We start from the raw sequence: 48,082 nt of genomic DNA, 5'->3' as shown, positions 1-48,082 counted from the left end.
TTAGTTCTACGATCTTGTCCATTTTCGCCCTGCGCCATAACGCCCTGTTAAGGTGTGAGCAACGCAATACCGATGCTACCGCACACCACCTTAAACACTAAAACCAACGCATAGTAAAAATGCCACGCGTTGCGAATCACTCTTAAACAGATTGTTAGGCAAATGTACTAAAATATAACCCGCTACCAAAAGACAATGAGTAATCGCCATTCCTATTTGCTTGACTAGTTATACAGTCATTAGATTCTTGACTGACAACAAATGAACAGTTAACGATATATAAACCTTCGTCTTTTACAGGAATGAAGACCTCTTCATAGGCACATTCACCGGACCATAATGCTAAGCCTTCTACCGAGCGACCAATTCTCGCAAAAGAACCAACAATAGTTTCAACATTTGAATCGCATAATTGAGCTTCAAGTGAAGATGCTTTGAGGTCAACAAACTCAAAAACGTTTCCTGTGTTTTCTAATTTAATAGAAAGCACTATACCGAATAGCGCTCCTTCATAGTCCCTTACAGCTCTTGGTGTCACCTCAACCTTAATCATTGGTTGCGAGGAGAGTTCTTTCCTCGTTTTCTCTAACTCAACTTCTAACTTTACTAGCTCCAACTCCGCTTTACTTTTGGCACGTAAAGCCATAAATGTGTAAATAGCCCAAATACTTGCGACAACAGCACCAAAAGAAACTGCTACTGCTTGAGTTATTTGCGCCAAGTTTCTTGTATCTTCTAGTGTCATGAACACCCTCTATATGCCTAACGCCGCATTAAGGTGTGAGCGACGCTTGGCTATACTTGAGCGAAGCGAAACTGCCAAGCGTTGCGAATCACTCTTAAATGCTTTGTTAGCATATTATGCGACAAAACCAAAGTTGTAGGTATTTAAGTTATTGAATAGCTCTTCCTGAACGCCTGAAATACGATTATCAGTATTTAGCGCACGAACAAGCTCTTGTGTTTTAGACATAAAATACGAAGCAAACGCTGGATGCCTTAACGCTTCATGAACACTGCACCCAAATTCTCTATTGGTCAATACACTCAGTGCTTTAAGCTGGCTTTGCCACTTATACGGGTAGTACTCTTTCTGGTTATCAGGCATTGCCTGTGTCGGGGCAACTAGTGCTGTGCCATGAGCTGCTATATTTCGTAGTAAAAACAGCGCATCTATATCATGTTTTGTTTGAGATGTACTTACCGTATTTAAGTCAATTTCGAGGTAACTTTTATATTGAGATTTAAGATTAGTGTAGCCCCCTTTGTTCTCAATCTCATCAATGAAAGTACGCATATTTCGATACGCTTTTTCTAGCGAATGACCAACAGGTGAAGCTGCATTTTGAGTCCAGTGTTGTCCGAGAGCATTCCGATCATAGTGAACAATGTCGCTAATAACGGCTCTTAAATAGCCTTCAAGTATTGAAGCATTTAAATTAATTAGTACCAAATTCTTTGATATATATTTATCATCACGGACCAGTTCTACGATTGGCAACTCAAACGCTGTATATCTAGATTGTGAAGGGTTATCAACTGTCACTGATTGAGCCAAATTTGATGCAATTTCACGGTACATCATCAATAGCTGGTTACTAGTATCTAAACGTACATAATTTGTTATAACTTCCACTATGCCTCCGAATATGCTAACGCCCGCTTAAGTGGTGAGCAACGCAATACGGTGTTTCCGCATACCACCTTAATCACTAAAATCAACGCATAGTAAAAATGCCACGCGTTGCGAATCCGTCTTGAAGCGTTTGTTAGCCGTTCATTCCCAAAGGTTATTGCTTACTCAACAGGAACTTACGCAAATCTCTTTCAGCTCGCATAACAAACAGAATAAAGACCTTGTCACCGTCTTGTTTATAGAAAACACGGCACGGATTAACGACAACTTCACGATAACTTAAATGTTCTAGTTCGGGCGGAATACGACCTGATTCTGGGAAAGTTACTAGGCGTTCAACTTTAGAGAAGATCGTTTGTACCAACTGCTTTGCAGCTACGATATTTTCAAGTGCTATGTATTCAGCGATATCGTTGAGGTCAGATAGCGCTGGCTCAGTCCAGATTATTTCAGCCATTTTGACATTTTGTCCTTGGCTTCATCATGACTTACCACTTTACCGTCAGCTAGTGCACGCTCACCTCGTGCAATGCCCTCCAGAATAACCAAACGATTTTGCATAAACTCGTAATCATCAACATCAACTAGATACGCTGATGGCTTACCATGCTCAGTAATTAATACTGGTTCTTTAGTGTCGTGGAGATCAGCGAGGATCTTGGTTGCTTGACGTTTAAGTGATGTAACTAGTTCTACTTTCATGAAAGCTGCTCCAAAGGAATACTAAAGTGATACTATTCTATCACTTTAAGTATAGCAAGCTCCATGACGGCTAACGCCCTGTTAAGGTGTGAGCAACGTAATACCGAAGCCGCCGCATATCGCCTTAAACACTAAACGCAACGCATAGTAAAAATGCCATGCGTTGCGAATCACTCTTAAACAGATTGTTAGGCAGCGCTACCACACAACTTTTCCACACTCACTTTGTTCAGCCATCAAGCTCAGAACTTTAGCTTGGTAGTCGCGGACTTTAATCGGAATAAAACTAAAGTCTGCATTATTGCCATCATCGTCAGAGCAATGACCTGTATATAACCATATTTCGGGGAAATCCAACGACTCGCAATATTCTGAGACACTAGGTAACACAGAGTAAAAGTCATCCATTTCGAATGACATAGTACGGTTATCAATGATGAGCACTGTTTGCTCTTTACCCTCATGTCTCTTCGATGCCTTTTTTGAAATGCTATCCAAAAGCACTTTTTCAACAGTATCAACTTGATAAGGTAGCTTACTAATAAACAAGGCTCTTTCATTTGAAAACAAAGGGTTAAGGACTAGATCATTTTCATCAACACCTGCTTGTACAAACCCTTGAGCAATACTATTGATATCATCACTTGGAAAAAGTTTCTCTAGTTTAATAAGCTCGTGCAAGGGTATCTCTTTTTCCTGTGCCCACTTAGTGTAACGTTCTTCACTAGAGTGATTATTAAACACTTTATATGACTCAGCGATTGACGTTATTTCAATATTAAACTTTGAATTGTCGCTTGTTTCAATTTGGAAGTCCCAAGGTGCATCTCGAGAAATCAGATTAATACCTAAGTCATTGTTACAAAAATGCTTAACAAAATGGCGTAGATAATGTGTAAAAATAAGTGTTTCTCTATGAAAAGGGTCGATGACATCTAGAACAACTTTTTCCACAGCAGTTCCATCCCTTTTTATATAGTACACTCGTTTGTAGTTGTTCTTATCTTCTAGATCACACTCAGGATAGAAACTACTTTTTATCTTACTCAAATCGAATACCTCGAAGCTACTTTCGATGCCTAACGCCCTGTTAAGGTGTGAGCAACGCCATACCGAAGCCCCCGCATACTACCTTAAACACTAAACGCAACGCATAGCAAAAATGCCAAGCGTTGCGAATCACTCTTAAACAGATTGTTAGGTGACAGCTATAACACCTACGATACTATAAAAACAAAGTTTGAAACGACTGTTCTCGTTTAATAGACATCAAGCTAGAGGACAGTGAGGCAAGCATTGCCTCATGCACGAAATCCCCCATGCTTATACGTTTGACGCCCAGAGCTTTAAGTTCTGGAAAACTAGGTAATTCAGGAATACACATTACATTTATTGGTAGCGACGTGCTTGCTACAACAGTTTCAATATCATTAACTTCTCTAATACATGGTAGAAAAATTCCATCAGCGCCAGATTGTTGGTACCTATTAATTCTCTCAATACTCTCAGCTAGAGGTTCCCTAACATTTAGCAAGAATGCATCGCTCCGGACATTAATGAATACTTCAATATCAGCTTCCGCGAGTAAGCCCCTAACTTGCTTTAGCGTTTTCTCAAATAGTGCAACATCACATAGCTGTCTTTGACCTTCTATTACAATACTATCTTCTATGTTTATGCCAACGACACCGACTTTCACCAATTCGATAATATTCTTCACTATGAGTTCTGGTGTATCTCCAAAACCTGATTCAATATCAACTGTCAAAGGCAGATTAGTTGAGCTACCAATTGCTTTTACAATTGACAATAAATCATTGAACTCAATGTTCTCTCCATCATCTTTTCCAAGATTACTCGCAATTGCAGCACTAGAAGTACCGATAGCTAAAAAACCTACTTTCTCTGCGACCTTCGCACTAGGCACATCCCAAACATTACAAATAACTAGTGGTTCTTCCGCTCTATGCATACTCTTAAACATGTCTGAAACTCCTATATAGATTTGGAACTAATAATTTCAGACCGATGCTAGCAATTGACATATGATAGAGCTCGCCAATTCCGGAACTGAATAACAAATATTGATTCACAACTCGCTGTCACATAACGCCCTGCTAAGGGGTGAGCAACGCAATACTAAAGCCGCCGCATACAACCTTAATCACTAAATTCAACGCATAGTAAAAATGCCACGCGTTGCGAATCCCTCTTGAGCAGTTTGTTAGTCGCGAGGCACCGAGCGACAATTTTAAGCCAAACTAAACTTTGCGAACAACAAGCTTTATGTGTTTTGATGCACTTAAGTCAGGCGTAGTCTCAAAGCGGCTACTCAATGAAACCACTTGGAATAGCCAACGCCGCAGAAAACGGACTGACAACACCAAAAAAGCGCTTTTGGAAACCCAATCTCACAGTGCGGACTTTAAACAAAGTCACTGAAACCACGTGGAACTTACCACACCAGAGAAAACGTCCTTTCAGCAAGTAAATAAGCTTTTAAACCAACAAACTCACCGAGCAGATTTGCAACCAAAAACAGATTTTCGATTACCCCGCTCTATCACCACCAAAGAACGAAACAACCGCTTGGAAAATAGTAATGCATTGATTTAGAACAGATGAAACTGAGCTTTGACCGTCGAAGATGGAACTATGAATCAAACAACCAGTAGCCAAGTTTTGAGCTTAGAAACATGATTTTGACTGCTAGCTTTTTCTGGCGACTAACGCCCTGTTAAGGTGTGAGCAACGCTATACTAAAGCCGCCGCATACCACCTTAAACACAAAACGCAACGCATAGTAAAAATGCCATGCGTTGCGAATCACTCTTAAACAGTTTGTTATAACTCTGATTTTGCCTTAGTCAATAGCTTATGAACGTCTTCTGAGTTCGCGAAGTCTAAACAATATGCCAATTCTATTGCACTACCACTTTTTGATTTATAAGAGTCAATATTCTCATTGCTCAATAATTCACTGAGCTCAAAAAATGCATCCAAAGGCAAATTAGAAAACTCTCTGTAGCCTTGCATTGCCGTTACCGCATCTTTGGCCACATCGGAGCCCTTGTAATAAGTCGCAATACAAGAAGAAAGCGCATATTTTTTAAACAACTGCTCATCACTTTGAGTGCTCAATGGACTTGCGCTTAATCCCACGCTAAAAGTTGCAACAAATATAGTGCTGACTAATCTTCTAGTTTCCATAAGTACGCCTTCTTTGCTTGTGGGAAGTAACAACTATCCGTACATCTTGAGCCAGTCCAAATACTTGCATGCACTGATGCATCTAGCCAAGTATCCACATCAACGATCAATATACCTTTGTAGTCAGCCAACTTATTCGCGTTAGGATTTTCAATTACAACCTCAGGATCACCAAACTTTTGATGCAAGAAGCTGATCAAATCCCTGACTCTGTAGATATACCAATTTCCCTGTCCACCAGATACAGTTTTATTTTTAATGTAAGGAACCTTAAACCAGCATAATTAAGTGCATATGACATCCGAATTGCACATGCATTTTCAAAACGGCCCTGCTCTGGTGTTAGCACATTGATATTGTGATTCACTTTACCACCAATTATTGTACCAACATCCGATACATCTCGGTTAACCTTTGCAAAAGCCACTTTCATTTTTAGTAAGCTAGGACGTGCTGCCACTTAAAAACCGCCCCATCAATTGTTTGAACGAAAAGGTCTCACAAAATAAGCAACCATACTAACAACAAGTTAATTGTTCTTGAGGCTCTTCAAGATCAAAGGTGTAACAATGAAACTGACAAAAGAGTTATAACGCCCTGTTAAGGGGTGAGCAACGCAATACCGAAGCCACCGCACACCACCTTAATCACTAAAATCAACGCATAGTAAAAATGCCACGCGTTGCGAATCCCTCTTGAACAGTTTGTTAGGTGCGTAGCCAAAGTTGGTAAAAGTCTGTTTCATCGTGCTTGGGATTCTTGCGCACGAACTCCCAACCATGACGCTTATAGAATGTGAGATCTCGATGGTTAGTTTGGCTTACTGAAAGTACAGCACGCAAACAACCCGTTTTACTCAAAGTGCTTACAATATAATCCTGCACTTTTGGAGCGAGTCCTGAACCACGAAAATTCGGCTTTAAATAAATGAGATGCACATAACCAGTCTCCGGCTCGGGTGAAAAGCTACGAAACTCTAACTGCCCTGCAAACTGACCATCCACAAATATATGGATATAAAACCATCCTGATGTTGCTAACCGGTCTAAGACGCGTTCACGATAACCACTGATGAAGTCGTCGAAACCATCGTAATGCCCAAAACTACAAAAGTATGCATCTTTTCTCGCAGCAACGCATAATTCGAAATCATCAATGTTTATCTGCCGAAAAGCAATTTCCATACTTACCTTTTCCTTCTAGCACCTAACGCCCTGCTAAGGGGTGAGCAACGCAATACCGATGCCGTCGCATACCACCTTAATCACTTAAACCAACGCATAGTAAAAATGCCACGCGTTGCGAATCCCTCTTGAGCAGTTTGTTAGGCATCTTGTCACCACAAACTACTTACCCGTTTTGCACCTAATTAACTTCCAAAATGAAAGCATGAAAATAGCCAACGAGAAAACAATATGAAGCGTTGGTATGCTTCTAGACCAGACATCAGACTCTGCCAAATGAGAATCAAACTCTTTGCCACACAAATGATGACCTTCAATGGTTGTTTCAATTACAAAAGGTGCCCAGAAATAAGTTACCGACATAGCAACTAACAAAGCAATTAAGGGCGTAATCCATATAAATTGTAAACCTCTATTTTCACGAAGAAGCCTGACCATGATGAGAATGAACAGCACTGAGCCATACATTATCGAAGTATAAAAACGTCCATCATCTCCCTGTGTGCAAGTACCCGAAACTGCACCAAGTGAAACCCAAAAACCATACAATAGTATCAATATCGAGCTGTACATTTGTAACCTTTGATGCCTAACGCCCAATTAAGGTGTGAGGCACGCAATACCAATGCTGCCGCATTCCGCCTTAACCACTAAAACCAACGCATACTAAAAATGCCACGCGTGCCGAATCACTCTTAAATTGTTTGTTAGTACGCTGTTCTAAAACCTTTTGGTTTGCACCAAGATATTGAAATATAGCACGAAACTGTTGGCTTAAAACGCTAAAGCCAAACAGGCAGCTGCCAAACTAAAACTCAACCTCCAAACGCAAGTTGGCTAGAAGAAAAACACGCCAAACTAACCTATTTTGGCCAGTTTCAAATTAGCAAAGGATTCGGTCACCGAACTTTGACAACCACACCAAAGTACAGAATTGAAGGCTAAAAAACCAACCACACAAAAGAAGCCGCGCCAACGAAATAGCCAAAAAGTTAGAAACCGTAAACGGTGAAATCGACGCAAACGATCCGCATATAGTGCCACCGGAAAGAACGTGAAAGGCACATTTGAGCCGGTGTAAAACTTGGAAAAGAAATCAATAAACACTGAAACTTTTGACCTTCGATGCCAATCCCGTACTAACGCCCTGTTAAGGGGTGAGCAACGCAATGCCTAAGTCGCCGCATACCGCCTTAAACACTAAAACCAACGCATAGTGAAAATGCCACGCGTTGCGAATCCCTCTTGAACAGTTTGTTATGTGCGTGCTAATTGAGGTACTTTTGCCAATGTTGCTGACCTTTCAAAACTACTCTGTAATCTTCGTAGTCCAATGAGCTGTAGAGCTTTTTAGCTGCAACATTATCATCACCGACCTCTAATGTGATTTTGAGGTAATCATTATCACGACAATACTGTTCGATACCATTCAGTTGCACCTTGCCAACACCTTTACCACGAAAGTTGTCCGACACCATAAAATCATGGATATTCATCACTCTTTGTGCACGATAAGTTGAGAACGATTCAAAGCAAACCGCGAAACCAGCAGGCTTATTGTCGACAAAACTGATAAATCCGTGGAAATAAGGCAACGCAAATAGCTGAGAGATCTAGTTCAACTGAGAATCCAGATAGATACTCTCTGAACAAAGTCTCGAATATACCTTTATCCTCAGTGCTTTCTGTTTCGATACGTCTAATTGTGATTTCCATATTCATTTCCACTAAAGCACATAACGCCCAATTAAGGGGTGAACAACGCAACCCCCCACACCTAAAGCATTGTGCCATAAACACTAAATTTGAAGTAGAAGCAAAAATGCCGAGCGTTGTGAATCCCTCTTAAATTGCTTGTTAGCCGCTCATTCCCAAAGGTTACTGTTTACTCAACAGGAACTTACGCAAATCTCTCTCTGCACGCATAACAAACAGAATAAACACTTTGTCACCGTCTTGTTTATAGAAAACACGACATGGATTAACGACAACTTCACGATAACTTAAATGTTCTAGCTCGGGTGGAATACGACCTGACTCTGGGAAAGTTTGTAGGCGTTCGACTTTGGAGAAGATCGTCTGCACTAACTGCTTTGCAGCTACGATATTTTCAAGTGCAATGTATTCAGCGATATCATTGAGGTCAGATAACGCTGGCTCAGTCCAGATTATTTCAGCCATTTTGACATTTTGTCCTTGGCTTCATCATGACTTGCCACTTTACCGTCAGCTAGTGCACGCTCACCTCGTGCAATACCCTCAAGAATAGCTAAACGATTTTGCATAAACTCGTAGTCATCAACATCAACTAGATACGCGGATGGCTTACCATGCTCAGTAATTAACACAGGTTCCTTGGTGTCGTGGAGATCGGCGAGGATCTTAGTTGCTTGGCGTTTGAGTGATGTAACTAGTTCTACTTTCATGAGAGCTGCTCCAAAGGAATACTAAAGTGATACTATTCTATCACTTTGAGTATAGCAAGCTCCATGACGGCTAACGCCCTGTTAAGGGGTGAACAACGCTACCACCCCAGCCTAAACCATTGTGCCGTAAACACTAAAGCCAATTCAAACCAAAACCGCCAAGCGTTGTGAATCCCTCTTGAACAGTTTGTTAGTTGCCAAGGCTAAGGCTTTAACTTGAAGTTGATTGCAGCTTTGCCAACACCCATATTTCATATTTTGAGGGACTTAAATCAGGCGCAGTTTTAAAGTGCCTGTCACTGAAACCACTTGGAATTTACAACGCCGTAGAAAACGGACTTTGAACACCAAACAAACCTTTTGGAACGATAATGTAGCAGAGCAGACTTTCAACACGCTAATCGGCGTCTGAAACAGAAAACTCAAACCGTACAAGGAACCAAAGCACGATTTTCACAAACCCAAAAACTAGGAATCGAAATACGAAAACCTTGTCAAAAACACATGGACATTAGCCCTAAACATTCTGCTTTAGGTACGTTTTTCTCGTTGGCAACTAACGCCGCGTTAAGTGGTGAAGAACGCGATCACCTAACCTAAACCATTGTGCCGAAAACACTTAAGCAGAATCAAACTGAGAATGCCAAGCGTTGTGAATCCGTCTTAAACGCTTTGTTAGGTGATAGCTCGACGTATAGCTTAAGGCTTAAGATAAGTATCAACAAAGCGTACTAAATACCTATTTTGATTAGTCACTAGATTCTCGTGGAAAAACAATCGGCAAGAATCATGTTACTAGTCGATTGACTGGAGGTAATTGGCAATTTCTGTCTGCCCCCATTCGTAAGCAAAGTCAATTGCTCCCATGTGTTTCATTGTCTGTCCAGTATAACGAACCTTTGTGTCAATGCCCGCAGCAACAAGTAGCTTAACTATATTTAGATGGCCATGATGTATTGCAGTGAAAAGTGGATTACGGTCGGGCTCCGAAGTGTCTAGCGTTGCACCAAGGCTAATAAAATAGTTAAGTATATTTTCGTTGCCATTAGCCGCAGCACGGTGCAATGGACTTGCTCCGCTTAAAATGTCTTGAGCATCTATATAAGCCCCCATTTCAACTAGAGCTTTACACAACTCTAAATCGTCTTTATCTGATGCAATATGGAGAAAGCTTCCTAATGGCGTTTGCAGGCAAACTAAATCGGAATTCTTTGATAATAAATCGATAGCATCATCAGTTCTTTTTTCACTGATAAATGTCATCAATGTTCTGACTTTTAACTTTAGTTCATTATTCATCTGTATTCACCTAACGCCCTGTTAAGGGGTGAGCAACGCAATACCGAAGCTGCTGCATACCACCTTAATCACTTAAACTAACGCATAGTGAAAATGCCACGCGTTGCGAATCCCTCTTGAACAGTTTGTTATACGATGCCTCACAGCAAACGCTGAAACTGACCGTTTTTAGCTTTGAAGCCCAGTTTGTTAAACAAAGCTTGAGACCTAAAGTTACCCTCATCAATATCGGCAGACAATTTTTCAATGCCCAAAGATTTAGCATGAGAGAATAATAAACTAAGAGCTTCCGACATATACCCTTGTCGCCAGTACGATGAATTTAGTAAGCACCCGACCTCACAGGAATCACCGCTATCACTAAAGCTATGTAAGCCGCAGGTTCCAATAACTTTGCTTGTCGCTTGCTCCATAACAGCCCATTCAAACGATTCACCTGATTTCTCTAGTCGGACGACGCTTTCTAGCATCTGAACTACCATATCTTCCGATGTGAAAACTGGGTCTGAAGCAAATTCCATTGTTTGAATGTCACCATAAATTTCAAACAAATCATCAGAATCATTCGTTTGAATTGACCTCAAAACAATTCTACTTCCGTGTAAATCAGGCTTCATTTTTCTCCTTAATCGTATAACGCCGCGTTAAGTGGTGAGCAACGCATACCACTGCACTTAAAATATTGTGCCGTAAACACTTAAGTCGAAGCAAACCAAAAATGCCGAGCGTTGGGAATCCGTCTTAAACGCTTTGTTATATGCAAATTTTTAACCCAAGCACCGAAGCCAATATGATTATTGATGATAGACTAAATAAATAGCCCATTTATGACGTAAAATCATGAAAGACTGCAACCAGTGTGGAAAATGCTGCATCAAGTATGGCGATGGTGATTTAGCTGCCACACAAGAAGAAATAGACTTATGGGAGCTATTCAACCCAGACATTTTTGAGTATGTAAAAGACGGAAAAATCTGGTTTGATCCCGAAACAAGAGAGCAATTACACCGTTGCCCATTTTTAGAACTAGCACCGAAATCCAGAGCTGGAGAAAAAGACAAATACACCTGTAGCATTTACCTCAACCGACCAGAAGATTGCCGCCACTACCCTAGCCTGATCAATGAAATGGTTCAGGATGAATGTGAAATGATCGAAGTTACTGACCTCGAAAACCCCAAAAAAAGCTCAGAAGCAACTAGACAAGCTAATGTGTTTAAGCCGACCATCGAGCTACTCCTAATGCTGATTTTTGCACTTGCATATAACGCCCAATTAAGGTGTGAGGCACGCAATACCGATGCTTCCGCATACCACCTTAACCACTAAAACCAACGCATACCAAAAATGCCACGCGTGCCGAATCACTCTTAAATTGTTTGTTATAAAGCGGACTCTACGTTAAACGCCTTTTCTAACCACACTGAGCTTATGTACTGCCCATGTTTCTTCGCATATTCATTGAAAACTCCGACTTCTCTGAAACCAAACCGTTTATGTAATGCAACTGATGCGTCGTTTGGTAATGCAACACCCGACAATACACGATGGACACCATAGGCACGAATTGATGAGAACAACTGAGTATATAGTTTAGAACCTAAACCTTTCCCCTTTGCTTCTTGTGCCAGATAAACGGTCACTTCTACGGTGTCGTCAAAAGCTGAAATTGCTCTGTACTGTTGGGAACATGCAAAACCTAGCAACACGCCGTTTTCTATAGCGACATATAGTTGATATTTGGTAGTGCTAGAGAACTGAGAAAACCATTTCTGACGATTTTCCAGAGTAAATGGAACTTCCTCAAAACGTGTATTGGTGTGTTCAATATAAAAATTAAAGATGTCGGTAATACTAGCAACATCTTCAAGTTTACCTGTTCGAATTTCCACGAAATGTCCTTTTCTTCGAGCTTTATAACGCCCAATTAAGGTGTGAGCCACGCTACCACTATACTCAAATTGGACGCCGTAAACGCTGAACCTGACTCAAATCAAAAATGCCATGCGTGGGGAATCACTCTTAAATTGTTTGTTATACACGCACCACTTGGTTACTCGGAATAATGTCCATCTTCCTGCCGATGTTCAATTTTACTAATATAGGAAGGAGGGATTACGACTGTGGAAAATCTCCACTCGAGGGCTCTATGAGTTTTCTTTCCCGAAGCTATTTCACCAATTTCACGGTCAACAACTTCGTTCGGAACATGGTCTGTTGCAAATGGATAATCAGCACTATGAACCGCAATTGCCCAAAAGAATTTGATTTGTTTTTTACTAAACTTTTTCAGCGAACCATTTGGCAGTAAAGCAGGAGCGTCTCTGTTGAATAGTTGGTCATAGTTAAGGATATGCTTTTTTGCTTCGTCGGGGACTGTAATTTCTAATCGTACTTCTGTCTGATCAAACATTCTAACTTCTCTATGACCACTTTCTGTTGAGAACACAAAATCAGGGTATGCCTTTGAAGCTGGTTCAAAATCAGCATCAATACCTTCTACCAACACCGCACCTGTTTGAAGACCAAGCCTTTTAGGGCACTTATTCATCGTCATAGATACAACGGGAGCCCCTCTTAAAGGGTTGATACCTAGTTGTATACCTGTCTTTTGTATTGACTCTAAATTAGCTCGACGAGTGTAGTGGTACATTTTTACCATGACAAAGACTCCATAATTGCGATGTTAAACCATAAATATCAGGTAGTTATCATCACGTCAAACACTAATTCTAAGTTCAAGGCGCACTCTAGTGTATAACGCCCTGTTAAGGTGTGAGCAACGCGATACAAAAGCCGCCGCATACCACCTTAATCACTTAAACCAACGCATAGTAAAAATGCCACGCGTTGCGAATCACTCTTAAACAGTTTGTTATGTGCGTGCTAATTGAGGTACTTTTGCCAATGTTGCTGCCCTTTCAAAGCGACTCTGTAATCTTCGTAGTCCAATGAACTGTAGAGCTTTTTAGCTGCAACATTATCATCACCGACCTCTAATGTGATTTTGAGGTAATCATTATCACGACAATACTGTTCGATACCATTCATCTGCGCCTTGCCAACACCTTTACTGCGAAAATTGTCCGACACCATAAAGTCATGGATATTCATCACTCTTTGCGCACGATAAGTTGAGAACGATTCAAAGCAAACCGCAAAACCGGCGGGCTTATCGTCGGCAAAACTGATAAATCCGTGGAAATAAGGCAATGAAAATAGCTGAGCAATTACTGCGAGATCTAGCTCAACTGAGAGTTCAGATAGGTATTCTCTAAACAAAGCCTCGAATATACCTTTGTCCTCAATGCTTTCTGTTTCGATACGCCTGATTGTGATTTCCATATTCATTTCCACCAAAGCACATAACGCCTTGTTAAGGTGTGAGGCACGCAATACTGAAGACTCCGCATAACACCCTAAACACTACAACCAACGCATAGTAAAAATGCCACGCGTGCCGAATCACTCTTGAACAATTTGTTATGCTCGTTCTTTTAGGGTTTGCAAAAGACTTACAAGATCCAAAACTGCGGTAGTTTCAAAGCGATCTAGTTTTGGTAAGACATAACTATCGTTCACCGTTTTTAAAGTAATTTCTTTGATCACTGCACCGTCCCTTGAGTAAGTCGTATCATAGGACTCAACATCACATACACTCAAATGCCAAAGTGCGCTATTTCCCAGTTTAAGACTAATACGCCCACCTAGAACCTCGATGCTGTAAAGACCATTTTTATCCGGAAACTTTTGCTGTAACCATAAGCTAATTGCGGCTATCGAGCTCAAACCTAGCGCTACAAATAAGCTTCCTGATGCAATAGAAATAACGATAATACCTATAGTGCCGATTAAAATTGCACCTTTATTCAAAGCTTTATCTTTTTCCCTGAGATACACAACTCCCTCCTGAGAGCATAACGCCTTGTTAAGGTGTGAGGCACGCAATACCGAAGCCTCCGCATACCACCTTCACCACTAAAACCAACGCATAGTAAAAATGCCACGCGTGCCGAATCACTCTTGAACAATTTGTTAGGCGCCTTTTCGCAAGTCGTCCCTTAACGCACTAATAATTTGCCTTGCATTCGAGTCTACTTTATCAAAAAGTTCACTTTCCTTTTGGGAACCCGTTTCACAATCATGTAATTCCGCGCGATCAAACATATGACTATCGATGAGTTTTTGCAGTTCAGTACTTTCAACAAGTAAAAGGGTTTGTGATAAAGAACCTAAATCTTCAAACGGACATTTACCTTCATTTTTAAAACCCATATTGGCTAAATCTTCCACTGCAGCTGAATAGGCAGCTAACTTTTTATCTCTAAGCCAATTGTTTAACTCTTTTTTTACTATGAACGGTTGAAGAACAAAAATGTCGATTAGTTTTACAAGCAACCCACCGGCACCGAAAGCTACAACTAACTGAATAAAATTTTCCACTAAAACTCCTAAGTGCCTAACGCCCTGCTAAGGGGTGAGCAACGCAATACCGAAGCCGCCGCAGACCACCTTAACCACTAAATTCAACGCATAGTAAAAATGCCACGCGTGCCGAATCACTCTTAAATTGTTTGTTAGTACGCTGTTCCTAAACCTTTTGGTTTGCGCCAAGATATTGAAATATAGCACGAAACTTGTGGCTTAAAACGCTGAAGCCAAACGGACAACGGCCAAACTAGAGCTCAATCCCAAAACGCAAGTTGGCTAGAAGAAATACACACTAAACTACCCTACTTTGACCAGATTCAAATTAGCAAAGGATTCGATCACCGAACTTTGACAACCACACCAAAGTACAGAATTGAAGGCTAAAAAGCCAACAACAAAAAAGAAACCGCGCCAGAGAAATAACCCAAAAGTTAGAAACCGTAAACGGTGAAATCGACGCGAGCACTCCGCACATAGTGCCACCGGAAAGAACGTGAAAGGCACTCCGTTTCCGGTGTAAAGCTAGGAAACGAAGCCGATAAACACTGGAACTTTTAACCTTTTTGCCAAACCCGTACTAACGCCCTGTTAAGGTGTGAGCAACGCAATACCGAAGCTCCCGCATACCACCTTAAACACTAAACGCAACGCATAGCAAAAATGCCACGCGTTGCGAATCACTCTTAAACAGTTTGTTAGGTGCGTTTTCCACGATGCTATAGGTCGCTGTATGCAATTGTTTCTATTTTGTCGCGATTAACACCGCACTCAATGAGGCTTTGTGTGAAAATATCTTCTTGGTCCTCAGAGTAACAACAAACTTTCCAAGTCGCTTCTGGAACAATTTGAGCAATACGCGCGAAATATGGCTGATCAATAGTATTCAAAGAATGTCCTATTATGACAACCTCTTCGATATTACTGAGTTGCTCAAAATACCATTCATGTTGCTCAATGACGTCAGCTACTGGCTTTTTTAATGCATATAAAGGATAACGAGCACCGCTTTGAGCGCCTGAGAACATATCTCTGGTGCTTTCACCGTCTTCGTCAAACTCAGCAGGCTCAACTATAGTTTCACCATGTCCAAAAATTAGTTCATCATGTGTTTCAGCACGACCATGAATATGGAATACATGATTATCTTCAATACCGTACACAGCTTGGAGAGTTGATGTATAGTTGAAGGTTATGAACTGAGAATCTTCAGGAAAAGTCATTTTCTGTTCAGCAACACTCACATCAAGTTGGTTAACCCAACCAGTAAAAGTTTCTCGTACTGATGAAACGTGTATGTCTGTTTGCTCCGTAATTTCATCTTCCAAACCATATATGAAACTAGGTCTGAAATCATCCGAAGCAATATCAACTTCGTTGTGAAAATCGAAAAAACCGTCCGCATCAAAAGCACCTAGAGCATTTTCAAAATCATGCCAAGGCTCGTGAACACTCAAATCAAAGAGGTAATAGTTTCCCAACTCATCAAGTGTATCCTGAGCAAATTCATAAAACTCGTGATAACTCGTTGGCAAGCCATGCCACAAATCAAATCCATTGCCGATAATGTATAAATTAGTCAACGTTTATACCTCCTAGCACCTAACGCCGCATTAAGGTGTGAGCAACGCTACCACCTAACCTAAACCATAGCACCGTAAACACGAAACCCAACGATGGAATGAAAAATGCCAAGCGTTGGGAATCACTCTTAAATGCTTTGTTATAAGCCAACTCTACTTAAAATAGAATTTATCTGCGCTACCCTTACCAAAGTACTTTTCATACTCCTGAGCTGCATATGAGTCCATCATGCCTGAGATGTAGTCAGTAACTAAGCGAGTTTTGCAGTCATTAATTGCGCGCAATTCTGGTGGTAGTAAGATGTTATCTTTGTTGTATTTTTCATCAGAATAAACCTCAAACAAACCACGAATAATCTGCTCTCCTCTTCGCTCGTAAAGCTGAATGTCTTTCTTACGAAGAATTGCTTTAAACAACAGTTTTTTCAGCCCCTCAGCTAGTTTTGCATGTTCTTTGTAACCTAAACAACCATCAACTAAACCAATGTCAGAGCATAAGGTATTAACTATTTTTGACGTCAGCTCTTTCTTGAGAACAATTGCATACTCTTCTGACGTACCACTACGACTAGCTTTCATAGCCACACTTTGCGCATCTTTCGCAATCGTAGCCATGGTTGGATATGCATCTTTGAACTTGTCGCTAATGCTAAACTCATGAACTATTTCACCTAAACTAATCATGCCAAAGCTTAGCGCATCCTCTAAGTCATGTGCTGCATAGGCAATTTCGTCCGCTAAATCCATTATCTCAGCATCAATACTCTTGGTGACGGCAACTCCTTTACTTTCAAGTTCGCCTTTTAAAAAATCATAATCGGCATCATATAAGAACTTTTTACTGTTCTGCTGCTTATTGAAGAAGTATTTGGTTATAGCCATGAGAGTGCGCACATTTAGGTTTAGCCCTGGATACGCGTAATGTTTCTTTTCTAAAGTACGTAAAATTCGGAATGCTTGAGCATTTCCCTCGTAACCACCACACCCTGAACTCAAGTCGTTAAGTACTACTTCACCATAATGTCCAAAAGGCGGGTTACCAATATCATGTGCTAGCGATGCAGTTTCAGCTACAACTGTATGCTGCAACTTGAGATCGTAAGCAATAGAGCGAGCAATTTGTGCCACTTCCAAACTATGCGTGAGTCGGTTTCGATTGAACTTATTAGCATCTACACCAAGTAATTGCATCTTACCTTGCAGACGTCTAAAAGATGATGAGTATAGAACTCGTGCATAATCACGCATCAGATCTTGGCGGTGCTCAGAACGTCCATCATCGTGCTCGTGTACACGATACTCTAATTTAGAGATTATATTCTCTTGCTCTCTCGCATACTCAATTACTTCATTATCGTACATATTTTTCTCTTTATTAATTATCTAACCAACTAACCTTGGCTTATAACGCCGCGTTAAGTGGTGAACAACGCGACCACATAACCTAAACCATTGTGTCTTAATCACTTAAGCTGACTTGAATTGAAAATGCCAAGCGTTGTGAATCCGTCTTAAACGCCTTGTTAGTTGTTTAACTTACTACATAGTACTTACCTGATATACACTAAACATTAGTCTAGATGGTCTGGTGTATGGAGGTTCGTACCACAGACTTTACACTTGTAATCACCCGTAGGTTCACCCTCCATTAACACACTTGCTATCGTGGCGAGTAAACCTGAAAAGAAACCTTTAACTTCTGTATCCGTGGTTTCCTTTGATTTAGAGAAGCTCTCATACTTATGAAGAGTCACCTTTTTGCAATTGCAGCAAAACGCTTTTGTTTCTTCAGAACCGTAAGTTTGGACCAATTTGATTACCTCTAAAAGCCGATTTAGCACCTAGCAACTAACGCCGCATTAAGGTGTGAGCAACGCTTCCACCGAACCTAAACCATTGAGCCGTAAACACGAAACTCAACATTGAACTGAAAATGCCAAGCGTTGTGAATCACTCTTAAATGCTTTGTTATGTGCGTACTAAATATTTACGTACAATCTCAGCATGTCTTTGTGTTGAATACCATTTTCATAGATTGGCTCGGGGTAGTTTAGCAAAAAATGGTCTTTGATAATTGAGTCTACTCGAAAGCCTAAACGCTGATAATAAGTCAGTTGATAGCCAAATGTACCCGTACCAAGCTCTACACGATTAATTCCCTTGCTTGGTAACTGAGATAGAACAAACTTTAGCAGCTTAGAGCCAATACCTTGACCTTGTAGCTCTGGAGATACAGATATATTAAATATCTCAGCAAGGCTGTTGGTCTGCGCTTTAACGATACAAGCAGCTAAAACTTGCTCATTGCCTAATGCAGCAAAGCACCATGAATCAGATAAATATGAAGCGATATTAGCTTCAGAAGGATCAGCTTCAAGCAATAAATCTAGTGGAATTTCGCTACTTTTGACTTCGATATATTGCATATTTCCTCCGAGCACATAACGCCCAATTAAGGGGTGAGCAACGTTACCACTCAACCCAAAGCATTGTGCCATAAACACTAAATTTGAAGTAGAAGCAAAAATGCCAAGCGTTGGGAATCCCTCTTAAATTGTTTGTTATGCGATTTTTCCATTTACTCATATAAATACATTTCATCGGGTATGTCAGACAAAAATTCAGTTAATTCCCACTCAAAGCCAGCTTTATCGAAAAAGTATGCCCTTTTCCGGTATGTTTCTTCGGGAGCTATAATGCCTCGGCGGTAGCCTTGTTCAACCAGAACATTCTCTATTGTTGCGAGGTTGTCTACAACTAAGCCAATGTGGTTTACACCGTAGTTCTTATATGTCTTTTGAATGGCATTTGGAGTAAGTGAATCTAAGTGAGGCTCTTGAAGTGCGAAATAACTTCGTTCGTTACCGACATGAGCCCAACGATGTCTATCTAGAGATTTAACATCTTTTCGTACTTTGAAGTCGGGCGCAACAATGGCTAAAAACGCCAATGCTGCGTCAATATCTGGAACTGTAATATTTAAATGCTCGATCTTTGTCATATTCAATCATCCTTTTTATCAATGAACTGAAGTATCAATCAAAAGCAACCTAACACCTCAATTTAACTTGAGGTCAAGCTGAGATCTATTTAATCGCATAACGCCCTGTTAAGGTGTGAGCAACGCAATACCAAAGCCACCGCATACCACCTTAAACACTAAACGCAACGCATAGTAAAAATGCCAAGCGTTGCGAATCACTCTTGAACAGTTTGTTATGTGAATTGTTCAACGAATGAAGAATCTTATATATTTAAAATCTCTTCTAAGCCAAATGAGCGACCACTTTTATCTTTCCACACCATACTAGTATTTACGTATGGAGGAATTATGATATCCTCTGGTTTAGTAAAGCATTTTAGAATTTCGAACAATTTATTACCATCAATTAAATCTAGTTCTAATCGACTATTTAACTTCTCAGGAATATCGAGAGCTATTGAAGAATACCGTTCTGCTGTGGTGACAAAAATACCCTTTTGTATGTTCTCTATAGCTAAAGCACCAACAAAATTTCTGACTTCTGTTACTGGCTCAACATTTTTCGAAATACGTCTTTTAACTTGAACCGCAGCTTTAATTTCCCCATTTTCATGAGCGACAAATAAGTCTATTCCACCATCAGGTTTATTTACGTTCGCTGTAGAACTAAAAACATCACACTTTAGGTGCTCCTTCAGCAAAGACTCAACTAGTGATTCAGCTTTTCCCGCCGAAATAAACTTGCGATCTTCCCAGTTTTTCAGCAAGTGCTGACGAATATCCGCTATAGCAACTTGATTAGAAGAAATATTAACTTGCTCTATAACTGGGTGGTAGCTATATGCCCATTCACCTTTCTGTTCTATTGACTTAGTGAGCGATGGGTGGCTCTTCATCACGCATTCTGCTTTAGACTGCCACCATCCACACTTTCCGCATACAAGCATCACTGGTTTCATAATACTGTAATAAGTATACGGCTCAGGAGGAGGAACTTGGTCTTGTGGTACATGGCTATAAACTGATGTATCACCAACGCATACAGGGCATCGCCCCGACTTAAATGATGAGCGCATCATCAACCCAATTTCATCATCACCGCTATCGGTGTATACGTGATCGTGCTCTATCAACTCTCGATAAAATACGCGATTCAATTTTTTATTCCTTTTCACATAACGCCGCATTAAGGGGTGAACAACGAAAACCACCCGACCTGAACCATTGTGCCGTAAACACTAAAGCTGATTCAAACCAAAACTGCCAAGCGTTGTGAATCCCTCTTAAATGCTTTGTTAGAAACCTTTTTTGAGGAGCTTGCGAACCCTAGCTTTTACTGATGCTGGCTCATTCTTTAGTGCAAGATTTAAAAGGTCAGTCACTTCCTGTTGTAACTCTGGGTACTGCACAGCTAACTCATATAACCCGTTAAAGCTCCACGCTCTAACAAACTTATTTGTATCTGATAAGCCGTGTTTCAAAAACGGTTCGAGAACTTTTCGAGTTTTACGACTAACTTCGAAGTGAGATAAAACCTGCAATATGTGAAGCTTTGATTCCCAGTGGTCGTAAGTTGGCAACTTAGTCAGTACCTTTTGCATATCATGGGCATTGATAGTACCACCGTGCTCGATGTGAAATTTAACTAACCAAGTTCCACCTACACTCAAACTTTCGTCTAGACAAAGCTCAATGAGTTGTGGTTCAAATTTTGAAGTCTGTTGGTATGTAACATAGATCTGTTCAATATCAGATGCTGACTTTTGATCCCAATTCATAACTTCTTGTTTTATTGACATATTCGGAACCTCACTGGTTTTCTAACGCCCAATTAAGTAGTGAGCAACGCAATACAAAAGCTGCCGCATTGCACCTTAAACACAAAACTCACTGCAAACCAAAACTGCCACGCGTTGCGAATCCCTCTTGAACAATTTGTTAGTTGCCACTTCCAATACGCTGATTTTACGTCACTTTAAACTTTGCAAACAACAAACTTAATGGGCTTTTATGTATTTAAGTCAGGCGTAGTGCCAAAGTGCTTCTCACTGAAACCACTTGGAACAAACAACGCTGTAGAAAGCAGACTGACAACACCAAAAAGCTCTTTTGGAAAGATAATCTCACAGTACGGATTTTCAGCAAGTAAATCGGATTTTGAAACGACAAACTCACCGAACAATTTCAGCAAAACATACTTTGACTCGTTTAACTCAAAAACCGCAACCCCAAAGAAGAAAATAAACAGTTAAACGATGCGATATTTGGATCTTAGCCAAAAGTTAAACTCTCGGTTTGAAGGTCAAGATAACAGCTTTAACCTTGATTTTTTACCTTTAGATTCTGTAACTTGGCTGCGGATTTCTTCTTGGCAACTAACGCCCTGTTAAGGTGTGAGCAACGCAATACCGAAGCTCCCGCATACCACCTTAAACACTTAAATCAACGCATAGTAAAAATGCCACGCGTTGCGAATCACTCTTAAACAGTTTGTTAGCTGTATGACTCCATACGCTGAAGTGACTCCTTCTCAAACCTCAATGCTTCAGTTCGATCACCTAAATATCGAGGGACACTCTGTAGTGCCATAAAGCCACCAACAGGTTTATCATGGTAGCCAATTATTAAACCACCATAACAATTATGGGCATGACAATCGCTGAGTAAAGTCGAGTTATTCGTTACTAGAATATTGCTTGGTCTTATTAGAATTTCGACTCCATTTCTCAACAGGCGTCCACGATTAATGACTACACGATTAGGAGGGAAGAACTCTATTTCAAATAGAATTTTTTTATGCGCTTCTCTAATAGTTAGTTTTTTTCCTACTAACTGTATATCCCACGGAGACGTCGAATAGATAAGTTGGTTATTTTTGATGTGAAGCACAGGTGCGTTGTATTCATCAAATACAACCAGATTCAGCAAAAGATGACCGTCAGCTAAGATCAATCCAATCAATGGTGTACCATCAACGCTTACTGGAACCATTGCTGTTCCATAACCATTATCTTTACAGGTAAAGCTATTGCTACCAATCTCTATTGTTGCTTCAGTCCCAGCAAAGTGTAAGTTGTAAGGCTTTGAATTTCCGTCTTTCAGATTAAACGGTGCTTTGTTTGCAGCTTTCACCACCTCAACGGGAAGTAGTCCGCCAGTTTTTTCTCTATGGTGCTGGTCGCACAATAGTGTAATTTCATCAGCGACATGGCGCTTTACTACAGCCCACTCCTCCATATGCTCATATTCATATAGCGGCAAACCACAAATAACGCAGCCAAAACCACATCTCTGACGAACTTCACGTTGAATTGGTAATGGAATATTCCGACTGTTACATTGTTCTACTTCACTCATAGTTTTCCTTGAATCTCACAATACAGCTAACGCCGCGTTAAGTAGTGAGCAACGCCACCACCTAACCTAAACCAAAGCACCGTAAACACAAAACCCAACGATGGAATGAAAAATGCCATGCGTTGGGAATCTGTCTTAAACGCTTTGTTAGGCTATCAGGCTCCGATGCCAATCATTACTTTAGCACCGATAATCGAATTACCAGACAAACGATTATTCATTACACTAAGCGCACCGCCTTTGAGGTACACGTTGATCCCAAAGGGTCGTAAGTCTAACTTTGTGATTTCAGCTTTACTCTTTGACTTAGCCTTAACCTCTAATACTACTCCATCAGGAGTATTAACTGTGACCATTGAGTCAGTAACATTAACAATCACAGCATTATGTAAGGATCTGTTCTTTCTGACTAATGGCTGCCATTGCTCCCCTTTAGGATCTGACGGAATGTTAATCCATACTTCTGGCTGCTCATTTGAGCCAATAAGAAAAGGAATAAACTCATTTACTGTTATTAAAGCTGTACCATCAATTAACTTATTTTTAGCAATTTCAAGCTCTTTAAATGGTTTAAATTGCGTAGGAAGTGATTCTAGTTTCATTATTACCTCCCTCTCTTCGGTGTAACATGAATATTTCTCTTAGGGTTTTGAGAAAACCAATCGTCTATATCTTTCACAATTCCTTGTTGCTCCAATTCTTCATCAGACACTTTGGGATTTCTTAATCTCCATGAAACAAGCGCGCCTAATAAAATCACAATAATTTCATAAATTTCGATTGATATTTCTTGCTTCGTCAAAGCCAACTGAATGACTTTTGCAAAAAGAAGTAATATAGATCCAGCAGTTGCCCCAAGTGCGGCGTTGAACCACACTGATTTATTTTCGAATTTCTTTTTCAGAATGCTAAATTCATATTTATCAAGCTCGTAAGGCTTAACTCCTAGGTACTTAACTGGCTCGCCTTCAACTCCTCCCTTAACAAAGAGAGGCTCATTACTCATTATCTCTTCCGTGGGGCTTTCCGAAAAATTTTCACTGTTCATCAAAACTCCTTCTGTAGCCTAACGCCGCGTTAAGTAGTGAGCAACGCTACCACGAAACATAACCATACCACCGTAAACACAAAACCCAACGATGGAACGAAAAATGCCATGCGTTGGGAATCTGTCTTAAACGCTTTGTTAGCTTTTATCTTGATTCAAGTGATGAACTGTTAACTCATATCGAGGTAGTGCCGCTGAGTCACATTTTTCGCACGTGTAAATCCAAATAGAGCTTGAAGTTTCTTTTTTTTCATTGAACACGGTTTCAAATTTAGAAACAGCTTCAATACGACTGGAAGTAATTTCACTAGCTGAATTACAAGAAGAATCTGAAAGTGTAGGATCATACTCCCAAGATTTTAAACCAACACCACAAATGGTATTAGGGAATAATGCTTGTAGTCGAGAAAACTCAACTACTGGTAAGTCTAGTTTTTGGCTAGCAGGGATAGAAAGAACATCCATATTTACGTCTTTAAATGCGACAGATTTAAAAGACTCGATTTGTTCACCTTTAACTTTCAAGTATGCCGAAAAATTGCGAGCTGAAACTTTCGAAGTATTTTCATAGGATAGTGTTAATGATTTCTCATCATCACCTAGCCAACTCAAAAAACTAGTGTCAGACAATTTAACAATTGTGGGTGTTGTTGTTCTAATATATTCATCTGAAGCTGATGGTGGCGATTTTGGAGGGTTATAATAAAAGTATACTGCAACCCCGAGGCTGACAATTCCAAATATGGTGCCAATCGCTCCTACCCAAAGCCCAATGTAACTAGCTTTACTCGGTGTCGTCCATTTGTCATATTGTTTTTTGGTGACTTTCATTTCCATAACCTTTTGTATGATATGCACCACCAACATTACTGTTTATAAAAACAGTGTCAATATGCTTGTAGAGTTAATCACTACGCATGAAAGCTAACGCCGCATTAAGGTGTGAGTAACGCAACCACGAAACTGAACCTTACCACCGTAAACACAGAACCCAAAGATGGAATGAAAAATGCTAAGCGTTAGGAATCACTCTTAAATGCTTTGTTAGCTCTCATTTTCTTTTTGAGCCGTAGTTTTTCTTCTTTTTAGCTCCTCTTGGAGCCACTTATCATTTTCAATAGCAGAAGCTATAAACTTCATTTTTACGTTTGCAGCAAGAACATCATTCTTGGTTTCAAAAAAGTCAGTATCACCTTGAAACTCTAATGTCGGTGCTTGGAAGGAACGCCCCTCAGCAAACATAAATGGAAGCCTCTTTTCTTTATACTCAAAGTTGTTGCTTTTTTGTCTCAATTCAGGAAGCGAGTTGATTTTCTCCGCCATGTCCTTTGTTGCTGGCAAGCCAAGAGCCTCCCTAAACTGTAAGTTTAAATATTGCTCAATTCCGTTTATCACAGGTTTTTTATACCAACCGATAGAATAAAATATCCGATTTTCATTTCTGACCAATCTCTCTATTTCAGACTCAAGAGCCTTATCTACGAAATCAAAATGTTCAGATGCAACATCTTCTATTAACAATAGTTCTTTAGCCCTTTTTTCAACTTGATTTGCAGTCTTGTACTGTAGATCCAGTTCTGAATAAACTCCCCAAAACCAATCGAAGTGATTTTTAGCGATTTCAATCTGTCCTGTAGTACCGTAACGCTCAAGTTCACCAATATAATCTGAGTGATCTTTTAATGAGTTCCGGAGGTTTTCGTGTTTTTCAGATAACTCAGAAGGAGTTAGCCCATAGCCTTCACCGTATAAGGCGTAGAGTTCTGAGTATGCATTATTGAGCGCAGCCATCGATGCTGCCCCCTCATCATAAAGTTTTTTATGTAGGTTGAAAGCAAATTTCTCTTTTTCACTCTCAGCCTCAAAGTATCCCTTAGCGACAAATCCTGCAGAGGCGAGAATAGCCCCCACTAACGCCATTATTAGGTTATTCTTTAAATCCGAGTTCATAACTTTCCTTTGAGAGCTAACGCCGCATTAAGGTGTGAGTGACACTTGGCTATACTTGAGCGAAGCGAAACTGCCAAGCGTTGCGAATCACTCTTAAATGCTTTGTTATGGCGATTTATTTTAGACTTGCTTGAATTATTAACAGCTCTATTTCATTACTTGATGTGTTAACCAAACCATGTGTGCCAAAGCGTTTATTGACTATCATATCTCCTGAAGTCACTTTTCTTTCCTTACCTTCAATGGTCATAGTGCCTTCGCCTTTCAAAATGATATACATTTCTTCATCGTCTCCATGAGTATGCTCGCCCATAGAGCTCCCCGACGGCATAACGACACGAATTGCGAAATCCCATGCACCATCGAAATCTTTACGCCTGAACGCACGATAGATATCTATTGAGCCTTCGCCATCATGACTGTTTTCATCCACTTCCTTATCGCAAGTGTAAAAATTACGTATCATTTCCTAGAATTCCTTTCTTATTATTTTCCGTAGTTCTGAAAAGCGCCATAACGCCCAATTAAGGGGTGAACAACGCCTCCACCCAACCTAAAGCATTGTGCCATAAACACTAAATGTGAAGTTGAAGCAAAAATGCCAAGCGTTGAGAATCCCTCTTAAATTGTTTGTTATATGCATTACTTGATTAGATTTTCCAAATTCCACAATGCTGCAAAGCACCCTAACCCAAAGCCTATATACTTAAATACGTTACGAAAAATTCTATAGCCACGCTCATTATTCCGTTCATCGTAGTGGTCAATAATCACGGAAATCATAACAATACATCCACATACAAACGCGCCATACATTAGCCACGCTGGCTCATTGCTAAAATGAACGCCTCCATGTCTTGCAGGAATGTATAGATCGTTTTTATATATACCGTAACCACCGTAGGCAATTAGAAATATAGATAATATCGCGCAAGCTACCCGCTCTGATAGTGCGATCTTATTTGGGATATAATCCATACTCGCCTCCTGCATATAACGCTTTCTATACGGCAATTTGCCTCCTTTCTGGCAAGCTACCGCCCTCTTTCTGATCAAAAGCGCTATAAATCGTAGCACCTATATGCATGAAACAAATAGAAAAACAGTATGAATATGTGTGGTCGCGCGCGCAATTAGACGGCGCAATGGACGCTAATTACAAAAGAGGTGATAGATTAAAGAGACTGTATAAATAAACAGGTCAACTTTATCATGAAAAGTCAGTTTTTACTTAGTGTAAAAGAGCACATGCTTACTCGTCATTATGCGAATAAAACCATCGAAAGTTATCTATTTTGGATAAAACGCTTTATCACTTTCCACCAGCTTGCCCACCCTTCAACACTAACAGAAGATGATGTCGTTCAGTTCCTGAGTTACTTAGCGGTAAAAGAAAAAGTTGCGGTAAAAACGCAAGCTTTGGCACTGAACTCAATATCATTTTTATATCGTGATTATTTCAAAACTCCACTATCACTTGATATGAGATTTCAGAAATCTCTGACCGAAAAGAAACTTCCCGTTGTGTTAACCAGGGAGGAGATCCGACGATTCGTTCAACATATCGACCCGAGGTATAAACTCCATATTCAGCTGCTTTATGGCTCAGGGCTTCGAGTCATGGAGTGTTTACGCTTAAGAGTTCAGGACATCGATTATGATTATGGCGCAGTTCGTGTTTGGCAAGGAAAAGGAGGTAAAAATCGTACCGTAACGTTAGCAAAAGAGTTACATGAGCCGCTTAAAGCTCAGGTTAACTTAGCAAGAGATTACTATTTTAAAGATAGGCACATGCGTGGTTATGCGGGCGTATACATCTCTGAAGGTTTACGACGTAAATACCCAAAAGCGGAGCTAGATTTTAACTGGCACTTTTTATTCCCATCAACAAAGTTAAGTACAGATCGGGACACCGGAGAGCTCAGAAGGCATCATATCAATGAAAGTGCAATACAAAGAGCGGTAAAGCGCGCTGCAACGGATGCGTGTATCGAGAAAACAGTAACATGCCATACACTCAGGCACAGCTTTGCCACGCATTTATTGGAGTCTGGTGCAGACATTAGAACAGTACAAGAGCAGCTTGGTCACACCGATGTAAAAACCACCCAGATTTATACTCACGTTATCGAGCGCGGGGCTGGCGGCGTGTTGAGTCCACTATCCAGCCTTTAGAAAAACAAAGCCACCTCGAAAAGGTGGCTTGCTGTATAACTCGCTATTGACGAACACCGAGTTTCACATTGCCTTTTGAATCAAACCAAAGCGCTTGTGAACGGCGACGTCCAATCAATATTGGACCATCATCATAAAAGAGAAAGTTCTTCCAATGCTTTTTAAAAATCGACCACTTAGTTTCGATGACATTGTACTTCTCGTAGCAAAAGTAAACGGTCACATCGTCTTGCCAATCGATATGTGCTTCTACTTCCGCTGGCATGTCCGGATCATCCAACTCCCACGCAGCCATCCAATCAACGACTTCAGACCAGTTCGCCTCATTCATTGGCCAATCTTGGGAGCTAAGTCGATCCATATCAGGGCTTTGAGCACTAATATTTTCTTTCCAAAATTGTGCTGAACGAGCTTGGCTCATCGGCTTAATAAAAGCCAAATCTTCTTTTGGCACAGGCATCGACTGATGCGTAAAAATCCATTTTCTTTGGTATTCATCCAAAGGCAAATAAGACATTCAGTCTCCTTTATTACGATTTCAGCCAACCTTTCTCTGTGGCTTCTTCTATCAACTCTTTCGCTTTGTCCCATAAGGTAACAGAGCCAAATTCAATTCGTTTATTAATGGTAAGTGCTTGTTCACGAGAGACGCCATGCTCCTTCCAACTCTGACCATTATTATGGTAGTTCAAGAGCATTGGAATTAACCGATCGAGTGCTTTTGCATACTTAGCATCATCGGTCTGCGCGGCTTCAAATTCATGCCAAAGCGCCAATAACTCTTGCTCCTGATCGCTGGGTAACATACCAAATAAGCGTTCTGCCGCTCTAATTTCTTTTTCTACTTGCTCTTGAGACGCGGCAGTATCATAAACAAAGGTATCCCCCGCGTCGATCTCTACTACGTCATGTATCAATAACATTTTCATCACTCGGCAAATATCTACTGGTGCATTCGCATGCTCTTCCATCAATATTGCCATCAGTGTGACATGCCAACTATGCTCACCACTATTTTCGAGACGCCCTTCAGCACTTTTAACTCGGGTTCGGCGCAAAATACTTTTGAGTTTATCGAGCTCGATTACAAGTGCTAATTGCTTTTCCAATCGCTCCATACTATCGCCCTTCTGGTTGCCAATTCGGATTAATAAGTGACGTTAGAACGTGGTCTTGCCATTCACCATTAATCAAAAGGTAATCTTTTGCATACCCTTCTCGATTGAACCCTACATGCTCTAGCACAGATTCACTACGTTTGTTGTGAGGCATGTAGCCGGCTTGAATACGATGCAACTTCTGTACGTTAAACATGTAATCGCAAGCCATGGTTAATCCACGACGCATATAACCATGCCCTTGCGCTTTTTCAGCGAGAGAGTATCCGACGTTACAAGAATAAAAAGGGAAACGACTAAAATTACTAAAGGATATCGTACCTAGCATTTCACCCGAAGAGGCTCTGACCAAGAGGCAATAATACCCCACCCCCATTCGATGCAGCTCATTGAGCTTGATAAGCTTTTGCAACCAACCGTTCACTGAGAAAAAAGCCTCTTCACGTTTCGGCTCAAACGGTTTCAGGTATTCTCGGTTCGCTTGAAAATACTCGGCAATCATATCTGCGTCACCGATTTCAGCGGTACGCAGAAGCAAGTCACCGTCCAACTTATGAACGGCGATAGATGAGCTGTTATCTTCCATTACAAATGATTAATTCCGTCTTTTCGTTCAATTCGATTAATTCTTGCGGATACCGTAATCACGCAGTTTATTAGCGATTGAGGTATGCGATACATTTAAGCGCTTAGCAAGCTTGCGGCTTGATGGGAATGACTGATACAAACGCTCCAGAACCTGAGATTCATAGTCACGCATGATCTCATCCAATGAACCGTCGATGTTAAGCGTTGCACTACCAGCGCCGACTGATTGAGGCTGAGGTAAATTGAAGTGCTCTGCGTTCAGTATACCATCATCCATTTCTGTGAGCGCTCGAAGGACCATGTTATCTAATTGGCGCATATTCCCTGGCCATTGATAATTTGCAAGGGCATCAACTAGACCATCATCAAACTCTGGCTTATCAATCCCAAGCTGTTGAGCATGTTTTGCCACAAACAACTCAAGCAATGGCGCAACGTCGTTTGAGCGCTTACGTAACGGAGGAATGCTGAGCGTAAGTACGTTGAGACGATAATACAAATCTTCACGGAACATACCCGCTTCAGAAAGCTCGGCAAGATTATGTTTTGTTGAAGCGATGATGCGAACATCGACATGCATCTCATCTTCTGCACCAACACGACGGAAATTACCATCCTGTAGAAAACGTAACAGCTTGATTTGAAGATGCGAGCTCATTTCACCGATTTCATCAAGAAATACCGTACCGCCGTTTGCTTGCTCAAAGATGCCTTTGTGACCTTGTTCGTGGTTAAACGAGCCCGGAGCATGACCAAAAAGTTCGGTTTCTGCTACATCGTCAGGCATCGAAGCACAACTCAAAACTAAGAATGGCTTGCTCGCACGGCTAGAACGGCTGTGGCAAGCTTTAGCAAGCATTTCTTTACCGGTCCCTGTTTCGCCCTCAATCAACAGTGGCTGGTCAAGCACAGACAGCTTCTTAGCTTGGTTCATTAGAGCTTTATGACGGTTCGATATACCAACAAAGTGTTCAAAACCCAGAGGATTATGCAGTGGTAGCGCTTCTTCAATTCTTGCGACTTGCTGACTAGAGCGAATCGTCATCAGTGTACTAGCTAAGGTCGAGTTTTGCGCTTCGTCTCGGATATAAACTGGCATCAACTCAAGAACATAGTCCAAGCCATCAATCACAAGGTTTTCCCGCGTTCTGCCATTCACACCTTCAGACCAGCGAGAAAAACGAACACTTGGCAGCAAAGCTCCGATCTGCGTACCAATTACTTCTTGCTTGTGAAGACCAAGCAGTGAAAGTGCAGACATGTTTGCCATGTCTACGGCACCTTTAAGGTCGATGGCAAAAACCGGATCGGGCAAGTTATCAACTAGCGAAAGCAGCTCCGTATTGTGGCGCTCCATCGGCATAAACTGGATTTTACGTACGTCTTTCACCCCCGGAATACGGCGGATTTCAGCCATCAGCTCACTAAACGTATCAAAATCAATATCTGGGCAGTTCAAATAGATAATACCGCTAATATCGATTTCGATACCACGCAAGTCGATGCTTTTAGACGCTAAAATATCGAGCAGTTCTCGGGTCAAGCCGAGTCGATCTTCACATAAGACTTCAAGACGCACTGAAAATATCCCAATTCACGACTGTCAGGAAAAGTTGACAGTAGTTTCTATCATGCTTGGAATGGCGTCAAGCAATCCTATCCATCAAAGTTGATATTCGTTACGGTTTCATCGTAATTGATGCAACTTTCGCCGCCACAGCCTTGCGTATGGTGCCCAATTTAACCTGACGGTCAGGATACCAAGGTAGTGGACGCAATAAGGTCATCGCTTTCAAGCCCAAACGTGCAGTGAGAATACCAACGCCTAGCCCCTGCCCCGCACGAGCGGAGACTTTGCCTGCAAGGTCCATCGACATCAAGTCCATACTGGCATCAATAGCTAGCTCACTGGCACCAGCCGCCGCCATATTGACAAATACCGCTTTTAGTAGCTTGATGCGAGAGGCGTAACCTAGCTCTAACCCATATACCTTGGAGAGGTTGTCGATCATTTTGAAATTTCGCCACGCCACCAGCAACATATCAGCGGCAGCCAGAGGGCTCACCGCTACTAGGGCCGCACACTCGGTTGCGTGCTGCGATACGATTTTCGTTGCCAATTTGTCTTGTTGGCTCACAACCATCGAGTCATACATATCAAGGATTTCAGCATCACTATGAGCAGGGTTAATGCTGTTCTGCCAACGATCAAAGCCCGGGTTCTCTGCCATCACACCACTTTGTTCTGCCACTGTTTCGCAAAAGGCTTTCCCTTTCCCCACACTCTCACTATTAACAAGTGCTTCGGCTTCTTCTTGAACACTAAAATGATTTCGTAGTTTGCGCAGTTTCCAAAGCTCTTTACCCATCGCCCCTAAACCAAGCGAAGCGATCGCAGCAATAAACCCCGTCCAGCTTAAAGCCAGCCAATCAGAAGTTTGAATTGCGGTTATAACCGAGTCCACCGCTTGCCAGCCAACCAAACCAGCAAAGGTGGCAAATGCGCCAGTCGCAAGCCATTTTCTGCCCGGTTTTGGACGAATGACATGCTCGAGTTGCAATTCCTGTTCGGTCTCCTGGCGCTCTTCTTTAAGTTCAACAGGTACGAATGTTTCTTTTTCGCCGAATGTTTGCTGCGCCGTCAACTCCGGTTGATTCGATTGCTGCTCTTTTTCCATCGCCTTTTCAGAGAAAACTTGTTTTTGCTTCAACTCACTCATTTCAATTTATCTCCAATCAGGTAATCCAGTGCTTTGTCTAAGCGTATGTGCTTCACTGGCTCATCATTCTGTGAGGGCATTGGACGGAATGACGTAAAATCAAACCCGTTGTTTTGCCAATAAGCCGCATTTGGTAGTTTTTTCGGCACTTCTCCCGGGAACATCGTCATCGGCTCACCATCCAACGTCGTACCCTGTAACGCCGGAATCGTCTTATCTCCAGAAGAAATAAATCCCGTCGTGGTTGATTGGATAGAAGCGATACTCATGCAACTCATCTCGATATTCTCGTAGGCTGCGGTTTGCCACGCTGGATGCACCATTTGTTGTAGCAAAGACACTAAATTGGGATGCTGATCGGGCGTGATATGATCCGCTTTTGTGGCAGCAAACAGCACTTTGTCGATTTTTGGTGAGAATAAACGGCGCAAAAAGCTACTACGACCATAACGGAAGCTATGCATGATCTGCTCTAGCGCTTGGCGCATGTCGTAAAACGCTTCATCGCCGGCATTGAGAGGCTGCAAGCAATCCACAAGTACAATCTGGCGATCGAAGGTCGCAAAGTGATGCTTATAAAACGCTTTCACTACTTTCTGTTGGTATTCCTGAAAACGCGCTTCGAGCATCGCAAAGTTGCTGCCCTTAAGCGCCTTGCTTTCCGAATCAGCACGACACGGGAAAAACTGTAGCACTGGCGCGCCTCCGAGCTCACCAGGTAATACGAAGCGGCCAGGCTGTACCCAATGAAGACCTGCGTCTTTACAGGCATGAAGGTACTCGGTGTATGTATGCGCAACTTTCTCGAGTAGTTTCTCGTTCACTTCAGCAGAAAGATCCACCTTTTCTAATTCAGACAGCCAAGCTTTGGCTAAATCGCCACGCTGGCCTTTAAGTGCATCAAACTGAGTTTGCGACCACGTCGCAAAGTCCATGTCCAATAACGGCAGGTCGAGCAGCCACTCTCCTGGATAGTCGATAATATCAACATTTAAAATTGCGGTTTTACTCAACAGCTTTTTCGTGGTTTTATTTGGTTTGTACTTGAGCGCTAAGCGAATCTCACTCACATCCCGTGTTGGTACTGGCCATTGAGGTGGGGTCGCATGGATCTGGCTCATCGCTTCATCGTAAGCAAAACGTGGCACCATCATATTCGCTTGAGGTTCACGCTTCGCTCCAATAAGACGCTTATCTCTGGCTGCAGTCAAAAGAGGCAAATTATCATGGGTAGCGGTATGGAGGAGCTGATTCACTAATGACGTGATGAATGCCGTCTTACCGGCACGAGAAAGCCCGGTGACGGCAATTCGAACATTGGAGTCCATACCTCTGTTGATAAAGTCATTGACTTCTTTCTTTATTCTTTTCATTGCGCTTCTTTATCTTGCTCCGCTCTAAAACAACGTTATCAGCAACTTCGGGGATTAATCTATGAATACTTACCTTTCAATACTGAACTCTATGAGTCTAACTTTATATACCTTAATAAAAGATGAACAAAACATTCGCTTAAAGCAGGATGAAAAAAGAAAAGCCCCTGAGTGGTTCAGAGGCTTACTTAATCAACACTAAAGCATTAGTGACCCTATTTATGCTGATTACTGTGTTGAACAGAAACCTGCTTTCTTTGAGTCTAGTCGTCTTCGATTAATTTATAGATAACAAATAGAGCGATTTCTAAAATCAGCCACAATACACACGTGATGGTCACGTACTTCTCATCAAAGATGCTGATGCCGTGAAGGATCAAGTCGTAGCCAACAAAGCCACCTACCACTACAGCAAGAATAATTTGTAGAATCTGAATAAAACGAGGCATGCCGTCTCCTAATTATTGTTCGCATAACGTTTGATTGCTATGCCCTGAGGTTTATATCTACATTATATAGACAAAAAGTGCAGTTTTCGCTGCACTTTTGTCAAATGTTTGCTAGGTAAATCAGCACCTTGTCACATTCTCTCTCCTGAGACAATGTAAGATTACCGTTTGCCTTACGCTTCCATCTCTTGGATTTTCACTTTCCAAGTGTCAGGACCGATTTGGTGCGCGTTAACGCCATTTGAGTCTACAGCCACTGTTACTGGCATATCTTCAACTTCAAACTCGTAAATCGCTTCCATACCTAAATCTTCAAATGCGACAACGCGAGCTTTCTTGATCGCTTTCGCTACAAGGTACGCCGCGCCACCAACAGCCATTAGGTAAACCGCTTTGTGATTCTTGATAGATTCAACCGTTGCAGGACCACGCTCAGCTTTACCGATCATGCCCATGATGCCTGTTTTTTCTAGCATCATATCGGTGAATTTATCCATACGCGTTGATGTTGTTGGACCAGCAGGACCAACGACTTCATCACCAACTGCATCGACAGGACCTACGTAGTAAATGAACTTACCGTTGAGATCTACACCTTCTGGTAGACCTTCGCCATTATCTAGCATGCCTTGAATACGTTTATGCGCTGCATCACGGCCAGTCAGAATTTTACCTGATAGAAGAACGGTTTCGCCTGTCTTCCACTCTTGTACTTCTTCTTTAGTAATCGTGTCTAAGTTTACGCGACGTGTGTTTTCTCCCGCTTCCCAAGTAATGTCTGGCCAATCTTCTAGTTTAGGTGGCGTGAGCTCTGCTGGGCCGCTGCCATCAAGCGTGAAGTGTACGTGACGAGTCGCCGCACAGTTCGGGATCAAACAAACAGGCTTAGAAGCCGCGTGCGTTGGCGCCGTTTTGATCTTAACGTCGACAACAGTCGTCAAACCACCAAGGCCTTGCGCACCGATACCAAGTTTGTTCACGCGATTGAAGATATCAAGACGAAGCTCTTCTTCTGCATTTTGTGGGCCACGGTCAATAAGCTCTTGAATATCGATGTGTTCCATTAGAGATTCTTTTGCCAATACCGCTGCTTTTTCAGCCGTACCGCCAATACCAATGCCAAGCATGCCAGGAGGACACCAGCCCGCCCCCATTGTTGGTAGCGTTTTTTCTACCCACTCAGCAATATCGTCAGATGGGTTTAGCATCACCATCTTAGTTTTGTTTTCGCTACCGCCGCCCTTCGCAGCGATCTGAATTTCAACTTTATCGCCCGGAACCATGTTGATATGTACGACGGCAGGCGTGTTGTCTTTGGTATTAATACGTTTACCGGCAGGATCCATAAGTACTGACGCACGCAACGGGTTGTCTGGGTTCGTATACGCTTGTCGAACACCTTCATCTACCATCTGCTGAACCGTCATGTCGGTTGAGTCCCATTGCACGCCCATACCGATGTTGACGAAACACGTCACGATACCAGTATCCTGACAAATTGGTCGGTGACCTTCTGCGGACATTCGGGAGTTAATTAGGATCTGAGCAATCGCGTCTTTAGCGGCTTGGCTCTCTTCGCGGTGATAGGCTTTTTCAAGAGCTTGAACAAAGTCTAGCGGGTGGTAGTAAGAAATATACTGTAGCGCATCAGCGACACTGCTGATCACATCCTGCTTGCGTATTACCGTCATTACATGCCTCGTTATAGTTATGCTTCCATTATTGGCTTGGCTTCAATCGTGTTTGTTGAGCTTATTGCTCTTTTGAGCTTCGTTTTTTATAAACAATTGTCGAACGGCTGATATCGACACACGAAAAGCTGAAGTCGCCTACTTGTAAACCATCTCAAAACCCTATGAATAGAGGGAGTTTGGCTATACAGAGGAATATGATACTCTTGCTGCCCATGACATGCCATGCAGTGAACGATCTCTTTGTCACAAATTACACAAATGAACAACATGGACAATCAATTCATTGATTTTAAAGCGCTGGAATATGCACCAGAGTTTGCTCTTCACCTCTTTTCTCGCATTCAACACCAGCCTTGGGCGATGTTGCTGCGTTCTGCATCAGAAACGCATATCGATAGTCGCTTCGATGTGTTGGTTGCCAACCCAATTGCAACGTTAGAAACCACTGCCGAAAGCACACAAGTTGAAACGCCATCGAATGCCTATTCAACTCAAGATGACCCATTCGCGCTGCTTCATCAGTTGCAAGAAGAGTGGCTTCCTCACGTTGAGTTAAATAAAGAATTGGATTTGCCTTTTGTCGGCGGAGCGCTCGGTTACTTCAGTTACGATTTAGGTCGACGCGTAGAAACGATGCCAGAACTGGCCGAAAAGGATCTCAACACGCCTGATATGGCGGTAGGTCTTTATGAATGGGCCGTCGTTGTTGACCACAAGCTTAAAAAAGCCTGCCTAGTTGGTCAGAATATCGAGCAAGCTTGGCAATGGTTAGACGAGCAAGAAGCAGAGCAAAGCGTAGACTTCGCTCTGTCTGGTGATTGGCAGTCAAACATGACGAAAGAGAGCTACGCCACTCGCTTTGACAAGGTGCAAGAATACTTGTTGAGCGGTGACTGCTATCAGATCAATTTGGCGCAACGCTTTAACGCACCGTATCAAGGCTGTGAGTGGCAAGCGTATCTAAAATTAGAGTCCGCCAACCAAGCGCCATTTTCCGCTTTTATCCGTATGCCAGAGTCTTCGATTTTGAGTATCTCTCCAGAGCGCTTTTTAGAACTCAAAGATCGCGTCATTGAAACGAAACCAATCAAAGGTACTCGCCCACGCAGCGAAGACCCAAAGCAAGATAACGCTAGTGCCCATGACTTGCAGACAGCGGAAAAAGATCAGGCCGAAAACCTAATGATTGTCGATTTGCTGCGTAATGACATTGGTCGAGTTGCATCACCGGGTAGCGTTCACGTGCCAAAGCTGTTTGAGATTGAAAGCTTCCCCGCAGTGCATCACTTGGTGAGCACCATTCGTGCGAAGTTGGATGAGCAATACTCTCCTGCGGATTTGCTGCGAGCGTGCTTCCCGGGCGGTTCAATTACGGGCGCACCTAAAGTTCGCGCAATGCAGATCATTGAAGAATTGGAGCCGCATCGACGCAGCGCGTATTGCGGCAGTATTGGCTACATTTCTCGCCATGGTCGTATGGATACCAGCATCACCATCCGCACTCTCGTAGCGGAGAATCACAAACTGTACGCTTGGGCAGGCGGCGGCGTCGTTGCAGATAGCGATTGCGCCTCTGAATATCAAGAAACGTTGGATAAGCTCTCAAAGATTTTACCAGCGCTGCAATCGTAGATTTCAACAGCGGACAACGTCGCTTTAATGCTATTGACGAAAACAATCTAAAACGCCTCCAGAACGGATACTGCCGCTCGTTTAACAGCGAGTGGCATATTTCTGTATCTCATCACCCTGCACAGCGACGAAGAAGAAGCGTGATACAGGTTCTTCTATTCGAGCACTTTATGGTCAAATTTGTTTCATTATCCGCTCAGCGTGCTGCTAATAGATTCTTAGTCTCGCCAAGGCTCGCTAGAATGACCCAAAAAACATCGTTAAATGATCGGCATTATCTCCAGTGTGGAGCGTTTTTTGTGTGTTTTATTTACAGGTACTTTGGCTTTTAGCCGCTGGCTAACAAGAATCCGTTTTTTAAGAGGCAACGGCTACTGCTCAAGCCACTTACACATGATCTGTTCAATATCGGTTGCGGTGTACGGCTTAGTGAGGATGTCGTCCATGCCTGAATCAATACACTTTTGACGCTCTTCTATAGTAGTGCCAGCGGTTAATGCGATAATAGGAAGAGTAAAGCCACGCTCTCTCAGATACACCGTCGCCTCATAACCATCCATTTCTGGCATTCGGCAATCCATAAATATTAGTTCGTAATCTTTGTTTTTCACCGCTTCTAAAGCTTCTTTCCCATTGGCTTTTAAATCAGGTGTAATGTCGAGTTTTTTCAGCATTTGAGTAACTATCACTTGGTTCATTCTGATGTCATCAACCACCAATATTGAGCGTCCTGCCAAATCACTTCGCTCTATGGTAGCTAATTCCCCCTCTGCTGCGCCTGGGGCTTGCCCCTCCTTTAGAGGAATAGAGACTTTGAAGGTGGTACCTTTGCGTTCTTCACTTTCAAAGCTAATCTCGCCCTGCATCAAATCCACTAGATTTTTACAAATCGCAAGGCCCAAACCTGAGCCTTCAAAACTGCGCTTCGCCGAGCGATCTACTTGCACAAATGGGTCAAATAATGAGGGCTGCGCTTCTATTGGGATGCCAATACCCGTGTCTTCAACCTCAAAATGCGCAATACCGTTTATCCACTCCACTCGCAGCACCACCCCACCCAAATGAGTAAACTTAATAGCATTTCCCACCAAGTTGACCAAGATCTGTGTAATTCGCTCTAAGTCACCAACTAAAAACTCGGGAATACCGAGCTTTTTATCGATGGAGAAATGAATTCGCTTTTCTGCTGCTTTAGCTGAAAATACGCCCATGATGGCTTTTTCAAGCTCTTCCCAAGCAAAGACCTTATCGATGATTTCCATCATACCGGCATTCATCTTGCTGAAGTCGAGAAGATCGTTAATGATGACCCTCAACAAGTCTCCCGATTGAGTCAAGTTGTTTAGGTAATGGCGTTGCTCTTCACCTAACTGTGTTCGACTTAGTAGTTCAGCACTACCTAACACGCCATTAAGAGGTGTACGCAACTCGTGGTTAATCATGGCGACAAACTCTTTCGTCGCTTTTTCCGATTCCTCTGCCCGCTTTCGCAGCTCCACTTCTCGCTCTAAACTCAAATGCCGGCCAATGACCCCATGAACCAAATCCGATACCAGCTCCATCTGTTTGGAAATAAAAGACTGATCGACTTGATCCAACTGAACAGAGAAGATCAACTCCCCTACTGTTTGCTTGTCAATGATGATAGGCAAATGCAAGTTCTCCCCTTGCCAATTGGGGACAGTCTTAATCGTATTCTCATGGCGAAGCTGTAAATGACCAAAATGATGTCGGCGCAAAGAAGAAAGTTTTGTGGAATCAAGATGTAAGTAAGCCGCAGAAATGATTGAGTTCGAAGTGAGCTGCTCAATAAAACTGGCAATCATAGCTTCATCAAAGGTGCTCGACAAAAAAGTTCGACCAAACTTAATCAGCGTCGCGTCAACTTTCTCTTCGAACTCAAACTTGCGTAAATCTTTTTTTGATTTCAACTCAAGCTTTTTTAAAGCAACACTTAGCTGTTGAGTAGATTCATAAAGTTCGAAGCTCTTCTGCTCCAATAAACGCTCAGCTGCTTTTCTTGATTCGATTTCTCGTTTGAGTTTCCTTTCTAGCGAGGAACTTCCTGTCATATCGTTCTTATTGTGCCTCTAACCAAAAGCGAACCTGGCTACCATCTTCTGACTGGTTTTGGTGTTTGATATGAATAACTTCACCAAAGTGCGCCGCGCAGCCTTTTATTAGACCTAAACATACGTGAGACATGCACCGCGCACTTCGATAATCAAACACCATGTTTGATTGAGTCTCGCTGATAAAATCAAACTGAGGAGGATTAGCATCTGGGTAGAGCTTTTTGACCTCGACATGAATAAAATCTTCAACATGGCGAACAAATTGAAATGTCGTTTCACACTGCTGCAAACTCGCGTGACTAGGAATCGAGCGAAGTAAATTCAAAAAAACGCACTCTCCAAATACTTCTTGCAGTTGTTCAGGTGGAATGCCAGATACTTTACTGAGATTCACAATCAATTTAACCAAGTCTTTATGATCGTAACTACCAACTGCCGTATAAATCCCTTCGTCATTAGAAAGGTCAAGCACTTGGTCTAACACATCGAGACCAAACTTCTCTTCCACTAACTCCATGAACTCGGTGAAAATAATCCCTTTCATTAGTCAATACTTGCCCCATAGTGACGTCTTAAAATAAAGAATGGTTTATAACCTTATAAGTTTCAAATTATTATACCCAAGCAGAGTGAGACACACGACACAAAGCAGGGAAAGAACCAATGGACATGCTTTGGTATTGCCGTACTACTACTTTAATACCGTACCAACGGCGATAGCACCACGCCTCTTGCGGCCATTGAGTATAATAAATAGTGGTTAGGCACAATAAATAAGGATTTGGTTTGGTTATCGACAAAACTCAATTACTGCAAAACTTTCAATTTCGGCTTCCAACGGGTTACCACAAAGAGTCCCTCGCGCGACTGAAATGGATGAAAGGAAAATCACTGCGAGACGCAGCGGTCTTAATTGGTTTTGTAGAACGCTCGGAGGGGCTACAGGTCATTTTGACAAAGCGAGCAGCGCACTTGCGTCATCATCCGGGACAAATCAGTTTCCCCGGCGGTAAGTTTGAGCAGGAAGATCGGCATCTAATCAATACGGCATTAAGAGAAACCAAAGAAGAGGTCGGTATAGAAGATGAACATATTCATGTATTTGGCCAGCTTCCAACATTGCCAACGATTAGTCAGTTTAATGTGACACCGTTTTTGGCCTTTATTTCTCCTGAGTATAAAACGCATATTGACCCAAATGAGGTGGAGTCCGTTTTTGAAGTTCCTGCCAACCACATTCTGAATCCGACAAAGTTGTACAGCACCAAGTTTGACCTAAAAAACAGCAGTCATCGTGTATTTGCTATCCCATATAGACAGCATTTCATCTGGGGCATGACCGCACAAATCATCGAATCAATGCAAAAACATATCATTTCACATTAAAAACTTCTGATATCGGTATTTTTATGGATGCGATCATCATGCGCATCAATATTAATAAAACGTTGCTTCATAAACATTCATTCACATTAGATTAATTTGCCGTTTTCACCGCAAACGCTTGCGGTGAAATAAATTTATACAAACAGTCCTATCGATAAGTTTTTCTAATTTTACTCATTAGCAGAAATCACGAGTAGCACATCATTTTCGTGATAAAAAGCAGGTTTTTGACATATCATTCAATAAGCGTAAGCAATAAATGATTTAGATCTAATTTTCCTAGTGTAAAATCTTGCAAAATTACTCCCGACTTATTTCCTGTTCCCAAAATGAGTAACTAAAAAATGAATACAACTACTTCTGCGGTTTCTACCGCACAATCGTCTAGTAAGTTTTCTTACAAAGACTTTACCTGGTGTCTGTCCCTTTTTGGTACGGCAGTAGGTGCCGGTGTACTATTCCTTCCTATTAAAGCAGGTGCAGGTGGCTTTTGGCCATTAGTAATCCTAGCCCTAATCGCAGCACCAATGACTTGGTTCGCACACAAATCTTTAGCTCGCTTCGTTCTTTCTGCGAAAAACCCAGAAGCGGACATCACTGACACAGTAGAAGAGCACTTTGGTAAGACTGGCGCAAACCTTATTACGTTCGCTTACTTCTTCGCTATCTACCCAATCGTACTTATCTACGGTGTTGGTATCACAAACACGGTTGACTCTTTCCTAGTTAACCAAATGGGTATGGAATCTATTCCTCGCTGGCTACTTTCTGGTGCACTTATCGCTGCAATGACAGCGGGTGTAGTGTTCGGTAAAGAGCTTATGCTGAAAGCAACTTCAGCGATGGTTTACCCTCTAGTGTTCATCCTACTAGCGCTGTCTGTGTACCTAATTCCTGGTTGGAACACTTCAATGATGGAAGTATCACCTGACTGGGGTGCAATGCCAGCTATCGTATGGCTAGCAATCCCTGTTATCGTGTTCTCTTTCAACCACAGCCCAATCATTTCTCAGTTCTCTAAAGAACAACGTCGTGTATACGGTGATGACGCAGTTAAGAAAACTGACGCTATCACTGGTGGTGCAGCGATGATGCTAATGGGCTTTGTAATGTTCTTCGTTTTCTCTGTTGTACTTTCTCTGTCTCCAGAGCAACTAGCAACAGCACAAGAGCAAAACATCTCTGTTCTTTCTTACCTAGCAAACGTTCATGAGTCTCCACTGATCTCTTACTTAGGTCCACTGGTTGCTTTCGCGGCTATCACTTCTAGCTACTTCGGCCACTTCCTAGGTGCGCATGAAGGTCTAGTTGGTCTAGTGAAATCTCGTTCAAAATCGCCAGTAAGCAAGATCGAGAAGATGTCTCTTATCTTCATCGTAATCACAACTTGGATCGTTGCTATCGTTAACCCAAGCATCCTAGGTATGATTGAAACAATGGGCGCACCGATGATTGCGGCAATCCTATTCTTGATGCCTATCTTCGCAATGCAAAAAGTTCCAGCGATGGCTAAGTACAAAACTTCAGCACCTGTGCAAATTTTCACAGCAATCTGTGGTCTTGCTGCCATTAGTTCTGTAATCTACGGCGCTCTTTAATCATCCCTGCCCTAGCACGGTATGATTAATCCAAAAATATAACGATAAAATTAAGCCTCCCAACTCCCCTTGGGAGGCTTTCTTCTGAGGTAATCGATATGATTAGTGTTTTTGATATCTATAAAATCGGTGTTGGACCTTCAAGCTCACACACTGTAGGCCCAATGAAAGCGGGTAAAGAGTTTATTGATGATCTTCGTGCAATGGGAAAACTGCGCGACATCACTAAAATCACCGTTGACGTTTATGGATCACTATCACTGACAGGGAAAGGTCACCACACAGATATTGCTATCATCATGGGTCTTGCAGGCAACACTCCTGAGAAAGTTGATATCGATTCTATCCCGGGCTTTATCGCTCGCGTAGAAGAAACTGAACGCCTTCCTGTTGGCATGCACTGTCACACAGTATCGTTCCCACGTGAAGGTGGAATGAACTTCCACAAAACAAACCTTGAGTTACACGAAAACGGCATGCAAATCCACGCTTGGATTGATGACGAAAAAGCGTACTCAAAAACTTACTACTCCATCGGCGGTGGTTTCATCGTTGATGAAGAAAACTTCGGTAAAGAAGTTGAGAACCCAGTAAAAGTTCCTTACCCGTTTACAACGGCAGAAGAGCTTGTAAAGCAATGTCATGAAAGCGGCCTGTCTATCAGTGCGCTAACCATGAAAAATGAACATGCGCTTCATTCTGACGAAGAAACTCGTACTTACTTCGCAAACATCTGGCGCACAATGCGCGAATGTATGGATCGCGGTATGAACGAAGAAGGCATTCTGCCTGGTCCACTACGCGTGCCTCGTCGTGCAGCAGCACTTCGTCAGCAACTGCTTACTTCTGAAAAAACAACGAACGATCCAATGTCTGTTGTTGACTGGGTAAACATGTTTGCTTTTGCAGTAAACGAAGAGAACGCAGCAGGTGGTCGTGTTGTAACTGCGCCGACTAACGGTGCATGTGGCATCATCCCTGCGGTACTGGCTTACTATGACAAGTTTATCCAAACCGTAACTGAGAAAGACTACATCCGTTACTTCGCAGCTTCTGGTGCAATTGGCGGCCTTTACAAGCGTAACGCGTCTATCTCTGGTGCAGAAGTTGGCTGTCAGGGCGAAGTTGGCGTGGCATGTTCTATGGCAGCAGCTGGCCTTGCTGAGCTTATGGGTGGTAGCCCAGAGCAAGTATGTATGGCGGCTGAAATTGCGATGGAGCACAACCTAGGTCTAACTTGCGACCCGGTTGCAGGTCAGGTTCAGGTTCCATGTATCGAGCGTAATGGTATTGCAGCTGTAAAAGCAATCAACTCAACTCGTATGGCACTGCGTCGTTCTTCTGCTCCTACTGTTTCTCTAGATAAAGTTATCGAAACAATGCTAGAGACAGGTAAAGACATGAACGCGAAATACCGTGAGACTTCTCAAGGCGGCCTAGCAGTAAAAGTTATCTGTTAATAAGCCTTGCTGAATATCGACGAAACCCGAGCCACTGCTCGGGTTTTTTATACTTCATTAACCATGAATAATGAGTTGTCACACCCAGCATAAAAAAACCTAAAACCTTGAATATATCCAAATATTATGGATATCCCCGTAAAAAATCACATCCCTCTCCTAGCTTTATTGATAACGTAGCCAAAAATTAAACTTGGAGCACACCAACACATGATTAGGTTTGAAATTGGAAACCAAATCTGCGTTTGCTTGTCCGAAAACGAAATATCTTTAGAGCTCAATCAATCACTCCACCACTCCATTCCTGTCAACCCAAATGAGTACGCCATTCTGTCAACCATCGCCAAATACGGCAGCTTAAATACGCCAATTAGCCAGCGATTGATAGAAAGCAAAATCACTCAACAATACAAAATGACACTGCCTGAAAATGGCTTTAAAAACGCGGTGGCCGCTCTAAGAAAGAAATTTCGCAAGCTCACGGAAGAACACGTAACCACAAAAAAAAATATTATCGAAAATATTCACCGGACCGGATACTTCATCCCTTTTACTATGCAAAACAACCATCAGAATGGCATCGACCATCAACACAAGATCAATCAATACACAACAAACAGCCTTGGCAAAGCCCTTCGTATTTGTCTGCGTAATAAAAAGATCTATTCAGATACGCTGTGGGTCGTGTTGATCACAGCGATCATTTTCTTTGCCATCTGTTATTACGCGATAAACAGCATTGTGAAACATAATTATCTGGATAACGCCTTCGAAATTGCAGAGAACCTTTCCCAAAAGAGCTGCTTTGCTGATGAAAGAGAATTGAAGTCGCTCTTTGATAATGTAAAGCTGGTCGAATCGAGCATGATGCTAGACCGTTTCAATATCCGGTGTTTAGTCACCCCAGAAACCGTTGTCCCTGTCAGCAAAAAAGCATTTGAAGAGTGGAGTAATAATAGCAATTATACGACCCAATCATTTGACTTGAATAACGCGACCGTTTTGGTTCGTGTCAAAAACATTAACTTATCCGACAACGTTGAAAATCATATTTCGCGTTTTTTTCTTTCCGGCATGAAGCTATCAACCAATACAGGGACCTCTTTAGAAATTGGTAACACCAATGAACGCTTTTTCAACTATCACGTTAAGAACAGCGGCTATAAAGAGGTGTATTACATCTCTGGACCGTTTCAAAGCATCATTTTATTAAGCTTGCTGTTTCTCATAATACTGCGTCATCGCTCTCTACAAGCCTTTATGGCTTATTTGTGTGCAATTCGACAATTTAAAATCAAACTGGAGCCGATTTATGACACTTCAGCGCAAAAGATTGTGCATTACGAAGCGCTCTCGCGGTTTAAGGTAAAAAATACGCAACGGTTTATTGAGACACTGATCCGCAATGGGCTGCTCCTAACTCATACCTTACTGGTGATAGAGTCCATCTATACTAAGCACAAAGCCTTGCCTATTCCTATCAGCATCAATATTTGTCCTTCTTTGCTGCGAGGACGCAACTTTTCAATCCTACACAGAGAACTATCTAACCGAGATTGTCGTTTGCTGACGATTGAAATCACGGAAAATGCATCGATGTACTATACCTCCGAGATTTATGGCAATGTCGCGAAACTAAAAGCACTGGATTGTAAAATCAGTATCGATGACTTTGGCACTGGCAACAACAACGTGTCGCTCATCAGTAAAATCAATCCAGATTATTTGAAAATAGATCGGGAGTTTGTGATTGGTTTAAAGTCGGACGATAAGAAAGTGGAAACGTTGCGTCAGTTAATCGCCATGGGAAATACGTATCGGTGTACCGTCATTGTTGAAGGCGTAGAAACCGCCGATAGCGCTCACTTACTCACAACATTAGGTGCTTATATTCACCAAGGTTATTATTATCCTCTGCATTTCTAGCTTTTCTTAACCTCGTGAGTTACTTAAACTAGAGGGAATACTCTATTAAAGTTCGTGGCGGCATGAGGATATGCCGCCAATTTGTGGTTGAACGATGATTGCTATTAAACCCACCAAACTGAAAGATTTTTCGAGTTTGATGCAATTGGATGTGCAGGAAGAGCAGAAAGGATTTTCTACGCCGTTTGAAGTGGCTTATCAAAAACGCAATAAGTCTGAAGCGTTCTTTACGATTTATTCTGACGATCTATTAGTTGGCTATCTTGTTATCGATAAAGGCTTCTCCCAACATGCGCCCTTTGCCAAAAGGCACGAACTGGGGCTCAAGTACTTGATGGTTGATCGACGCTTCCAACGCCAAGGGGTTGGGAGTGAAGCGTTACGTAAACTGTTCGTTTATGCGTATACCATTGACCCTGAAAGCACCTCTCTTTGCGTCACTGTGCCACAGAGTCAGCAATACGCTATCAGTTTTCTTGATGCGTGTGGATTCATCAATACAGAGAAAACAACGTTTGGTGAGAACGAAAAAGAGTGGATTTTACGTCATCCACTGAGCTAGCAAGAAAAGTATAAAAATAGGGAATATCCAGATACAACAAAGGCAAGCTCATGGCTTGCCTTTGTCTTCAATGCTCAATAAAAAGTGACTTATTCACCTTTGTAAATACAACCGGCTGTGCACGTTTCTTTGATTTCTACTTTGCTTAGCAACGGTAAACTTGGCTTAAGCTGTTGCCAAATCCATTTTGCTAGCACTTCGCTCGTCGGATTCTCCAACCCTTCAATGTCGTTCAGGTAATAATGGTCTAAACGATTGTAAATTGGTTTGAATGCCGCTTTGATTTCAGCGAAATCCACTACCCAACCAGTATGCGGGTCTACCTCACCTTCTACATAAAGACGAACTAAGAAAGAGTGTCCATGCAAACGACCACACTTATGGCCTTCAGGTACATGTGGCAAGTGATGTGCCGCTTCGAACATAAACTCTTTGTACAATTCTGTTTTCATCTTGATTCTCAGGCTTTAAAAAGACACGCAATACTAAGGAATTCACTGCCAACAGACAAGTGCTACTCAATACAAGCGTAGCAAAACGCCGTTTGTTCTCAGCGAAAATAATTAAACCTTTGTCCTGATCGTCGTATTTCTGTCATGCGCCAAACATTTGATTACACAGCACTCACATCACAATTACATATCCCCAACATGAGTGGGGTCACAATCATTCATTTCGTTGTTCGCAGTGCGCATTTGTGCACATTAAGATTGTGCAGTTCGTTCCAATTACACTTATAAATTTATGCGCTCAACTATCACTTTTAAGCTCTTGCTCGCGTTAATTGCCGTCTTCAGCTGTGTTCTGGCTGCTTCTACGGCTTATCAATACCATCAACAAAAAACCTTAATCAATGATGTTCTCAGTGAACAGCTTCATGATAAGGCCAGTAATTACTTCGATAGCCTAAACATGATGATGCTAACAGGCACCATGTCGCAAAAAGAAACTTTGCGAAAAAAAGCACTCGCTCAAGAAGGGATTGAAGAAGTTCGCGTGTTGCGGGCCGATACCGTAACCAAGCTTTACGGACCAGGACAAGCAAACCAACAACCGGTCGATGATATTGACCAACGAGCTTTAAATGGCGAACTGGTCATTGAGCCAATTTCAGCCGATTGGGGGAACGGACTGGTTGTCGCGCTACCAATGAAATCAAGCGAAAATTATCGTGGCACCAACTGCGTTTCTTGCCATGTAGCACCAGAAGGCGAAGTATTGGGCGCGATTCGTTTGGAATACAACATGAACCACGTCAATTCAATGATCAATAAACAGGCAATGTTTGCGATGGGAATAATGGCCGTTATCGCGTTTGTTGGTTTTATTATAACGATGAGTTTGATTCGTAAGATCATTGTTCGCCCAATACAAAAAACGTCGCAATTCATGGCGAATGTGAGCCATAGTAAAGATCTATCTCAACGACTTGTTCATCACCAAAAAGATGAGGTAGGCCAACTTTCTACCGCGATTAATTCGTTTATGGATACGGTATCCGAGAGTTTAGAGCGTGTACA

Annotated in this window: 52 protein-coding genes and 4 pseudogenes (1 of these 56 running past the window's edge); 9 read left to right on the top strand and 47 right to left on the bottom strand. The window is 42.0% G+C overall.

What is annotated here, in order from left to right:
- Nucleotides 1–154: 154 nt before the first annotated feature.
- From MSG33_RS20585 to MSG33_RS20460, 17 genes and pseudogenes are all read right to left on the bottom strand, one after another.
- On the bottom strand, nt 155–745 hold the full coding sequence (locus MSG33_RS20585) for a hypothetical protein (RefSeq protein ID WP_248381953.1): 591 nt from the start codon (nt 743–745) through the stop codon (nt 155–157).
- A gap of 114 nt (nt 746–859) precedes the next feature.
- Nucleotides 860–1,636 carry a hypothetical protein gene (locus MSG33_RS20580; protein ID WP_248381952.1) on the bottom strand — a complete coding sequence of 259 codons (777 nt, stop codon included), beginning with the start codon at nt 1,634–1,636 and terminating at the stop codon, nt 860–862.
- Nucleotides 1,637–1,790: 154 nt separating this feature from the next.
- Nucleotides 1,791–2,093 (bottom strand): type II toxin-antitoxin system RelE/ParE family toxin, encoded by a 303-nt coding sequence (locus MSG33_RS20570; RefSeq protein ID WP_074531693.1) that lies wholly within the window; start codon nt 2,091–2,093, stop codon nt 1,791–1,793.
- Entirely contained in the window at nt 2,081–2,338 is a 258-nt protein-coding gene (locus tag MSG33_RS20565; RefSeq protein ID WP_017038125.1) for a type II toxin-antitoxin system Phd/YefM family antitoxin, read from the bottom strand. The genes MSG33_RS20570 and MSG33_RS20565 overlap by 13 nt, the downstream gene beginning before the upstream one ends.
- Nucleotides 2,339–2,536: 198 nt before the next feature.
- Complete coding sequence (locus MSG33_RS20555) at nt 2,537–3,388, bottom strand: hypothetical protein (protein ID WP_156145102.1); 852 nt, start codon at nt 3,386–3,388, stop codon at nt 2,537–2,539.
- A gap of 175 nt (nt 3,389–3,563) precedes the next feature.
- Nucleotides 3,564–4,322, bottom strand: a complete 759-nt coding sequence (locus MSG33_RS20545) for an isocitrate lyase/phosphoenolpyruvate mutase family protein (RefSeq protein WP_248381950.1) — start codon at nt 4,320–4,322, stop codon at nt 3,564–3,566.
- A 753-nt stretch (nt 4,323–5,075) separates the two neighbouring features.
- Nucleotides 5,076–5,178, bottom strand: a pseudogene (locus MSG33_RS20535) (DUF3265 domain-containing protein).
- 4 nt (nt 5,179–5,182) lie between these two features.
- On the bottom strand, nt 5,183–5,548 hold the full coding sequence (locus MSG33_RS20530; RefSeq protein ID WP_054577359.1) for a T6SS amidase immunity protein Tai4 family protein: 366 nt from the start codon (nt 5,546–5,548) through the stop codon (nt 5,183–5,185).
- Complete coding sequence (locus MSG33_RS20525; protein ID WP_248381948.1) at nt 5,530–5,748, bottom strand: type VI secretion system amidase effector protein Tae4; 219 nt, start codon at nt 5,746–5,748, stop codon at nt 5,530–5,532. The genes MSG33_RS20530 and MSG33_RS20525 overlap by 19 nt, the downstream gene beginning before the upstream one ends.
- Nucleotides 5,745–6,008, bottom strand: a complete 264-nt coding sequence (locus tag MSG33_RS20520; RefSeq protein ID WP_248381946.1) for a type VI secretion system amidase effector protein Tae4 — start codon at nt 6,006–6,008, stop codon at nt 5,745–5,747. Before MSG33_RS20520 ends, MSG33_RS20525 begins: the two co-directional genes overlap by 4 nt.
- A 247-nt stretch (nt 6,009–6,255) precedes the next feature.
- Nucleotides 6,256–6,732, bottom strand: coding sequence for a GNAT family N-acetyltransferase (locus tag MSG33_RS20510; RefSeq protein ID WP_248381944.1), 477 nt, complete (start codon nt 6,730–6,732; stop codon nt 6,256–6,258).
- A 1,150-nt stretch (nt 6,733–7,882) separates the two neighbouring features.
- A pseudogene (locus MSG33_RS20495) lies at nt 7,883–7,985 on the bottom strand (DUF3265 domain-containing protein).
- Nucleotides 7,986–8,000: 15 nt separating this feature from the next.
- Nucleotides 8,001–8,448: pseudogene (locus MSG33_RS20490) on the bottom strand (GNAT family N-acetyltransferase).
- A gap of 162 nt (nt 8,449–8,610) precedes the next feature.
- Entirely contained in the window at nt 8,611–8,913 is a 303-nt protein-coding gene (locus tag MSG33_RS20485) for a type II toxin-antitoxin system RelE/ParE family toxin (RefSeq protein WP_025548916.1), read from the bottom strand.
- Nucleotides 8,901–9,158 (bottom strand): type II toxin-antitoxin system Phd/YefM family antitoxin, encoded by a 258-nt coding sequence (locus tag MSG33_RS20480; protein WP_005398415.1) that lies wholly within the window; start codon nt 9,156–9,158, stop codon nt 8,901–8,903. Before MSG33_RS20480 ends, MSG33_RS20485 begins: the two co-directional genes overlap by 13 nt.
- Nucleotides 9,159–9,953: 795 nt before the next feature.
- Nucleotides 9,954–10,457, bottom strand: a complete 504-nt coding sequence (locus tag MSG33_RS20470) for an ankyrin repeat domain-containing protein (RefSeq protein WP_248381940.1) — start codon at nt 10,455–10,457, stop codon at nt 9,954–9,956.
- A 140-nt stretch (nt 10,458–10,597) separates the two neighbouring features.
- A complete protein-coding gene (locus MSG33_RS20460) occupies nt 10,598–11,074 on the bottom strand; it encodes a GNAT family N-acetyltransferase (protein WP_057619450.1) in 477 nt (158 codons plus the stop codon).
- A gap of 223 nt (nt 11,075–11,297) precedes the next feature.
- On the opposite strand from MSG33_RS20460, the pseudogene MSG33_RS20455 reads away from it, so the two are divergent.
- Nucleotides 11,298–11,700: pseudogene (locus tag MSG33_RS20455) on the top strand (YkgJ family cysteine cluster protein).
- A 139-nt stretch (nt 11,701–11,839) separates the two neighbouring features.
- Here the strand turns inward: MSG33_RS20455 and MSG33_RS20445 are convergent.
- From MSG33_RS20445 to MSG33_RS20315, 19 genes are all read right to left on the bottom strand, one after another.
- Entirely contained in the window at nt 11,840–12,349 is a 510-nt protein-coding gene (locus tag MSG33_RS20445; protein ID WP_248381938.1) for a GNAT family N-acetyltransferase, read from the bottom strand.
- A gap of 161 nt (nt 12,350–12,510) precedes the next feature.
- Nucleotides 12,511–13,119 carry a hypothetical protein gene (locus MSG33_RS20440; protein ID WP_039977255.1) on the bottom strand — a complete coding sequence of 203 codons (609 nt, stop codon included), beginning with the start codon at nt 13,117–13,119 and terminating at the stop codon, nt 12,511–12,513.
- 224 nt (nt 13,120–13,343) lie between these two features.
- Complete coding sequence (locus tag MSG33_RS20430) at nt 13,344–13,802, bottom strand: GNAT family N-acetyltransferase (protein ID WP_248381936.1); 459 nt, start codon at nt 13,800–13,802, stop codon at nt 13,344–13,346.
- Nucleotides 13,803–13,940: 138 nt separating this feature from the next.
- Nucleotides 13,941–14,357 carry a hypothetical protein gene (locus MSG33_RS20420; protein WP_048626554.1) on the bottom strand — a complete coding sequence of 139 codons (417 nt, stop codon included), beginning with the start codon at nt 14,355–14,357 and terminating at the stop codon, nt 13,941–13,943.
- A 135-nt stretch (nt 14,358–14,492) separates the two neighbouring features.
- Nucleotides 14,493–14,900, bottom strand: coding sequence for a hypothetical protein (locus MSG33_RS20410; protein ID WP_025510359.1), 408 nt, complete (start codon nt 14,898–14,900; stop codon nt 14,493–14,495).
- Between the two features lie 704 nt (nt 14,901–15,604).
- On the bottom strand, nt 15,605–16,468 hold the full coding sequence (locus MSG33_RS20395) for a bacteriophage abortive infection AbiH family protein (RefSeq protein WP_248381932.1): 864 nt from the start codon (nt 16,466–16,468) through the stop codon (nt 15,605–15,607).
- Nucleotides 16,469–16,621: 153 nt separating this feature from the next.
- A complete protein-coding gene (locus tag MSG33_RS20390) occupies nt 16,622–17,830 on the bottom strand; it encodes a deoxyguanosinetriphosphate triphosphohydrolase family protein (RefSeq protein ID WP_064368541.1) in 1,209 nt (402 codons plus the stop codon).
- A 209-nt stretch (nt 17,831–18,039) separates the two neighbouring features.
- Nucleotides 18,040–18,279, bottom strand: coding sequence for a hypothetical protein (locus MSG33_RS20385; protein WP_248381930.1), 240 nt, complete (start codon nt 18,277–18,279; stop codon nt 18,040–18,042).
- 168 nt (nt 18,280–18,447) lie between these two features.
- The gene (locus MSG33_RS20380; RefSeq protein WP_176320665.1) at nt 18,448–18,894 is read right to left on the bottom strand and encodes a GNAT family N-acetyltransferase; all 447 of its coding nucleotides are present in this window, start codon (nt 18,892–18,894) and stop codon (nt 18,448–18,450) included.
- A gap of 152 nt (nt 18,895–19,046) precedes the next feature.
- Nucleotides 19,047–19,469, bottom strand: coding sequence for a VOC family protein (locus MSG33_RS20375; protein WP_248381928.1), 423 nt, complete (start codon nt 19,467–19,469; stop codon nt 19,047–19,049).
- 245 nt (nt 19,470–19,714) lie between these two features.
- The gene (locus MSG33_RS20365; protein ID WP_248381926.1) at nt 19,715–20,608 is read right to left on the bottom strand and encodes a restriction endonuclease; all 894 of its coding nucleotides are present in this window, start codon (nt 20,606–20,608) and stop codon (nt 19,715–19,717) included.
- A gap of 138 nt (nt 20,609–20,746) precedes the next feature.
- Nucleotides 20,747–21,250 (bottom strand): hypothetical protein, encoded by a 504-nt coding sequence (locus MSG33_RS20360; RefSeq protein WP_248381918.1) that lies wholly within the window; start codon nt 21,248–21,250, stop codon nt 20,747–20,749.
- 694 nt (nt 21,251–21,944) lie between these two features.
- Nucleotides 21,945–22,808 carry a cell division protein gene (locus MSG33_RS20345; protein WP_068864862.1) on the bottom strand — a complete coding sequence of 288 codons (864 nt, stop codon included), beginning with the start codon at nt 22,806–22,808 and terminating at the stop codon, nt 21,945–21,947.
- 155 nt (nt 22,809–22,963) lie between these two features.
- The gene (locus tag MSG33_RS20340; RefSeq protein WP_248381917.1) at nt 22,964–23,410 is read right to left on the bottom strand and encodes a hypothetical protein; all 447 of its coding nucleotides are present in this window, start codon (nt 23,408–23,410) and stop codon (nt 22,964–22,966) included.
- A gap of 2 nt (nt 23,411–23,412) precedes the next feature.
- Entirely contained in the window at nt 23,413–23,856 is a 444-nt protein-coding gene (locus tag MSG33_RS20335) for a hypothetical protein (RefSeq protein WP_248381915.1), read from the bottom strand.
- Nucleotides 23,857–23,994: 138 nt separating this feature from the next.
- Nucleotides 23,995–24,687, bottom strand: coding sequence for a hypothetical protein (locus MSG33_RS20330; protein ID WP_248381913.1), 693 nt, complete (start codon nt 24,685–24,687; stop codon nt 23,995–23,997).
- A 213-nt stretch (nt 24,688–24,900) separates the two neighbouring features.
- Complete coding sequence (locus tag MSG33_RS20325) at nt 24,901–25,806, bottom strand: hypothetical protein (RefSeq protein WP_114324160.1); 906 nt, start codon at nt 25,804–25,806, stop codon at nt 24,901–24,903.
- A gap of 115 nt (nt 25,807–25,921) precedes the next feature.
- On the bottom strand, nt 25,922–26,272 hold the full coding sequence (locus MSG33_RS20320) for a cupin domain-containing protein (protein ID WP_248381911.1): 351 nt from the start codon (nt 26,270–26,272) through the stop codon (nt 25,922–25,924).
- A 176-nt stretch (nt 26,273–26,448) separates the two neighbouring features.
- Nucleotides 26,449–26,784: a hypothetical protein gene (locus MSG33_RS20315; protein ID WP_248381909.1), complete on the bottom strand. Its 336-nt coding sequence runs from the start codon at nt 26,782–26,784 to the stop codon at nt 26,449–26,451.
- Between the two features lie 234 nt (nt 26,785–27,018).
- Between MSG33_RS20315 and MSG33_RS20310 the strand changes: the two genes are divergently transcribed.
- Nucleotides 27,019–27,981, top strand: a complete 963-nt coding sequence (locus tag MSG33_RS20310; RefSeq protein WP_248381907.1) for an integron integrase — start codon at nt 27,019–27,021, stop codon at nt 27,979–27,981.
- A 43-nt stretch (nt 27,982–28,024) separates the two neighbouring features.
- Here MSG33_RS20310 and MSG33_RS20305 read toward each other — a convergent pair whose 3' ends face one another.
- The 8 genes from MSG33_RS20305 to MSG33_RS20270 form a co-directional block, all read right to left on the bottom strand.
- Nucleotides 28,025–28,498 (bottom strand): DUF2947 domain-containing protein, encoded by a 474-nt coding sequence (locus MSG33_RS20305; protein ID WP_046876177.1) that lies wholly within the window; start codon nt 28,496–28,498, stop codon nt 28,025–28,027.
- A gap of 13 nt (nt 28,499–28,511) precedes the next feature.
- Nucleotides 28,512–29,099 (bottom strand): HD domain-containing protein, encoded by a 588-nt coding sequence (locus MSG33_RS20300; protein ID WP_005396932.1) that lies wholly within the window; start codon nt 29,097–29,099, stop codon nt 28,512–28,514.
- Nucleotide 29,100: 1 nt separating this feature from the next.
- Nucleotides 29,101–29,685, bottom strand: coding sequence for a ribosomal protein S5-alanine N-acetyltransferase (gene rimJ, locus MSG33_RS20295; protein ID WP_248381905.1), 585 nt, complete (start codon nt 29,683–29,685; stop codon nt 29,101–29,103).
- 36 nt (nt 29,686–29,721) lie between these two features.
- Nucleotides 29,722–31,266, bottom strand: a complete 1,545-nt coding sequence (gene tyrR, locus MSG33_RS20290; RefSeq protein WP_176319967.1) for a transcriptional regulator TyrR — start codon at nt 31,264–31,266, stop codon at nt 29,722–29,724.
- Nucleotides 31,267–31,366: 100 nt separating this feature from the next.
- Nucleotides 31,367–32,407, bottom strand: coding sequence for a TIGR01620 family protein (locus tag MSG33_RS20285; protein WP_248381903.1), 1,041 nt, complete (start codon nt 32,405–32,407; stop codon nt 31,367–31,369).
- A complete protein-coding gene (locus tag MSG33_RS20280) occupies nt 32,404–33,780 on the bottom strand; it encodes a YcjX family protein (RefSeq protein WP_182033771.1) in 1,377 nt (458 codons plus the stop codon). Before MSG33_RS20280 ends, MSG33_RS20285 begins: the two co-directional genes overlap by 4 nt.
- Nucleotides 33,781–34,043: 263 nt before the next feature.
- A complete protein-coding gene (locus tag MSG33_RS20275) occupies nt 34,044–34,229 on the bottom strand; it encodes a hypothetical protein (RefSeq protein WP_012841654.1) in 186 nt (61 codons plus the stop codon).
- Between the two features lie 173 nt (nt 34,230–34,402).
- Entirely contained in the window at nt 34,403–35,920 is a 1,518-nt protein-coding gene (locus tag MSG33_RS20270; protein WP_005376905.1) for a fumarate hydratase, read from the bottom strand.
- Nucleotides 35,921–36,190: 270 nt separating this feature from the next.
- Between MSG33_RS20270 and pabB the strand changes: the two genes are divergently transcribed.
- On the top strand, nt 36,191–37,555 hold the full coding sequence (gene pabB, locus MSG33_RS20265; protein WP_248381901.1) for an aminodeoxychorismate synthase component I: 1,365 nt from the start codon (nt 36,191–36,193) through the stop codon (nt 37,553–37,555).
- A gap of 371 nt (nt 37,556–37,926) precedes the next feature.
- Here pabB and MSG33_RS20260 read toward each other — a convergent pair whose 3' ends face one another.
- The gene (locus tag MSG33_RS20260) at nt 37,927–39,627 is read right to left on the bottom strand and encodes an ATP-binding protein (RefSeq protein WP_248381899.1); all 1,701 of its coding nucleotides are present in this window, start codon (nt 39,625–39,627) and stop codon (nt 37,927–37,929) included.
- A gap of 7 nt (nt 39,628–39,634) precedes the next feature.
- Nucleotides 39,635–40,174: a heme NO-binding domain-containing protein gene (locus tag MSG33_RS20255; RefSeq protein ID WP_012841652.1), complete on the bottom strand. Its 540-nt coding sequence runs from the start codon at nt 40,172–40,174 to the stop codon at nt 39,635–39,637.
- A gap of 242 nt (nt 40,175–40,416) precedes the next feature.
- Here MSG33_RS20255 and MSG33_RS20250 point away from each other — a divergent pair, with 242 nt between their 5' ends.
- The 5 genes from MSG33_RS20250 to MSG33_RS20230 all read left to right on the top strand — a co-directional run bounded on the left by MSG33_RS20250 (nt 40,417) and on the right by MSG33_RS20230 (nt 46,562).
- A complete protein-coding gene (locus MSG33_RS20250; protein ID WP_248381897.1) occupies nt 40,417–41,016 on the top strand; it encodes a CoA pyrophosphatase in 600 nt (199 codons plus the stop codon).
- Nucleotides 41,017–41,360: 344 nt separating this feature from the next.
- A complete protein-coding gene (locus MSG33_RS20245) occupies nt 41,361–42,614 on the top strand; it encodes an aromatic amino acid transport family protein (RefSeq protein WP_005396901.1) in 1,254 nt (417 codons plus the stop codon).
- Nucleotides 42,615–42,712: 98 nt separating this feature from the next.
- Nucleotides 42,713–44,074 carry an L-serine ammonia-lyase gene (locus tag MSG33_RS20240; RefSeq protein WP_005396900.1) on the top strand — a complete coding sequence of 454 codons (1,362 nt, stop codon included), beginning with the start codon at nt 42,713–42,715 and terminating at the stop codon, nt 44,072–44,074.
- A 210-nt stretch (nt 44,075–44,284) separates the two neighbouring features.
- Nucleotides 44,285–46,000 (top strand): EAL domain-containing protein, encoded by a 1,716-nt coding sequence (locus tag MSG33_RS20235; RefSeq protein ID WP_065646579.1) that lies wholly within the window; start codon nt 44,285–44,287, stop codon nt 45,998–46,000.
- Between the two features lie 94 nt (nt 46,001–46,094).
- Nucleotides 46,095–46,562 carry a GNAT family N-acetyltransferase gene (locus tag MSG33_RS20230; protein WP_046876185.1) on the top strand — a complete coding sequence of 156 codons (468 nt, stop codon included), beginning with the start codon at nt 46,095–46,097 and terminating at the stop codon, nt 46,560–46,562.
- Nucleotides 46,563–46,651: 89 nt separating this feature from the next.
- Here MSG33_RS20230 and queD read toward each other — a convergent pair whose 3' ends face one another.
- On the bottom strand, nt 46,652–47,014 hold the full coding sequence (queD, locus tag MSG33_RS20225; protein WP_005376896.1) for a 6-carboxytetrahydropterin synthase QueD: 363 nt from the start codon (nt 47,012–47,014) through the stop codon (nt 46,652–46,654).
- 292 nt (nt 47,015–47,306) lie between these two features.
- On the opposite strand from queD, the gene MSG33_RS20220 reads away from it, so the two are divergent.
- Nucleotides 47,307–48,082 carry the beginning of a methyl-accepting chemotaxis protein gene (locus MSG33_RS20220; RefSeq protein WP_109169676.1) on the top strand. It continues 850 nt past the right edge of the window, so 776 of the gene's 1,626 nt are visible here — the first part of the coding sequence; it begins with the start codon at nt 47,307–47,309; the stop codon falls past the right edge of the window.

It is taken from the genome of Vibrio sp. 1CM7H (genome assembly GCF_023161645.1).
GTDB lineage: Bacteria > Pseudomonadota > Gammaproteobacteria > Enterobacterales > Vibrionaceae > Vibrio > Vibrio diabolicus.
Note: the sequence above shows the minus strand (reverse complement) of the source record. Positions and strands in the feature narration are given on the sequence as shown.

Bases quoted from the DNA above. Each gene is read 5' to 3' on its own strand.
- queD (WP_005376896.1), bottom strand. From the start codon at position 47,014: ATGAAAACAGAATTGTACAAAGAGTTTATGTTCGAAGCGGCACATCAC.
- MSG33_RS20480 (WP_005398415.1), bottom strand. From the start codon at position 9,158: ATGAAAGTAGAACTAGTTACATCACTCAAACGCCAAGCAACTAAGATC.
- MSG33_RS20285 (WP_248381903.1), bottom strand. From the start codon at position 32,407: ATGAGTGAGTTGAAGCAAAAACAAGTTTTCTCTGAAAAGGCGATGGAA.
- MSG33_RS20530 (WP_054577359.1), bottom strand. From the start codon at position 5,548: ATGGAAACTAGAAGATTAGTCAGCACTATATTTGTTGCAACTTTTAGC.
- MSG33_RS20340 (WP_248381917.1), bottom strand. From the start codon at position 23,410: ATGAAACTAGAATCACTTCCTACGCAATTTAAACCATTTAAAGAGCTT.
- MSG33_RS20280 (WP_182033771.1), bottom strand. From the start codon at position 33,780: ATGAAAAGAATAAAGAAAGAAGTCAATGACTTTATCAACAGAGGTATG.
- MSG33_RS20570 (WP_074531693.1), bottom strand. From the start codon at position 2,093: ATGGCTGAAATAATCTGGACTGAGCCAGCGCTATCTGACCTCAACGAT.
- MSG33_RS20240 (WP_005396900.1), top strand. From the start codon at position 42,713: ATGATTAGTGTTTTTGATATCTATAAAATCGGTGTTGGACCTTCAAGC.
- MSG33_RS20345 (WP_068864862.1), bottom strand. From the start codon at position 22,808: ATGAGTGAAGTAGAACAATGTAACAGTCGGAATATTCCATTACCAATT.
- MSG33_RS20335 (WP_248381915.1), bottom strand. From the start codon at position 23,856: ATGAACAGTGAAAATTTTTCGGAAAGCCCCACGGAAGAGATAATGAGT.
- MSG33_RS20230 (WP_046876185.1), top strand. From the start codon at position 46,095: ATGATTGCTATTAAACCCACCAAACTGAAAGATTTTTCGAGTTTGATG.
- MSG33_RS20315 (WP_248381909.1), bottom strand. From the start codon at position 26,784: ATGGATTATATCCCAAATAAGATCGCACTATCAGAGCGGGTAGCTTGC.
- MSG33_RS20305 (WP_046876177.1), bottom strand. From the start codon at position 28,498: ATGTCTTATTTGCCTTTGGATGAATACCAAAGAAAATGGATTTTTACG.
- MSG33_RS20320 (WP_248381911.1), bottom strand. From the start codon at position 26,272: ATGATACGTAATTTTTACACTTGCGATAAGGAAGTGGATGAAAACAGT.
- MSG33_RS20545 (WP_248381950.1), bottom strand. From the start codon at position 4,322: ATGTTTAAGAGTATGCATAGAGCGGAAGAACCACTAGTTATTTGTAAT.
- MSG33_RS20325 (WP_114324160.1), bottom strand. From the start codon at position 25,806: ATGAACTCGGATTTAAAGAATAACCTAATAATGGCGTTAGTGGGGGCT.
- MSG33_RS20235 (WP_065646579.1), top strand. From the start codon at position 44,285: ATGATTAGGTTTGAAATTGGAAACCAAATCTGCGTTTGCTTGTCCGAA.
- MSG33_RS20470 (WP_248381940.1), bottom strand. From the start codon at position 10,457: ATGAATAATGAACTAAAGTTAAAAGTCAGAACATTGATGACATTTATC.
- MSG33_RS20360 (WP_248381918.1), bottom strand. From the start codon at position 21,250: ATGTCAATAAAACAAGAAGTTATGAATTGGGATCAAAAGTCAGCATCT.
- MSG33_RS20260 (WP_248381899.1), bottom strand. From the start codon at position 39,627: ATGACAGGAAGTTCCTCGCTAGAAAGGAAACTCAAACGAGAAATCGAA.
- MSG33_RS20565 (WP_017038125.1), bottom strand. From the start codon at position 2,338: ATGAAAGTAGAACTAGTTACATCACTTAAACGTCAAGCAACCAAGATC.
- MSG33_RS20390 (WP_064368541.1), bottom strand. From the start codon at position 17,830: ATGTACGATAATGAAGTAATTGAGTATGCGAGAGAGCAAGAGAATATA.
- MSG33_RS20485 (WP_025548916.1), bottom strand. From the start codon at position 8,913: ATGGCTGAAATAATCTGGACTGAGCCAGCGTTATCTGACCTCAATGAT.
- MSG33_RS20375 (WP_248381928.1), bottom strand. From the start codon at position 19,469: ATGACAAAGATCGAGCATTTAAATATTACAGTTCCAGATATTGACGCA.
- MSG33_RS20310 (WP_248381907.1), top strand. From the start codon at position 27,019: ATGAAAAGTCAGTTTTTACTTAGTGTAAAAGAGCACATGCTTACTCGT.
- MSG33_RS20255 (WP_012841652.1), bottom strand. From the start codon at position 40,174: ATGAAAGGGATTATTTTCACCGAGTTCATGGAGTTAGTGGAAGAGAAG.
- rimJ (WP_248381905.1), bottom strand. From the start codon at position 29,685: ATGGAAGATAACAGCTCATCTATCGCCGTTCATAAGTTGGACGGTGAC.
- MSG33_RS20245 (WP_005396901.1), top strand. From the start codon at position 41,361: ATGAATACAACTACTTCTGCGGTTTCTACCGCACAATCGTCTAGTAAG.
- MSG33_RS20585 (WP_248381953.1), bottom strand. From the start codon at position 745: ATGACACTAGAAGATACAAGAAACTTGGCGCAAATAACTCAAGCAGTA.
- MSG33_RS20430 (WP_248381936.1), bottom strand. From the start codon at position 13,802: ATGGAAATCACAATCAGGCGTATCGAAACAGAAAGCATTGAGGACAAA.
- MSG33_RS20330 (WP_248381913.1), bottom strand. From the start codon at position 24,687: ATGAAAGTCACCAAAAAACAATATGACAAATGGACGACACCGAGTAAA.
- MSG33_RS20300 (WP_005396932.1), bottom strand. From the start codon at position 29,099: ATGGAGCGATTGGAAAAGCAATTAGCACTTGTAATCGAGCTCGATAAA.
- MSG33_RS20380 (WP_176320665.1), bottom strand. From the start codon at position 18,894: ATGCAATATATCGAAGTCAAAAGTAGCGAAATTCCACTAGATTTATTG.
- MSG33_RS20460 (WP_057619450.1), bottom strand. From the start codon at position 11,074: ATGAAGCCTGATTTACACGGAAGTAGAATTGTTTTGAGGTCAATTCAA.
- MSG33_RS20270 (WP_005376905.1), bottom strand. From the start codon at position 35,920: ATGACGGTAATACGCAAGCAGGATGTGATCAGCAGTGTCGCTGATGCG.
- MSG33_RS20440 (WP_039977255.1), bottom strand. From the start codon at position 13,119: ATGGTAAAAATGTACCACTACACTCGTCGAGCTAATTTAGAGTCAATA.
- MSG33_RS20510 (WP_248381944.1), bottom strand. From the start codon at position 6,732: ATGGAAATTGCTTTTCGGCAGATAAACATTGATGATTTCGAATTATGC.
- MSG33_RS20275 (WP_012841654.1), bottom strand. From the start codon at position 34,229: ATGCCTCGTTTTATTCAGATTCTACAAATTATTCTTGCTGTAGTGGTA.
- pabB (WP_248381901.1), top strand. From the start codon at position 36,191: ATGGACAATCAATTCATTGATTTTAAAGCGCTGGAATATGCACCAGAG.